This is a genomic window from Clostridium sp. AM29-11AC (assembly GCF_003480545.1).
In the GTDB taxonomy this organism is placed as follows: domain Bacteria; phylum Bacillota; class Clostridia; order Lachnospirales; family Lachnospiraceae; genus Otoolea; species Otoolea saccharolyticum_A.
Window position 1 is genome coordinate 1 of record NZ_QUJI01000016.1, and the last position, 57671, is coordinate 57671.

The 57671-nt window shown below is 49.5% G+C and carries 52 protein-coding genes and 1 other RNA gene (1 of these 53 running past the window's edge); 11 read left to right on the forward strand and 42 right to left on the reverse strand.

Features of this window, described 5'->3' with window-relative positions:
- Positions 1-382 precede the first annotated feature (382 nt).
- The 17 genes from DW757_RS11820 to ruvA form a co-directional block, all read right to left on the reverse strand.
- Complete coding sequence (locus DW757_RS11820; protein ID WP_118751789.1) at positions 383-1792, reverse strand: hypothetical protein; 1410 nt, start codon at positions 1790-1792, stop codon at positions 383-385.
- 8 nt (positions 1793-1800) lie between these two features.
- Positions 1801-2841 carry an EpsG family protein gene (locus tag DW757_RS11825; RefSeq protein ID WP_118751790.1) on the reverse strand — a complete coding sequence of 347 codons (1041 nt, stop codon included), beginning with the start codon at positions 2839-2841 and terminating at the stop codon, positions 1801-1803.
- Positions 2841-3797: a DUF6625 family protein gene (locus DW757_RS11830; RefSeq protein ID WP_118751791.1), complete on the reverse strand. Its 957-nt coding sequence runs from the start codon at positions 3795-3797 to the stop codon at positions 2841-2843. Before DW757_RS11830 ends, DW757_RS11825 begins: the two co-directional genes overlap by 1 nt.
- Before the next feature lies 1 nt (position 3798).
- A complete protein-coding gene (locus tag DW757_RS11835) occupies positions 3799-4788 on the reverse strand; it encodes a glycosyltransferase (protein ID WP_182433296.1) in 990 nt (329 codons plus the stop codon).
- Positions 4789-4800: 12 nt separating this feature from the next.
- Entirely contained in the window at positions 4801-5937 is a 1137-nt protein-coding gene (locus DW757_RS11840) for a glycosyltransferase family 4 protein (RefSeq protein ID WP_118751793.1), read from the reverse strand.
- Between the two features lies 1 nt (position 5938).
- The gene (locus tag DW757_RS11845) at positions 5939-6562 is read right to left on the reverse strand and encodes an acetyltransferase (RefSeq protein ID WP_118751794.1); all 624 of its coding nucleotides are present in this window, start codon (positions 6560-6562) and stop codon (positions 5939-5941) included.
- Positions 6559-7140 carry a sugar transferase gene (locus tag DW757_RS11850; protein ID WP_279221225.1) on the reverse strand — a complete coding sequence of 194 codons (582 nt, stop codon included), beginning with the start codon at positions 7138-7140 and terminating at the stop codon, positions 6559-6561. Before DW757_RS11850 ends, DW757_RS11845 begins: the two co-directional genes overlap by 4 nt.
- Before the next feature lie 104 nt (positions 7141-7244).
- Positions 7245-8432, reverse strand: a complete 1188-nt coding sequence (locus DW757_RS11855) for an aminotransferase class I/II-fold pyridoxal phosphate-dependent enzyme (protein WP_118751841.1) — start codon at positions 8430-8432, stop codon at positions 7245-7247.
- 360 nt (positions 8433-8792) lie between these two features.
- Positions 8793-9398, reverse strand: a complete 606-nt coding sequence (locus DW757_RS11860) for a transcription termination/antitermination NusG family protein (protein ID WP_118751795.1) — start codon at positions 9396-9398, stop codon at positions 8793-8795.
- Between the two features lie 252 nt (positions 9399-9650).
- Positions 9651-10175 carry a transcription termination/antitermination NusG family protein gene (locus DW757_RS11865; protein ID WP_118751796.1) on the reverse strand — a complete coding sequence of 175 codons (525 nt, stop codon included), beginning with the start codon at positions 10173-10175 and terminating at the stop codon, positions 9651-9653.
- 941 nt (positions 10176-11116) lie between these two features.
- A complete protein-coding gene (locus DW757_RS11870; protein ID WP_118751797.1) occupies positions 11117-11890 on the reverse strand; it encodes a TSUP family transporter in 774 nt (257 codons plus the stop codon).
- A 132-nt stretch (positions 11891-12022) separates the two neighbouring features.
- The gene (locus tag DW757_RS11875; protein ID WP_118751798.1) at positions 12023-13714 is read right to left on the reverse strand and encodes a penicillin-binding transpeptidase domain-containing protein; all 1692 of its coding nucleotides are present in this window, start codon (positions 13712-13714) and stop codon (positions 12023-12025) included.
- Positions 13701-15026 carry an FtsW/RodA/SpoVE family cell cycle protein gene (locus DW757_RS11880; RefSeq protein ID WP_118751799.1) on the reverse strand — a complete coding sequence of 442 codons (1326 nt, stop codon included), beginning with the start codon at positions 15024-15026 and terminating at the stop codon, positions 13701-13703. The genes DW757_RS11875 and DW757_RS11880 overlap by 14 nt, the downstream gene beginning before the upstream one ends.
- 10 nt (positions 15027-15036) lie before the next feature.
- On the reverse strand, positions 15037-17382 hold the full coding sequence (locus DW757_RS11885) for a U32 family peptidase (RefSeq protein WP_118751800.1): 2346 nt from the start codon (positions 17380-17382) through the stop codon (positions 15037-15039).
- Positions 17383-17633: 251 nt separating this feature from the next.
- Positions 17634-18062 carry a cell division protein ZapA gene (locus tag DW757_RS11890; protein WP_021966501.1) on the reverse strand — a complete coding sequence of 143 codons (429 nt, stop codon included), beginning with the start codon at positions 18060-18062 and terminating at the stop codon, positions 17634-17636.
- A gap of 157 nt (positions 18063-18219) precedes the next feature.
- Positions 18220-19215 carry a Holliday junction branch migration DNA helicase RuvB gene (gene ruvB / locus DW757_RS11895; protein WP_118751801.1) on the reverse strand — a complete coding sequence of 332 codons (996 nt, stop codon included), beginning with the start codon at positions 19213-19215 and terminating at the stop codon, positions 18220-18222.
- 48 nt (positions 19216-19263) lie between these two features.
- Complete coding sequence (gene ruvA / locus DW757_RS11900; protein ID WP_182433299.1) at positions 19264-19887, reverse strand: Holliday junction branch migration protein RuvA; 624 nt, start codon at positions 19885-19887, stop codon at positions 19264-19266.
- A gap of 342 nt (positions 19888-20229) precedes the next feature.
- Here ruvA and DW757_RS11905 point away from each other — a divergent pair, with 342 nt between their 5' ends.
- The gene (locus DW757_RS11905; RefSeq protein WP_118751842.1) at positions 20230-21483 is read left to right on the forward strand and encodes a ribonuclease H-like domain-containing protein; all 1254 of its coding nucleotides are present in this window, start codon (positions 20230-20232) and stop codon (positions 21481-21483) included.
- A gap of 64 nt (positions 21484-21547) precedes the next feature.
- Here the strand turns inward: DW757_RS11905 and DW757_RS11910 are convergent, their stop codons facing one another.
- Positions 21548-22096, reverse strand: coding sequence for a DUF5662 family protein (locus DW757_RS11910; RefSeq protein WP_008396220.1), 549 nt, complete (start codon positions 22094-22096; stop codon positions 21548-21550).
- A 269-nt stretch (positions 22097-22365) separates the two neighbouring features.
- Between DW757_RS11910 and DW757_RS11915 the strand changes: the two genes are divergently transcribed.
- Positions 22366-22566: a cold shock domain-containing protein gene (locus tag DW757_RS11915; protein WP_008396221.1), complete on the forward strand. Its 201-nt coding sequence runs from the start codon at positions 22366-22368 to the stop codon at positions 22564-22566.
- Positions 22567-22735: 169 nt separating this feature from the next.
- Here DW757_RS11915 and hslO read toward each other — a convergent pair whose 3' ends face one another.
- Together hslO and DW757_RS11925 are read right to left on the reverse strand one after the other, a co-directional pair.
- Positions 22736-23617, reverse strand: a complete 882-nt coding sequence (hslO, locus tag DW757_RS11920; RefSeq protein ID WP_087383855.1) for an Hsp33 family molecular chaperone HslO — start codon at positions 23615-23617, stop codon at positions 22736-22738.
- Positions 23618-23640: 23 nt separating this feature from the next.
- Positions 23641-24414: a class I SAM-dependent methyltransferase gene (locus DW757_RS11925; RefSeq protein ID WP_118751803.1), complete on the reverse strand. Its 774-nt coding sequence runs from the start codon at positions 24412-24414 to the stop codon at positions 23641-23643.
- Between the two features lie 279 nt (positions 24415-24693).
- On the opposite strand from DW757_RS11925, the gene DW757_RS11930 reads away from it, so the two are divergent.
- Positions 24694-25749 carry a hypothetical protein gene (locus DW757_RS11930; RefSeq protein WP_118751804.1) on the forward strand — a complete coding sequence of 352 codons (1056 nt, stop codon included), beginning with the start codon at positions 24694-24696 and terminating at the stop codon, positions 25747-25749.
- A gap of 96 nt (positions 25750-25845) precedes the next feature.
- On the opposite strand, the gene DW757_RS11935 is transcribed toward DW757_RS11930, so the two are convergent.
- Complete coding sequence (locus DW757_RS11935; RefSeq protein ID WP_008396229.1) at positions 25846-26355, reverse strand: SEC-C metal-binding domain-containing protein; 510 nt, start codon at positions 26353-26355, stop codon at positions 25846-25848.
- A gap of 641 nt (positions 26356-26996) precedes the next feature.
- Between DW757_RS11935 and DW757_RS11945 the strand changes: the two genes are divergently transcribed.
- Together DW757_RS11945 and DW757_RS11950 are read left to right on the forward strand one after the other, a co-directional pair.
- Positions 26997-27830 (forward strand): enoyl-CoA hydratase-related protein, encoded by an 834-nt coding sequence (locus DW757_RS11945; RefSeq protein WP_118751806.1) that lies wholly within the window; start codon positions 26997-26999, stop codon positions 27828-27830.
- Positions 27831-28185: 355 nt separating this feature from the next.
- On the forward strand, positions 28186-28545 hold the full coding sequence (locus DW757_RS11950; RefSeq protein ID WP_166460517.1) for a hypothetical protein: 360 nt from the start codon (positions 28186-28188) through the stop codon (positions 28543-28545).
- 99 nt (positions 28546-28644) lie between these two features.
- On the opposite strand, the gene phoU is transcribed toward DW757_RS11950, so the two are convergent.
- From phoU to DW757_RS11975, 5 genes are all read right to left on the reverse strand, one after another.
- A complete protein-coding gene (phoU, locus tag DW757_RS11955; RefSeq protein ID WP_087383793.1) occupies positions 28645-29307 on the reverse strand; it encodes a phosphate signaling complex protein PhoU in 663 nt (220 codons plus the stop codon).
- On the reverse strand, positions 29307-30116 hold the full coding sequence (gene pstB, locus DW757_RS11960; RefSeq protein ID WP_008396237.1) for a phosphate ABC transporter ATP-binding protein PstB: 810 nt from the start codon (positions 30114-30116) through the stop codon (positions 29307-29309). The genes phoU and pstB overlap by 1 nt, the downstream gene beginning before the upstream one ends.
- 60 nt (positions 30117-30176) lie before the next feature.
- Entirely contained in the window at positions 30177-31052 is an 876-nt protein-coding gene (gene pstA, locus DW757_RS11965) for a phosphate ABC transporter permease PstA (RefSeq protein ID WP_008396238.1), read from the reverse strand.
- Positions 31053-31054: 2 nt separating this feature from the next.
- Entirely contained in the window at positions 31055-31993 is a 939-nt protein-coding gene (pstC, locus tag DW757_RS11970; protein WP_118751808.1) for a phosphate ABC transporter permease subunit PstC, read from the reverse strand.
- 136 nt (positions 31994-32129) lie between these two features.
- Positions 32130-33095: a phosphate ABC transporter substrate-binding protein gene (locus DW757_RS11975; RefSeq protein WP_118751809.1), complete on the reverse strand. Its 966-nt coding sequence runs from the start codon at positions 33093-33095 to the stop codon at positions 32130-32132.
- Positions 33096-33388: 293 nt separating this feature from the next.
- Here DW757_RS11975 and DW757_RS11980 point away from each other — a divergent pair, with 293 nt between their 5' ends.
- Positions 33389-34609 (forward strand): 6-phosphofructokinase, encoded by a 1221-nt coding sequence (locus DW757_RS11980; protein ID WP_015573856.1) that lies wholly within the window; start codon positions 33389-33391, stop codon positions 34607-34609.
- 141 nt (positions 34610-34750) lie between these two features.
- On the opposite strand, the gene DW757_RS11985 is transcribed toward DW757_RS11980, so the two are convergent.
- The 4 genes from DW757_RS11985 to DW757_RS12000 form a co-directional block, all read right to left on the reverse strand.
- On the reverse strand, positions 34751-37042 hold the full coding sequence (locus DW757_RS11985) for a SpoIID/LytB domain-containing protein (protein WP_118751810.1): 2292 nt from the start codon (positions 37040-37042) through the stop codon (positions 34751-34753).
- Positions 37039-38295 carry an AI-2E family transporter gene (locus tag DW757_RS11990; RefSeq protein WP_015545246.1) on the reverse strand — a complete coding sequence of 419 codons (1257 nt, stop codon included), beginning with the start codon at positions 38293-38295 and terminating at the stop codon, positions 37039-37041. The genes DW757_RS11985 and DW757_RS11990 overlap by 4 nt, the downstream gene beginning before the upstream one ends.
- A gap of 120 nt (positions 38296-38415) precedes the next feature.
- Positions 38416-38596, reverse strand: a non-coding RNA gene (gene ssrS / locus DW757_RS11995) — 6S RNA.
- An 84-nt stretch (positions 38597-38680) separates the two neighbouring features.
- Positions 38681-39151: a cytidine deaminase gene (locus DW757_RS12000; protein WP_118751811.1), complete on the reverse strand. Its 471-nt coding sequence runs from the start codon at positions 39149-39151 to the stop codon at positions 38681-38683.
- Between the two features lie 186 nt (positions 39152-39337).
- On the opposite strand from DW757_RS12000, the gene DW757_RS12005 reads away from it, so the two are divergent.
- The 3 genes from DW757_RS12005 to DW757_RS12015 are packed head-to-tail and all read left to right on the forward strand — an operon-like array spanning position 39338 to position 40950.
- Complete coding sequence (locus DW757_RS12005) at positions 39338-39883, forward strand: RNA polymerase sigma factor (protein WP_008395190.1); 546 nt, start codon at positions 39338-39340, stop codon at positions 39881-39883.
- Complete coding sequence (locus tag DW757_RS12010) at positions 39873-40394, forward strand: hypothetical protein (RefSeq protein ID WP_118751812.1); 522 nt, start codon at positions 39873-39875, stop codon at positions 40392-40394. Before DW757_RS12005 ends, DW757_RS12010 begins: the two co-directional genes overlap by 11 nt.
- A complete protein-coding gene (locus DW757_RS12015; protein ID WP_118751813.1) occupies positions 40375-40950 on the forward strand; it encodes a hypothetical protein in 576 nt (191 codons plus the stop codon). Before DW757_RS12010 ends, DW757_RS12015 begins: the two co-directional genes overlap by 20 nt.
- Positions 40951-41151: 201 nt before the next feature.
- On the opposite strand, the gene DW757_RS12020 is transcribed toward DW757_RS12015, so the two are convergent.
- From DW757_RS12020 to DW757_RS12030, 3 genes are all read right to left on the reverse strand, one after another.
- Positions 41152-41838 carry an HAD family phosphatase gene (locus DW757_RS12020; protein WP_118751814.1) on the reverse strand — a complete coding sequence of 229 codons (687 nt, stop codon included), beginning with the start codon at positions 41836-41838 and terminating at the stop codon, positions 41152-41154.
- Position 41839: 1 nt separating this feature from the next.
- On the reverse strand, positions 41840-42508 hold the full coding sequence (locus tag DW757_RS12025; RefSeq protein ID WP_021966742.1) for a chloramphenicol acetyltransferase CAT: 669 nt from the start codon (positions 42506-42508) through the stop codon (positions 41840-41842).
- 146 nt (positions 42509-42654) lie between these two features.
- Entirely contained in the window at positions 42655-43383 is a 729-nt protein-coding gene (locus DW757_RS12030) for an HAD family hydrolase (protein ID WP_118751843.1), read from the reverse strand.
- 461 nt (positions 43384-43844) lie between these two features.
- On the opposite strand from DW757_RS12030, the gene DW757_RS17415 reads away from it, so the two are divergent.
- The gene (locus DW757_RS17415; RefSeq protein WP_182433297.1) at positions 43845-44558 is read left to right on the forward strand and encodes a Fic family protein; all 714 of its coding nucleotides are present in this window, start codon (positions 43845-43847) and stop codon (positions 44556-44558) included.
- On the opposite strand, the gene add is transcribed toward DW757_RS17415, so the two are convergent.
- A complete protein-coding gene (add, locus tag DW757_RS12035) occupies positions 44491-45570 on the reverse strand; it encodes an adenosine deaminase (RefSeq protein WP_118751815.1) in 1080 nt (359 codons plus the stop codon). The genes DW757_RS17415 and add overlap by 68 nt on opposite strands.
- A 504-nt stretch (positions 45571-46074) precedes the next feature.
- Here add and DW757_RS12040 point away from each other — a divergent pair.
- Positions 46075-49080: an insulinase family protein gene (locus tag DW757_RS12040; RefSeq protein ID WP_243033642.1), complete on the forward strand. Its 3006-nt coding sequence runs from the start codon at positions 46075-46077 to the stop codon at positions 49078-49080.
- Between the two features lie 218 nt (positions 49081-49298).
- Here DW757_RS12040 and DW757_RS12045 read toward each other — a convergent pair whose 3' ends face one another.
- From DW757_RS12045 to DW757_RS12080, 8 genes are all read right to left on the reverse strand, one after another.
- The gene (locus DW757_RS12045; protein WP_008395175.1) at positions 49299-50135 is read right to left on the reverse strand and encodes a cell wall hydrolase; all 837 of its coding nucleotides are present in this window, start codon (positions 50133-50135) and stop codon (positions 49299-49301) included.
- A gap of 401 nt (positions 50136-50536) precedes the next feature.
- A complete protein-coding gene (ybaK, locus tag DW757_RS12050) occupies positions 50537-51010 on the reverse strand; it encodes a Cys-tRNA(Pro) deacylase (RefSeq protein ID WP_008395174.1) in 474 nt (157 codons plus the stop codon).
- Positions 51011-51100: 90 nt separating this feature from the next.
- Positions 51101-52582 (reverse strand): ATP-binding cassette domain-containing protein, encoded by a 1482-nt coding sequence (locus DW757_RS12055; protein ID WP_118751817.1) that lies wholly within the window; start codon positions 52580-52582, stop codon positions 51101-51103.
- Complete coding sequence (locus tag DW757_RS12060; RefSeq protein WP_118751818.1) at positions 52579-53622, reverse strand: sensor histidine kinase; 1044 nt, start codon at positions 53620-53622, stop codon at positions 52579-52581. Before DW757_RS12060 ends, DW757_RS12055 begins: the two co-directional genes overlap by 4 nt.
- Before the next feature lie 24 nt (positions 53623-53646).
- A complete protein-coding gene (locus DW757_RS12065; protein WP_118751819.1) occupies positions 53647-55227 on the reverse strand; it encodes a response regulator in 1581 nt (526 codons plus the stop codon).
- Complete coding sequence (locus DW757_RS12070; RefSeq protein ID WP_118751820.1) at positions 55205-56197, reverse strand: carbohydrate kinase; 993 nt, start codon at positions 56195-56197, stop codon at positions 55205-55207. Before DW757_RS12070 ends, DW757_RS12065 begins: the two co-directional genes overlap by 23 nt.
- A gap of 68 nt (positions 56198-56265) precedes the next feature.
- Positions 56266-56952, reverse strand: coding sequence for a D-lyxose/D-mannose family sugar isomerase (locus tag DW757_RS12075; protein ID WP_118751821.1), 687 nt, complete (start codon positions 56950-56952; stop codon positions 56266-56268).
- A 112-nt stretch (positions 56953-57064) separates the two neighbouring features.
- Positions 57065-57671: the 3' portion of an ROK family protein gene (locus tag DW757_RS12080; protein ID WP_243033644.1), read on the reverse strand. 365 nt of this gene lie beyond the right edge of the window; the window shows 607 of its 972 coding nt (coding positions 366-972); its start codon lies beyond the right edge, outside the window; its stop codon occupies positions 57065-57067.

Sequence of the window (57671 nt, forward strand, 5' to 3'; positions counted from 1 at the left end):
GACTACCGGCTGCCAAACGGCAAGATTTTAATTTTGCGAAAAACTATTGACACAATCCATAATGCCCGCTGAAAGCAGGGAAAATCCCTTGCTGAAAAAAGGGATTTCCGACGCTTTTTTTTAAGGAAAAGTACTTGACAAAAAACACATCCCCGTCATCTGCGGGATCGCCGGCGTGAAGCTGGAAAAATGGTGGAAGTGGTTCGTGCCGCTGTTTTTGATGCGCGACGCAGATGGTGTTGGTGGGGATTTCGGTGGTGGTGTGGTAGGAAATTACAGGAGTATCGAATCGCCGTTTGCTCCACTGTTTCAACTATAGCCGTTTTTGTAAGTTGGCCTTCCTCATTTTTAATGATATGATAATCTGCTTCTTAGTATCCATTTAGGAATTATCATTTTTTATATGTAAATATATTGAATGTATCCCTTTTCTATTTAATGCTAAATAAAATATCAGAACTACAAAATATATAATACCACCCGCGAATTTATCCATAGCTGTCGCCATGATAATAAAAAGACACGAGAAAAATATTTCTTCTATGCTAAACTTAAAATGAATGCCTATTTTTCTTCGTATAATCTTTTCTGCAAAACAGCACTTTAAAAAGCTTATCATGACTATAAATAGAAGTGTTATTTCTATACTTTTTAAATAATCTATTGAAAATTTATAAAAACAGATTCCCAGCACAACTGATAAAATATTAACTGCCAAAAGCTCATTTTCACGCCTATAAATCTTTAAAAATGCAGAATCTAGTAATACCATCTTGCTTTCAAATAAGCACATAGGAAAAAGAAATCCCATATAAATTAAGCTCTCCGTATACTGTGGTATCCATTTTAATAAAATATAGTAAGTGGGAAAATATAATCCTAAAATTATCACGATAAGTATAGACAAACTTTTCCGCAAAATTTTATAATATTCTTCATGGGAACTAGGTGGAATTCGATACATTACCTGAAAAAATATAATCCCGACCGCGTTCACAAAGGTAATAAAGAGATTAACTATACTGATGCACAAAGAAATTTTTCCAAAAACAATTAGATCCCAACACGCCTCTACTTTAAACCTTACAATACCCAGGCTGAGCATACTCGTCAGACTGGATACCATCAATTTTATTCCAACTGCTATATTGGCCGTTATCTGATTAATCTCCCTTTTTAAATTTCCAAGTCTTCCAATCAGGATTTCTTTCAACAAATAACCTGCTATAAATATAGAAACTGTTTTTGCAAGAATATCAGCTAAAATCATATCTCTAGATTCAAATCTGCCAAAAAGGAATTCAGCAAGAAGAAAAAGCAAGAAGATAACTCTATCAGATATATTAATTACAGCCATCTCTTTAAATTTACTGATAGACTGACAGACGCATATCAAATAATAGCGAAGATTTACTAAAACTATATTTATACAAAACCCCAATACTATATCCTTTGTTCCGTCCTGCGTATTTAAAAAATACCATACTGTGTATGCAATAACGGCCATGACAAAAGTTTGCAGGACTAACTGAGTTCTCACATCTTGTCTGTCTATACTCTCACTGTCGCTTCCCGAATTTCTTAACAAAAAACCATCATTCCAGCCAAAATGAAAATAACCGGAATATGAGCTGTAAAACAGATAAAGCTGCCAATACGCAAACTCCTCTACTCCCATAAATCTGGGAACAAACAATGTTATAACTGCTGACGCAAGCATTACAAAAAAGTTTGATGAAAGACTATAGAAGATACTCTTAATGATATTTTTAATATTTCCCTTATTTTCCATTATCTTTCCTACATTCCAAAAAGTATATTTTTTTCATATATAGCAGAAAAAACTTCTGTATACCCATTGCTGGCAATAATATTAAAAAATACCGCCGTACATATTAAATATAAAATATATATCGGACAATATAGTACGCTTCTTTTATTTGTAATAGCTATGTAATTTAATAAAAATAGGTTCCTATATAAACGCATAAAAGTGTTTCCACCAAGATATAATGGAATCATCATACATACCGCAATATTAATATAACAAACATATGAGAAAAACTTTGGTTTAAGTTTTTCAGATAAAGTTTTTCCTCTGCATATCAGGCAGACTAAAATTACCCCTGCTAATTGCCAGATTGCCATTCCAAGGACCTTTGCCGGAGAAAGATAACTCATACTGGAAAAATAACTTTCCGAACTTCCCATTAACATAGTAAACAATATTGGCATTAACGGCACAATAAAAGCAACCGCCAAGAAACAATATTGAACAAATACTATTACACTTTTAACTTTAAATAAACGGATGACAACTAAAATAAAGTAAAAAATAAATGATATATGAAACAGCGACGCCGCCATTACATATACCATATATTTAAGAATACTATATTTCTTATTGTAATCAAATAAATAAGTCAACCCTTTAAGCAATACTATTGTAGCCAAAAAAGTCCTAATCTGAATTGTGGATTCCAGCATAGGATATAATATAAACAGCGACAATACTGGAGCAGGCCTTTCGGTATATATTAAAATAATCTTAACAAGGGCGATAATTGCTATTGCCATTAGAAGAAAATAAAATTGTTGGAAATCCAATCCCAATTTTTTTCCGATAATATTAATAAGTAAGTAAATCGGCTCTCTTGTATCCCCCTTTAATAATAATTCAACTCCATTGTCAAACATATATTTATAATTATAATAATCAGGATTTTCGTAATTTCCTCCCATAATTATAATCAAAAACATTGTCTGCAGGGCTGTTATTATCTTAGATTTTTTTAATAGAAACCCTAAAATTACCATTAAAAGGCCAATAATATAAAGCATCAGTCTCTCCTCAAACACCTTTTAATTTTAATAGTTAAATTCTTAAATCTAATTTGGAAATAGTGTAAATTAAAATTTTTCTTTTTTATCCTTCTCCAATTTTCCAAAGTAATATTATATCTATAATCTTCAAATGCGTTTGGAATAATCATAAAACACTTTGCATTATCATCAGAAATCTTTACCTGCATCTTCCTCTTTTGCAAATGGATGTATGCAAATTCCTGTTTTACTATCTCTTTTCGTTTTTTCTTATACTGAAATATTCTTCCTTCTTCATATGTAAAAACAGCATTCCTACATTTTTCCACCCTGTAGCCTTTATTTTTTTCATTGTAATATGTCAGTAAAAAATCAGAAGACTTTGTATATATGTCAGCCGAAATATTCTCTTTTAATATTTTCAAACCATTTTGTATAAAAATATTATTAATACTGTTACTATACAGCTCATCAAAAATGCAGCTTGTATCCACTGAATACACTTTTTTATATAGGCACTCTCCATTATAAAGGCTCATAAACTGCCTGTTAATTTTATCAGTATTTTTATATAACGTAAAATGCCCGAATTCAAAAAGTTTATCATAATCATCCAGTCTTTTTTCCAAAACCCCCTCCAAATCTCCAAATATAACATCTACATCACAATGTCCCCAGTAATCATATTCTCTAACCAAATCCTGAAAAATAAATCCGTAAGCAGGTCTATAATCACACAGTTTATATGGCCTCTCTAGGGAAATCGGAAATTCAAATTTTTTTTGGATATAAGCTTTTAACTCACTAAAAGACATCGATATTAAACTAACATTGTCCGGGTAGTTATAAGGCTTATCATTATCAGTTATGAGCAGCCACTTGATTTTTTGGTTTTTCCCGCAAGAATTAAGGAACAACTGAAAATACGAAGGAAATTCTCCAAAATAAGGAATAATCAAACAAATACTTTTCATTTTACCTCTTTCTCCCTATGTATTTCGCTATTACAAAAGCCCCCAGTCTTATCCCTAAAATTTGTATCAATATTCTACACAAAGTTGTTTTCCTATTATATGAATATTGACTCAGCCACCAAAGCTCCTTTAGTTCCCTTTGATGCATTTTAAAGTCTTTCAGGATTGCCCGTATTCCTATCAGAATAAAATACTCATAAGATAAAATTCCCAGCATAGCATTCTTTCTTATATTATTTTTATCTTTCTTAAATATTTCGCTCCATTTCACAATAATAAACAGCAAATCACTATATGTTTTTTCCTTCAAATAATGGGAAATAGAATCCTCTCTAATCCGATAGGCATAGTTTTTTTCATTCCAAAAAAATACTGTCTTACATACATTGAATACTTTAAAACTCCAATCTATGTCTTCACTTCGCAGACCAGGTTCAAAAAAAAGCTTATATTTATAGACAATATCTCGCTTTATCACTTTAGCCCATGGACTAATCGGAAAATAATTACTTTTAGCAACAGAACTGATCGCTTCATCATAAGACAAACTGTTAATTTGTTTGGTATTAATTCCCGATGACTTTTCTGCTAAATACTTGCCTGTAATATCTATCTCTGTATAATGGCTCATAACTACCAGATCAGGTTCTGCATATATATTTATTTTATCTTTCAATTTATTTAGATACTCTCGATCCAACCATAAATCATCACTATCCAAAAAAAGCAAATATTTACCTGAAGCTATCTTCATCCCATTATTTCTAGCCTGTGATGCGCCTTGACTTTGCTGATGTATCGCTTTTATCCTTGAGATAGATTTACTTATTTCATCACATAATACTTCGGAACCATCATCTGAACCATCATCTATCAATATGATTTCATAGTCTTTGTAAGTCTGATTTAAAATACTGTCTACAGCATCCTGCAGATAATTTTTGACATTATAGACTGGTACAATTATACTAAAATATATGTCTTTATGCATATTAATCATGTCCTATAATAATTCGTTATATATTTCCTTCATTTTCTTGGTTACATGATCCGATGAAAAATATCTCATCCTTTTCCTGTTGAACTCCCCCATTTTTTCTCGTACATCTGGGGATATAAGTAATTTTTCTATCAAGGCTGCCAGTTCCATTTCATCATCTACCGCAAAGAGTTTTCCACCTCTGCTATCCTTTTCAATCAAGTCACGATTTCCCCTTATGTCACTGCAAATAACTGGAAGCCCGCTTGCCATTGCTTCCATCATAGAAACTGGGAGGCCTTCCCGCTTAGATGGAAATATAAAAATATCTGCTTTTTTATATATTTCATCTATGTCATCTCGAAATCCCAAAAATCTTACTTTTTCTCCTATATTTAATCGACCTGCTAATTCTTTTAAATACCGCTCCTTTTCTCCTACTCCACACAGCCAATAAACAAAATCACTTTTTCTTAATTTATGCAATGCTTTTAGAACCAACTCATGATTTTTATTTGCATTTAATTCTCCTACTGACACCAAAACTACTGTCTGATTTTCATTTCTGCTGATTTTCTTCTCATTATCAGGATAGAATTTATTCAGATCCACCCCTACCCCAGGAACATATGTTACTTTTCTCGCCTTCATATGCTTTTTAGCAAATCTGTAATCTTCTTTATTTATAGTAATTATTATATCCGTATTATGTGAAAGATACCGTTCTACAGGATAATATAAAATCCAGTTTAATAATGGCGCTCCCTGATAAAAATGAAATCCATGAGCCGTATAGATTACTTTTCCGCTATTCTTTAATTTACCTGCTGCAAAACGAGTGATTGCGCCTGCAACTGGTGTATGACAATGTATTACAGTAAAATTCTCTTTTTTTAACAGACTACTTATTTGCTTTAAAGCCCTCAAAAGTACGATAATTTTTGTAATACTCCTGCTGAAATCTACCTGATGACAAATACACCCCCTGCCTTGAAGTTCCCCAATTAAGATATTTACCTTTTCTTTCGGCCATACTTTTAAATCATTAAAATTACATGCAATATGTACTTCTATCCCCATCTGCTGAAGAATCTGGATATTTTCCATATTAAATTGTCCAATCGTTGATGGAACTGTAGATACTAATAACGCCTTTTTCATCTTACCTTCCTACTCTCAGTGCCGGAACTCCAACATAAGTACCAGGCTTTTCAATATTTTTTACTACCACTGCCCCTGCTCCAATGATACTTTCTGGAACAATTCTAATATTGTTTTTTACAATACTTCCTATCCCCAGCCAACATCTTTTTCCTAGTTCTACATTTCCTCCCAAATGTGCTCCTGGAGAAACATGGACAAACTCCCCGACTCTGCATTCGTGATCAACGGTTGCTCCAGTATTAATAATACAATGCCGCCCTATTTTTCCCCCATAATTTATCACTGCATTTGCAGCTACAACCGTCCCTTCTTCAATTTCCACACTACTCCCCAAAACTGCCCTTGGATGAATAGCGCAAGTATATAATATCTTGTATCTTTCCGCTATTTCCTTCCTAATATTGTTATTCCCTATTCCAATAATAAATTTTGTATCAGAGGAATACTTCCTGCAATCTTCGATTTTCCCAGCCACTCTTATTCCTTCAATTTTCGTTTCTCTTGGAATATTATCATCCAAGAATTCTATCTCTTCCTGAACCCCCTGTTCTTTTTGGGCTGCTTTCAGAATATCTAAAACCACCCTGGCGTGACCGCCTGCTCCAAGAATCACTGTACTCATTTTTCTCCGCCTTCAAACCTCTCCATCGTCTCACACCCTTCCGAGTGTATCCCTTCCCTTTTAAACACCGTCTTGACTGTCTCCGCCAGCACATACAGATCCAGCCCCAGCGAAACCCCTCTCACATACCGCAGATCCCACTCGAACCGCTCCTCCCATCCAATCGCGTTCCTTCCCTTTACCTGGGCAAGCCCCGTAAGGCCGGGCCTTACGTCGTGCCGGTGGCTCTGCCTTTTGCTGTACAAAGGCAGATAGTCCACCAGAAGCGGCCGCGGCCCCACCACACTCATATCCCCTTTCAGAATATTAAACAGCTCCGGCAGCTCATCCAGACTGGTAGAACGCAACTTTCTTCCAAACGCCGTAAGCCTCACTTCATCCGGCAGAAGTTCTCCGTTCTCATCTCTCTTATCCGTCATACTCCTGAACTTATAAAGTTCAAAAATCTTACCGTCCTTTCCCGGGCGTTTCTGCTTAAAAATCACTGGGCTTCCAAGCCTTGTCCTCACCAGAAACGCCGTCAGCAGCATGACCGGAGACAAAATTACAATCCCGGACAGGGCCATAGCGATATCCATTCCTCTTTTTATGTAATCACGGTACAGTCTTCCCTCTTTTCTTCTTTTCCTGCCTGAAATCTCATATCTTTTATTTACAGGAAGACTGCCTTTGCATCTTTTTCTCACCTGAAGCACCCTCTCACAATCTCTATAATTCTCTCCATATCCTCTTTCGTATTCTTTATATCGCTTGGAAGACAAATTCCTCTGTTGAACACATCCTCCCCCACCGACACGCCATGGCAGCTCTCCACCTGGATGAAATCATTTTCTCTGTACACCGGCTGCAGATTCATTGGCTTCCAGATCGGTCTGCTCTCGATATTCTCTTTCTCCAGTGCCTCTGCAATCCTCTCCGGTGTAACTCCCTCTTTCATCTGCTCCTCGCTTACGGTCAGGCAGGACAGCCAGTTATTTGCCTCCCCGTCCGGATTCAGCGGATTCATGGAAACTCCTGGAATATCGCAGAACGCTTCCTCATAAGTCCAGTAAATCTCCTGTTTTTTTCTCTTATATTCATCCAGCGTATGCATCTGCCCTCTGCCGATTCCGGCAATTATATTGCTCATCCGGTAGTTATAGCCTATCTCTTTGTGCTCGTAATGCCTTGCCGGCTCTCTCGCCTGTGTGGCCAGAAATCTTGCTTTTTTTATTTTCGCCTCATCCTCAGACACCAGCATTCCTCCGCCTGAGGTGGTAATGATTTTATTTCCGTTAAAAGAAAAAATACCCAGATCTCCAAAGCTTCCGCAGGCCTTTCCCTTATAGGTACTTCCCAGAGCCTCGGCCGCATCCTCGATAAGCACAGCTCCATGCTCCCTGCAGATTCTCATAATCTCATCCATCTTTGCAGGAGTTCCGTACAGATGGGCCAGAAGCACCGCCTTGGCCTCCGGGTATTTTCTGAAGCCCTCCTCAAGGGCCTCCGGCGACATATTCCAGGTATCCTGCTCCGCGTCAATGAAAACCAGCTTTCCTCTCTCATAGGTAACCGGATTGCAGGTAGCCGCAAAAGTCAGGGAGGAGGACAGAACCACATCGCCTTCTCCAATTCCAGACAGCTTCACTGCCAGATGGAGGGCTGCTGTCCCTGCACTCAGGGCTGCTGCATGGCTGACGCCCACATAGGCAGCCAGCTCCTTTTCAAACTCATCCACATTTTTCCCCAGAGGAGCCACCCAGTTCGTCTCAAATGCCTCGTTGATATAGTCCATTTCATGACCATTCATGGTTGGGCTGGCCAGGAAAATACGTTTTTTCTCTGTCTGCTTCTGATGATTGTCCTGCTTTCCGCTCTGTAATCTGTTCATACGAAATCCTCCCTTTTCTTTAAGATTTACTTTCTTCCCGCTTTCTCTCTCCGGACAAATATCTTTTTCATCCGTCTCGATATTTTTCTCTGTCTCATTTGAAACAGCAGTTTCTCGCCTGTCCCGTTTCAGTCCTCTTCTTTCCTGTTTTTTATAAACAAACCCAAAAGAAAAAGAAGCCCCCCCACAAGGCTTCTTTCCATACCGCTTCCTTTTTCTGTATAATAACCTTCCGCCACTTTCAGGCGGCAGTTTTATTCCCTTCATTCCTGTGCCAGTTTCCTGCCTCTTCTCTGCCCGGACTTCCTGCTTCTGCCTTTCGCCTCTCTGTCCTGGCTTCTGACTTCCGGTTCCCGGCTTTCAGCTTTCCTCCCCGGCCTGTTGTCTCAGCCCGTCCTTCTCCATCGCAAGCCCGAACAATACGGTTTTTTCTCCCAGCATCTTTACTCTTACCACTGCATATCTTTTGTGCAGGTTTACTCTCACAATTTCCTCTTTAAATGACTGGAGGGCTCCATTCAGTATTTCAAGTTTTCCTTCCTCATCTACCCGCACAGTGCTTGGGCGTACTGACAGACAATACCTTTTTCTTTTATCTGTCCCCGCTCCGCATTTCGCTGCCCTGTTTTCTCCAGTGCAGTTTCCTTCTTTCTCTCCGATCATGCAGAAAAACCGCTCTTCCTCTGCGCCCAGAGGGATAAACTCACATCTGTCTCCCCCCAGCAGCTTAGTAAGACCTGGTACCTTCTTCAGCCTCTGGAACAGTTCTTCCGGCTCTTCTGTTTCCGCAAAAATGTAACCTGGAAACATATTTTTCTTCACTATGTTCCACTGTCCGCCTGCACGTCTGGGCCACTCTGCCCAGATCAAAAAACAGTGCCGGCACAATTCTTCTGGTATCATATTCCGCATAAACAGAAGTATCTCCTCTTCTTTTCCTGTTTCTGTCTGAATCACGTACCACATGGCTTCCTCCTGATTTTCAGGACAAAAAGGTATAGCTTCGCCCTACCAGCACAGCAGGCCGAAATTTTCTAAACCGCCGCCCTGATTCTTCTCTGCAGTGTTCTGTCTCCCCCCTGAATTTTAATTGGTCAGCAGCACACTGCACCTCTATCACATCCATCCGCCGTCGTATGCCTCATTAGCTGTACTTCGCCTTCAGGAATTTGTCCTGTCTTTTTTTCCTATGTCTTTCCCAGATTACCGGCCCGGCTTCTATGATGCCTTCACAGCCTCATCAATCTCCAGCCCGGCCCAGACTACGGCCTTTCTCTTCCCGAGAGTGAGTTCCAGTTTTGCAAAGCGCCGGTGCCAGTCAAATGAAGCGACCTGACGTTCCATCCCCGCCAACGGGCCTCTCGTGATCTTGGAATATCCGCTTTCTCTGTCCTTGTAGCCATAGGATAAGGCAAGGAAATGGTTTTTTCCGCAGAGCTTTCTCAGGTATGTCTCCTCCTCAGGATATACAGAAATCAGATACCCGGGTTCCTCCATTACACGGACAATGCCACGGTATTCCTCCAGCTCTGCGGAGAGCTTTTCGGGACTGCTGCTCTGTAAAAATACATATCCCGGAAACAACTCCTTGGTCTGCCGTTCCCAGCTTCCATTTACCCGCCAGAGCCGTTCACTCTGAAAAAAGAAGGCCTCCTCCAGCGCTTCCCCGGACAGATGATTTTTCAGGGAAGCTGTAATCTCCCCTTCCCTTCCCGGACGGCACTGCAGCACATACCAGCTCATCGCGCAACCGCCTTTCCCTGTAATTTGTCGCTTAACTGGATATTAAGCGACACTTTTTATTCTCCATTAGTTTCCATCAGGAAACGCTTTCTCCAATCAAACAAGATACCTCCGAAAAAGTGTACTATATATCGGAAAAAATTCCGGCCCAAGGTGACTGAACACCGATACGTATATATAGTACGATATCTGCTCTGTTCCCAGGCGCCATCTATCTGCTGCATATCAACGAAAACCCTTCATTTTATTTTGGAAATATAAAAGAATTTTTAAGAAAATCTTAGAAAGAATTGACAGGTGTTCCTTTTTGTAAATATTGACCACTCATAGAAAGGGTGCTATAATCTACAGGAACATAAATACTTACTGAAAAATGCAAAAAAGTGTCGCTTAATATCCAGTTAAGCGACACTTTTTTTCCTCATTCAAACTCCTATTTCAGCCAGGAGCAGCATCCACCCGACAGAATAAATCTGTCTGGGCTGTCTGAGCCAGCCAAACAGTTCTGCTCCTGAGCATACATACCTGCTCCCATACCGCAGAGAACTGTTCCTCAGGCCGGCCAGTCCTTGGCAGAATGGCTGGCTGAATAACTGCTTCCCCTCTCCCCGCGGCTTGTTTCCTCTGCTACAGTTTCATTATAAAATTTTTAATTACCTCGAAAATTCCGCAGGACAGCAGATTAATCAGGATCTCTTCCATCTGTTTTCTCATCATACTGTATCTTCCTCCATTTTTATATTTCGAGCGCTCGCATACAGTATGACAGAATTTCCCCTTTTCTTCTCCTCAAATTTTCTGCGGATAAGCATTTTTGATCTTTTTATAAAAACTTTGCTTCTCGTTTCTCTCTTCTGTCCAGCTTTTCCCGCCAGTCTGATATCTCCCTGCCATTTTCAGCCGCAGACTGCTGCTGCAGGCCGTTTAGCGCCGGAGCTTTCCTACACTCCGCCGTGCACCATATCTGCTGCCATCTTGACAATCAGCAGCGCCGCGATCAGAAGCATCATAGGGCGGATAAACTGAGCCCCCTTTTTGATAGCCATTCCCGCTCCCACGTATCCTCCCAGGATTCCGAACACAGACACGGGAACCGCCACCGTCCAGACTACCTTTCCGGCTAGGATGTAGGAGGCCGAAGCTGCCACGGTGGAGGCCAGAAGCGCAGCCTTTGCATTTCCTGAGGCTGTCTTTAAATCGTATTTCAGCAGCTTTGTGAACAGCAGAATCACCACTGTTCCGGATCCCGGCCCGAGAACACCGTCGTAAAAGCCCATGATCACTCCCGTGAGCAGGCAGGCGCGAATCCTTTTCCAGCCTTTTATCTCCTCTGTGCGGTTGACCTGGGGGTATTCTCTGCTCATAAAAATGAGGAGAGCCACTGCAGGCATGGATGCCAGGATCATAATTTTCAGCGGCCGATCCGGCAGGTGCAGGACAAGTTGGGCCCCGCAGGCGGAGCAGAAAAAAGTCACAACTCCCACCCCGATGGCAGTCTTTCCGTCGATCAGCCCGTTTTTCAGAAAGCGGACGAAGGAAGTAAAATTTCCCACCAGGCAGCCCACCTTGTTGCAGGCATAGGCGTTATGTACGGGAAGGCCGGTGAACAGATAGGCGGGAAGGGCCACCAGCCCTCCTCCGCCGGAAACGGCATCCACAAAACTGGTCAGAAAAAATATGGGACATAAAAACAGTATCATCTGAAGCTCTGTCATTGTCTTCTCCTTTGTCTTTTTCTCTTCTTATCTGCGGCCTCCCGCTCTCCCCGCTTTATCTCCGGATCTGTCGTATACGCTCCCGCTTTCATAACTCTGGGCCGGGCGTCTTCCGTTTCTTCCCGCCGTGTCCTACTGGGGATTTTTCTCAAAATATTTGTCCATCACCGCCCTCGCCACAGGCCCGGCCTGAGAACCGCCGGAGCCGCTCTCCTCTAAAATCACGCAGACCGCTATTTTCGGATCCTCCACCGGTGCAAATCCTACGAACCATGCATGGGTTTCCTTCCCTGTCTCAAATTCAGCGGAGCCTGTTTTTCCCGCCGCCGTGTAGGGAGCTCCCCGGAGGGCGGAGCCTGTGCCGTCCGTTACCACTGCCGTCATCAGTTCGGTGAGAACTGCCGCATCCTCTCCGCTCATCAGTTCCCCGTATGCAGACGGCATAAATTTTTTCACCGTCTGTCCGCCCGCATTTTCCACATGGTCAATCAGGTAGGGCTTCATCAGCGTGCCGCCATTGGCGATGGCCGCTGTGATCATCAGGTTGTGCATCGGCGTCATCTGCGTCTTTCCCTGTCCGATGGAGGTCTGAAGGCGCTCCCACTCATCCGCCCCCTCTGTCATCACAAAGGAGCTCTTATTGTAGGGAATGGACAGCGGCAGCTCCCGGTTGAACAGAAACTGCTCCGCCAGGCTTCTGAACTGCGCCAGGTTAAGACCCAGCCCCATGCTGGAAAAGGCTCCGTTGCAGGAGTTGGCAAACACGCCTGTGAAGTCCTGGCTTCCGTGGGCTTCTCCGTGGTAGCACCGGATCTGGTAGTCCCCATCCTCGAACGTGCCGTCACAGTCGAAATGGAAGTCGTTCCTGCCGTTCGGATTTTCATGCAGATACTCCAGCGCCGTCAGGATCTTAAAGGTGGAGCCTGGCGGATAGAGTCCCTGAGTGGCCCGGTTTACAAGCTGGGCCTTTGTGTTCTCCGGCGAGGTCAGCTCTGCCCACTGTTCATCTACCGTATTGGCGTTGAAATTGGGCTGAGAGACCATGGCCAGAATTTTTCCCGTATCCGGCTCCATGGCGATCACTGCCCCGCGCCGGTTTCCCATAGCGTCAGAAGCTGTCTGCTGTAAATCCACATCCAGAGTGGTCACCACATTGTCGCCGATGTTCTTCCTTCCCTGCAGCTCGTTGACGGTTCTCTCCAGCAGATTGACATGGGAGGACAGCAGGTAAAAGTTCGCAAGAGACTCGATTCCCGTCTTTCCATTTTTTCCGGAATATCCGACTGAATGGACAAACAGATAATTATATGGATAATATCTCTTTTCTGAACCGTCCCCGGCCACCTGCGTCTCTGCCAGGACTCTCCCGTCATTGCTCAGGATTTTTCCCCGGACAATGCGGTCTGAAAAGCGGTCGAGCCTCGCATTGTAGGAGCTGTTAATGACATTTTCGCTGTCAAACTGAAGAAACCAGCCAAAATACACGCACATTCCGATAAAGAGGGCCGCAAAGGCGTAGGTAATTTTTAATATGTTTTTATCCGTCTTCTCTCTGGCAGCTGCTTTTCTCTCCCTCTCTTCTCTGGCTGACCGTTTTTTCTTTCCCCTGGCCGCTTCTCCCCTTCCGGCAGAAAAAAAGCTCTTCCCTGTTCTGGCAAGGCGTTTTTTCATTCCCTGAAGTCCCTCCTCACCGGAATTTTTTCTGGAGCGGGAAGCAGAGGACGGTTTTCCTCCTGATTTTTCCTGTTTTTCACTGTTTTCAGTACTGCTTTTTGCCATGGCTGTTCTCCCTCCCTTCTCCTTTGGCGGCTCATTCAGCCTCATATTCCTCTTCCTCCTCGTTGCACTTTAAAATATAAAGCCCCTGCACCACATTAAACACGATAAAGGTGCTGAGAATGGAGCTTCCGCCGTAGCTCACAAAGGGGAGCGTCACTCCCGTGGAGGGAATAAATTTTGTCACTCCTCCGATTGTCAGAAATACCTGGACAATGTAGGCAGTCCCCAGGCCAAAGGCAATCAGCTTATAGAACATCGCCTGCATTCTGACTGCAATCAGCATAAACTGCATAAAGCAGCCCAGGCAGATGAGAATCAGGCAGAGGGCATAGATACCGCCCAGCTCCTCGGAAATGGCAGAAAAGATAAAATCCTTTTCCACCACCGGAATTTTGGAAGGCATTCCCTGGTAAAGCCCCATCCCAAACCAGCCGCCGGTTCCAATGGCAAAGAGGGACTGGCTGATCTGATAGCCCTTCCCTGCTATATCGCTCCAGGGATCCAGCCACGCCTCCACCCTGGTGCGGACATGGGAGAACATCTGGTAGGCAAACACAGCGGCAGCCGAACCGCAGCCGGCCCCAAGCCCCAGATACAGCCAGTTATTCGTCGCCACAAACAGCATCAGAAGATAGGTGACGAAAAAGATCAGGGCGCTTCCCAGATCCTTGGAGAGCACCAGCACCAGAACATGGGCTGCCGCCGCCGCTGTGGTGATCACCACGGTTTTGAAATCAGTTGACCGGTAAAACATAGTCGCCACGAAAAACACAAAGCTGATCTTGACAAACTCTGACGGCTGGAAGGAAAAGCCCCCGATGGTGATGGATAGCTGAGCTCCGAAAGCCGTATTTCCCATAACGCAGACCACCAAAAGCAAAAGCAGGCCGATGCTTCCATACACCCATGGAATTTTTGAAAGCTGCCATGCCCGGTCCATAATAAACGGGATAATCATTGTCACGGCTGCCGCCGCCACCACGATGGCGAACTGCCTCACCGCCCGATCCATGGAGAGTCTTGTCATAATGATAAAGCTGGTGGACAGAAGCATACAGGCATTGTTCAGAAGAAGCCTGGACAGGTTATGATAAAACAGCCGGTACAGCCCCATATACAGGAAGAAAAACAGAAGCTGCGCCCCGAAAAACATCAGCGCCTTCTCGTCCTCCGTCCTGAGATAAATAATCGTATACGCAAGAGTATGGATTAAAACCAGTATGACATTCTGAAGGCGGCACAGATGCCGTTTCTGGTCCTCGTCTCCAACCCCGAAAAACCGGAAGTTGTAATAGGTATAAATCGCTATGAGAAGTATCATCAGATACTTCGATACATTTGTAATGAGATTAGCCATAAAAATTCACCTACTCTGCACCGCGTCTGAAATGGCCTCTTGTAAATTCACCGGAAAGCTGCGCAGCAGCAGCGTCTCCTTCCTCTTTGCAGAACACATCGGCAAATGCCCTCACTGCCTGCCTTATCCGTTCAGGTCTCTCCGTCGTAAAGGAGAGGCGCAGGACAGACGGGCCAAGGCGTTCCACTGCCTCTCTGTCAGCTAAAAGAGACAGAGGGCTCGAATTGTAGATGGTATTGTAGCAGAACCGGCAGTGATTCTTTACAGGAAATTCTTTCCCCATGCGGTCCTTCATATACAGAAGCTCCGGCTTTCCCGTACAGCCCTCCAGCGTTTTTTTCATGCACTGGGCAGTGACCATCATGGGAATGTTTCCATAGACCATCAGCTCCCCGCCTTTAATCCCCTTTTTCGCAAGCTCCCTGCTGTTTAGCTCAAGAGGCGCTGTAAATCGCTTTTCCATCTCCGGCAGCATCCTCTCCATCATCTCCTCCGAGAGATGGTTAAAGCTGTAGAGACCGTGGTCAAACAGAACGAGCTTCGGCGAGAACACTCCCTCCTTCTTCCACTCCTTCACAAGCTGCACCTCCTCCCAGGCCCTCACAACTGCCCCGTCAAAGCCTGCAGCGGCAAGGTCCCCAAGATGGCTGTTAAAATAATTCTTTGCCTGGGTTCTGTAAATGTGCGGCAGCATCAGAAAGCACTTCTTTCCAGCTTCATGGCAGCGGGCAGCCGCATTCGCCCAGCTCTCAGCAGGAAATCCTGCGGCATCGATGGAAACCGTGTCCACCTCCGGGAACAGAAGCACAGCCGACAGGCCCTCCTGTTCCTCCAGGGTCACATGAAGAGAAGCGCCCTGCCCTCTGTTTTCGCTTTTATCCTCAGCCTTATTCTGATTCCTGCCCCTGCTCTCGCCGTTTTCCTGGCAGTCACAGGCTCCTGACCGGGCCTCTGAATTCTGCGTCTCTGATTCCTGTACCTCTGATTCCTGGGCTTTCCTTCGAAACTGCCCAAGTATCTCCTCCTCAAGGGCTGCAAAGGCATTTCTCCTGAGCTCATTTAATTCCTGCACCGGGATAAAGCAGCTTCCTTTTGTCTCAATTTCCAGACTTCCAAAGAAGAACGGCGTATTTCCCGTCTTTTTTATCTGTTTTTCAATGCGCTCCTGTGTCATGGGCTGATTTTTGGCCGTCTGAACCATACCTCCGGCTGCCAGAGCCTTCACTCCCCTGCAGGAAACCTCCATGGCCAGCGGCTCTCCCTCAAATGCTCTCACTCTTCCTGTGACAGGCTCCTGAAGAACTGCCTCCACATACGTCCTGTCCAGGTAATCATACAGCTCCCTGTTCTCACTTCGGAAGGCCGGCTTTTCCTTCAGCACCACCATGTCTCTTCCATTGTGCTGCCTGTAATACCCTTCTGTCTGCCCTCCTCTGTCAAACAGGTCCAGAAGAAGCTTCCGATCCTCCGGATCTACCCGATAGCCCTTCCTGCCTGTCTTCATATAGAGATCCACATACTTTCTGTAGATGGAAACCACCCCTGCCGTATAGCGGGGACTTTTCATCCTCCCCTCAATTTTCAGGGAGAATACGCCTGCCTCTAAAATATCCGGCAGAATGTCAAGGGTGCACAGATCCTTAAGACTCAGGACATACCTCTCGCTTTTCCTGTTCAGAACCTGATGTCCTCTTCTCACATCAAAGGGCAGGCGGCAGGTCTGGGCGCACCTTCCCCTGTTGCCGCTTCGCCCTCCTATCATGCTGCTGAACAGGCACTGTCCCGAATAGCAGTAGCAGAGAGCCCCGTGGACAAAGCTCTCTATCTCTGCTCCCGTCTCCCTGTAAATCTCCTCTATCTCTTCCAGAGAAAGCTCTCTGGCAGTCACAATCCTGGACGCTCCCAGGTCCCCGATCAGCCTGGCTCCCGGTGCCCCCGTCACAGTCATCTGAGTGCTGGCGTGAACCGGAAGATCCGGAAACTGCTCTCTTATGAATGCAAACACTCCCATGTCCTGCACAATCACCGCATCCAGTCCCTGTCTGTAATAGGGCAGCAGGTAATCGTACAGCTCTGAGAGCTCCTGCTCCTTCACAAGAGTGTTGACGGTCATATAGATGCTGCGGCCGTGAAGGTGGACATAGTCAATGGCCTCCTTCATCCTCTCCTCATCGAGATTGTCGGCAAAGGCTCTCGCCCCAAACTTGCTCCCTCCGATATATACAGCGTCAGCTCCGGCCGCCACAGCAGCCTTCATACTCTCAAAGGAGCCTGCCGGAGCCAGGATCTCCGCCCCTCTCCTGACAGCCTCCCTCCACCTGGTCTCCCGATCTAGTGTTTTTTCCTGACTGTTCATCCTCAATCCCTTTCAACTGGTTTTCGCCTTACTGGGCTTTCGTTTTATGGTTATTTTTCTGGTTATTTTTCTGGTTTTATTTGGTTATTTTTTTCTGATTATTGTATTCCCATTATTGTTTTTCTGATTTTCATTTCACAGGTTTATGTTTTTTGTTTGACGTTTCAGAAATTTTCCCGTCTATTTTCCCGCTTAATAAGACAGGGCTGATGCGAAATGCATCAGCCTTTCCTGTCTGTTTCTCTTCTTTTTCAGTCCTGCTTTTCCTCTTTTGTCCCTTCCTCTGCCGGCTGCATGGCTTCCAGTTCCTGGAGCCTCAGCTCAAGGGCATGGACTCTCTCACGCTGCTCCGCCGCCTCCCTCATCACGGTTTCCAGCTTCATCTGGGTGCTCACGAGCTCATGCTTCAGGCTGTAGCTCTCCTTCTCCAGCTCCTGATTTTCCTCCGCCAGCCGTGCCGCATACTGCTTTTCCTTAAAATAGTCATCAGCCAGATTCAGGTATGTCATCACTGACTTGTAGTCCTCGCTCTGCCTGGTAAAGCCCGGCTGCTTCTGGAGCCTGGTCATCTTTTCGTTGATATAGCTGGCAACCTGCTGCAGATAACTCTCCTCCTCGGCGCCGCCCAGTGTATAAATTTTTCCGTTGATCAAAACATCCGTATAATTCTTGGAATCCATACTTTTCTCCGCTTTCGTCCTTTTTTCATTTCTCCTCATCCCGCAGGGCCCCTCTTCAGGTATCCCGCGGCTCTCCTTCATTATACCTGAATTTTTGACAAAAACAATGACTTTCTGCGGATTGCCGGGCAGATTTATAACCGTTCAGCCTTCCCAATCAGCTCTGGGAGAGGCCCAGATGATGGTAGGCAGCCTCTGTGGCCACCCGGCCTCTGGGCGTGCGGTTGATCAGCCCGTTCATGAGGAGGTATGGCTCGTACACATCCTCCAGGGTGCCGGCGTCCTCCCCGAGGCAGGCTGCCAGCGTCTCAAGACCCACCGGGCCGCCGGAAAACTTCTGAATCATGGCATTCAGAATAGCCCTGTCGTTATTGTCCAGCCCCAGCTTGTCCACGTCGAGAATATCCAGGGCAAAGTCGGCCACCGCCTTTGTAATCACGCCGTCGTACTTGACCTGGGCAAAGTCCCTGACTCTCTTAAGCAGGCGATTGGCAAGCCTGGGGGTTCCTCTGGAACGCCTGGCAATCTCAAAGGCCCCCTCTTCCTCAATCTTCACCTGCATCACATCAGCAGAGCGCATGACAATGGTCTTAAGCTCTGCAGGCGTATAGAAATCCATCTTCTGGATAATTCCGAACCTGTCCCGCAGAGGCGCTGTCAGAAGGCCTGCCCTGGTGGTAGCTCCCACCAGCGTAAACTTCGGAAGCTCCAGACGGATAGACCGGGCGCTGGAATCCTTCCCCAGCATAATATCGATGGCATAGTCCTCCATAGCCGGATAGAGAACCTCCTCCACCTGGCGGTTCAGCCGGTGAATCTCGTCCACAAACAGCACATCCCCCTCAGAAAGCCCGTTTAGAATGGCTGCAATCTCCCCGGGCTTTTCGATGGCCGGGCCGGATGTCACCTTCATATTGACCCCCATCTCATTGGCAATAATGCCGCAGAGCGTCGTCTTTCCAAGCCCCGGAGGGCCGTAGAACAGCACATGGTCAAGAGGCTCCTTTCTCGACTTTGCCGCATCGATGAAGATCTTCAGGGTGCTTTTGATCCGCTCCTGTCCGATATACTCCGAAAGGAACTGGGGGCGCAGGCTCGTCTCTATTTTCTTATCCTCTTCCGTAACGTCTGTTGTAATAATCCTTCTGTTCATATCTGCTTCCTTCTGCTCTCTCCTCACGTCCAGGTTTTTCTCTCAGGGCTACATAAACGCCAGATATTTGAGGGATGCCTTGAGCACTGCCTCTGCATCCATCTCCTCTGTGACCTCCACCTGCTTCACGGCCTTTGAGGCCTCCAGATTGGAATAGCCCAGGGCCACCAGAGCATCCACCGCCTCCCTGGCAGCCTCCGCTGTGAGAGAGACTGCCTCCGGCGCCTTTGCCCCTCCATCCGAAGCTGTGACAGAAGGAAACATCTCCTCCGCGCTCACCTTGTCCTTTAAATCCAGAATAATCCTCTGGGCTGTTTTCGCCCCGATCCCGGGGGCCCGGGAGATAGCCTTCACATCTCCTGTCAGAATGGCCAGGCGCAGGTCGTCCGGCCTGAGAGCACCCAAAAGCCCCAGGGCTGCCTTGGGGCCAATGCCGTTCACCCCAATCAGCTGCCGGAACATCTCCCTGTCCTGCCTGTTCAGAAATCCATACAGACTCATGGCGTCTTCCCTGACCTGAAAGTAGGTGTAAACCACCGCTTCCTGCCCCACAGCCGGCAAAAGCTCCAGAGCGGAAAGCGGCATAAAAATCCTGTAGCCGATGCCTCCGGCCTCCACCACAGCCGCCCCGTCCATCTTCTCTGCCAGTATTCCTCTTATATATGAAATCACGTCACAATCCCTTTCATCGCTGTTCTCTGCATCACTGCGCTTTTCCGGCAGCTTTTCAGGCAGCCGGGAGGGGGCCGCCGGCCGTTCCATCCGCCTGAGCACCCCATTTTCTTTTAGTATCATATCACACGCTTCCTGGCAATGCAAGATTTACCCGAACAAATATTCTGGTGCTTGTAAAGCCTCTCTCTTCCATATATAATAGAGGACATGACAGAACACAGAAATTTTCCCGGCACCGGCCATCGGTCCGGGCCGGGCCCCACCGCCGCGCATAGGCGGCCTGCAGGCAGGAACAAGCAGGAAACCATGGCTGCAGACATACAGAAGGAGAAATTACCCATGATTACTATAGAAAAACGTCTGGAATTTCCAGACACCTACCCCCTGTCCCGCATAGGTGTGCTCTCTGAGCTTCTGTTTTTTGACATTGAAACCACCGGCTTTTCCGGGGATTCCTCAAATCTTTATCTGATCGGCTGTGTCTTTTACCGGGATCATTCCTGGAATCTGATCCAGTGGTTTGCCGACCGGGCCGATGCCGAGGAGGAGATGCTGGAGGCCTTTTTCCTTTTCCTGAAAAATTTTAAGATTCTGATCCATTTTAACGGAGACGGCTTTGACATTCCCTACCTTCTGAAGCGCTGCGCTGCCTGTGGGCTGAATTTTGACTTTTCCGGCGTAAAGAGCGTGGATCTCTACAAAAAGATAAAGCCATTTAAGAAAATTCTGGGTTTAGAAAACCTGAAGCAGAAAACTATCGAGGGGTTTCTGGATATTGAACGGCAGGATCGGTTTTCCGGCGGTCAGCTGATTGAAGTCTATCACGACTACCTGGCCACAGGGGATGAAGCTCTCCTCCGCCTTCTGTTTCTCCACAACGAGGATGATCTGAAGGGGATGCCGTCCATTCTTCCGATTCTTGCCTACTCCGACTTTTTAGACTTCCCCTTCCGGCCGGACGGCTGGAAGCTTCAAAAGGCGGCTGACGCCTTTGGACAGGAGGAGCAGACACTCTTTCTCTGCTACAGAAGTGAGGTCTCCCTGCCGGTCTCCATGGAGGCAGATAACGGCCCCTTTTCCCTGGATGCCTCAGGAAATATCCTGACTCTTGGCATATCCCTGGCTGAGGGGGAGCTCAAACGATTTTATTCAAATTATAAGGATTACTACTATTTGATCTATGAAGATACTGCCATCCACAAAAGCGTCGGCGAATATGTAGACCGGGCGGCCCGCAGAAAAGCCACCGCAAAGACCTGCTATACAAAGGTTGAGGGTCTCTTTCTGCCCCAGCCCTCCTGCATTTTTGAGCCCTGCCTGAAGAGAGAGTATTCCGAGCGGCTTACCTATATCCCATTCACTGCCGGGCTGGCCGAAATGCTCGCCGGCAGCAAAACAGACAGGACATTTCTCTTTCGGGAACCTGCGTGCAAAGAGCACGCCGGTTTTTGCCCCGCCGCCAGCCCGGAAAAGAAAGAGCCGGAAAAGAAAAACTCGGAAGAGAAAAATCGGGAAAAGAAAAGCCCGGAAAATAGAAACCCACAGGACAGCGCAGAAACGTATTTTAAACAGCTCATGGGCCTGTTTTTCTGAAACAGGCCCATGAGCTGCACATACTTTAATATTCCTTATTGGTATTCCTTATTAGTATCTCTTATTAATATTCCTTTCCCTGCCTGAGCAGCCAGCGCATATAGGCGAAGGTTTTTCTCTCCCCCTTTTTCCTGAGCATGAGAAGAAGCTTCTCCAAAAGAGCTCTCGTCTCCGGGTGAATGACAATATAGTCCTTCCCCTTTGCGTAATACTCCCAGGGAGATGCGTTTGTGTAATCCTTTCCTTTATAGACCTTCGATGCGGCGATCCGGTCCATCACCATCTCGATCACATACTTTAAGGGCATCTTATTGCCCACAAGGCCCTTGGATTTATCCGGCGCAAAATCGATCCAGTACTCAAAATGGTGTTTATTCCTGCCCTTATGGTGAAGCCAGGCAGCCGAGTACCCGATATCATCCTTTTCTGCCGCGTTGGGGCTCCTGGTTCCCTGATAATACTTTACCCCTGTCTTAAATTCTTCCCAGGAATACTTGGATAAATCGTGGAGCAGTCCCTGTCTGTAAAGCCCCACCCGGAAGCAGTTTCCCATCACCATCAGCTTGTGCTTCGTGATGGTGCAAAAATGGCCGGCTGCGTTGTGAAGACTCATATCCCATCCTCCCTTTCATCTCCTGAAAAAACAGGCCTGCACCCTGTCCTCTCCTTTATGAAAGAGGGTCCGGACAGGCCATTTTTCCAGGCCGAAAAACTACAGATAATTCTAGCACATTTGCGGCATTCATGCAAATATCAATTCTTTTTGCTTATTTTTGTCATAATATCAAAATGATTTGACACTCTATGAAAACTGTGATATTCTGTGGTTAGGCTGTAGATAGTCAGGCCACGATATTTTTTTTATTTTCTTGGAGGTTTGTTATGCACAAAGGTACAGTAAAGTGGTTCAACAACCAGAAGGGCTACGGATTTATCTGTGACGAGGAGGGAAACGATGTGTTCGTTCACTACTCCGGCCTTAACATGGAGGGTTTCAAATCCCTTGACGAGGGCGCTCAGGTAGAGTTCGAGGTTGTCAACGGAGCAAAGGGACCACAGGCTACGAACGTAACCAAGCTCTAATGTAATCATTATACCTCTTTCCAGTGTACCTGTTTCCAATATATATATCTACACCTATATTTTGTGAATAAGCTATATTGAATTAAGTAAATGATTAAATGAGAGAAAAAGGACTGTCGGCGAAGGGCTGACAGTCCTTTTCTCGTTTTCCCCTCAGTCTGATTTTCTCTTATCTGACCGCCTGGCTTAAAAGCTCCTTAAGCTCCTCCACGGAAAACTCATAATTCTTATTGCAGAAATGGCAGTTTACCTCAATGCTCTTTCCCTCGTCGATCATCTCCTGAAGCTCCTTCTTCCCAATGCTGACAAGGGCCTTCTCCACTCTCTTTTTATCGCAGTTGCAGTAAAACTGAACCGGCATCTGATTAAGAATCTCGAGACCGAATTCTCCGAGAACATGCTCAAGGATCTGCTCCGGCGTCATCCCTTCGTCGAGAAGAGCGGTAATTGGCTTTATCTCCTTCAGCTTCTCCTCCAGCCTGTCGATCATCTCATCGGAGGCTCCCGGAAGAAGCTGGATAATAAATCCTCCTGCCTGGCGCACCGTATTTTCCCTGTTCATCAGAACACCCAGGGCGACGGACGACGGAGTCTGCTCCGAGGTCGCATAATAGTAGGTGAGATCCTCGGCGATCTCCCCGCTTACGAGAATCGTCTGCCCCACATACGGCTCCTTTAAGCCGATGTCCTTGATTACGCTCAGCACACCGATTCCCAGCGCTCCGCCTACATCCAGCTTTCCCTGAGCGTTCGGAGGCAGCATTACCTCCGGGTGAAAGGCATATCCCTTCACATTTCCGAAAGCGTCCGCCGTCACAGTCAGGCCGCCGATAGGGCCGTCACCCTCTGCCCTCAGCGTCAGGACATCGTCCTTTCCCTTCATCATGCTTCCCATCATGGCCCCTGCCGTGAGCAGACGTCCCAGGGCAGCCGTGGCCACCGGGCTTGTATTGTGCGCCTTTCTGGCTTCCTCCACTGTCTCCCTCGTCGTAGCCGCAAAAGCGCGGATCTGACCGTCCGCTGCTGTGGCTCTTACCATATAATCTGCCATATATGTCATTCCTTTCTGCTGATTCAATTCTGATTTTCCCCTGACGACTTTCCTCTCTCCCTGGCAATCACGTAGATTCTCTCGCTGTCCTCTCTGGGCGCGTTCCTTGTAAATGCGTCATAGGCTGCCACAAACTCCATCCCGGCCTGACGGATAGCGTCCCTCACCTCGTTGAGGGTATAGGCTCTCTGATAGTGGGTTTCCTGGTATTTCCGGTAGAGATCCTCCTTCTCCCGGATGAAAAGGCTAAGGCTGTATTCATTGATCCTTTCCTCCTCATCGTAGCTGTTGTCCCAGATGAAGCTGCTCTCCTCCCTGTCCTCTGCAATGGTGGATTCCCCGAGAATCTCCCTGTATTTATATTCTGTGTTGAGGTCAAAAATAAAGAGCCCCTCCGGATCCAGATAATTATTCACCAGGCGCAGCGTCTGAACCAGATCCCCGGGCTCGAACAGATAGTTCATGGAATCACAGATGCTGACGATGGCTCTGACTGTCCCATAGAGCTCAAATTCTCTCATATCCTGGAGCAGGTAGAGAATGTCGTGTCCCGACTCCGCCCTCTTTTCCATGGCAATCTGAAGCATATCCGGAGAAATGTCAATGCCCGTCATGTCATACCCCTCTCTGGCCAGAATCTCTGTCAGGCTTCCTGTCCCGCACCCCAGATCCAGCACTAGGCCGTCGTCAATCCCGTGCTCCTTAAGCAGGGATATGAGATAGGCTGCCCACTCCTCGTAGGGAATATTATCCATAAACATATCGTAAACTGCCGCAAAGCTGGTATAAGCCTCCACAATCCGCCTCCTGTCGTCTTATTTCTGTCACTGCCGTCCAGACTGTCCCCGCCGTGCCGGAGGTTACGCATTACGCATCCCGCCGCCACCGCTTCTTACGGCAAAGGGAACGAGGCTGAACTGTTACATATCATATCAATATTTGCCTGGAAAAGCAACCGATTATTGATTATTGGGGATTTTTTGCTTATACTTATAGTAGTCATTTTATCCGGCACAGGCAGTCGGAAGGAAACGGGTGCCGGCTGCCGGCGGAAAAAAGATTGGAAGAATACACCTATGAAAAACAGTTTTATAATTTCAGATATACGAAGCGATCTTCTGCGGCGGCTGTTTATGCCGGTTCTTGTGGTGGCTGCCGCTCTCCTGGCTCTGCAGCTTTCTCCCAGGGAAAACGTATTCCATCAAAGACCTTTAAACTATAAAAGCCATTACGAAAACTTCTACAACCGCTTTCTTCCCTGTGTCCGGGTAACGGCATCCAACCTTCAGTACACAGGCCTTAACCGGACAGTGGGAGGCGCTGTCAAGGGCTATTACTACTACACTCTGGTGGACGGCTTCTGCCAGTTCTACCTTCTGGGCGCTGAGGCTGGGGCTCCGCCTGCCCCTTCTATTGAATCTCTGGACATCCATGGGCGGCTGATTGAGCTGGATGCTGACCAGTACGAAGAGATTACGGATGCCATGGCCTCAGCCCTCGGCTGGAAAAGCAGCTCCCTAAGAAAAATCACAGCCCCCTATGCAGTTTCCTCCCTCTCCTGCCCTTTTTTCATCAGTCTGGCCGGCAGGCTGGCTGTAAACCTCTGCCTGTTTGCAGGGCTGGCAGAGCTGTTCTGTTCCCTGGTTTTTTTTATTTTCCCTCTGGCCTCACCGGCCTTCCGGTATCTCGGGAATATATGGGAGGTCAGACAGAAGATTTCTGAGGCTGAAGCTGAGCTTCACAGCCAGGTTCCCGTGAAGGCCGGAAAGCTCTATCTCACCAGCAGCTATCTGCTGTACCTGGACGGAGCCAGGACAAGGCTTCTCCCTCTGGAAGAACTTTTCTGGGCAGGGATAGAAAACAGAAAAGACTGCCGCGGCTTTTCCCGTTTTGTCCGGCGATTATCAGCCCTTCTTCCCAAAAGGAGACGAAACGAAGACAGCAGCGCATTTCTCTCCCTCGCTGCCTCTGACGGAAAATTCATCCGCCTGCCCTGCCCTTCCCGGGAAAGCGCCGAATCCATTCTGTCCTCTCTGAGAGTGCAGAACGGCCGCATTCATTTCGGAGATAAGCCTGAGAAAAGGCAGATTGCGGCAGAACTTAAAAAGAGGGAGCGGGTTTTAAAAGAATAGAAAGTTCCCATACAGCGGGAGATCGGAAAAAGAGAGCTTCCGGAGGAGAAATCCCCGGCCAGCTCTCTTTTTTGCCTTCTGCCTTATTCTATGCTTTTATTTGTTTTTTCCGCAGCACTTTTTATATTTCTTTCCGCTGCCGCATGGACATGGATCGTTTGGATAAATTTTCTGCTCATTGCGCACAGTGCCGGATGCCTTCTGGTTTCTGTAAAGCTCCTTTCTCTTCTCAGGAGTCAGGATTGCATCCCACTGAGGCAGGTTGTACAGCCAGTCTGCTTTTGCCTCAACCATGTTCCAGTACAGCTTCTCCGGATCAATCTCGATCTTTACAACTGTATTCTCATCCATGGTCTCGATCTGGTTCTCATAACCCTTTAAGCTCTCGTTGATTCCGTCCAGGAAACCTGTCATAATCAGAATCTCTGTGTTGTACTTCTCAGCCAGCTCCTTAACGGTTCCCTCTACCACCTCTGTCGGGTTGGAGAGAATCTGCTCATAGATTCCCTTCTCGATTGCGAAATAGCCGGACCACAGTTCTTCTCTCTTTTTATCATCGAGTCCGTCGCCGTACGCGAGGTTTCTCCAGTTTTCCAGTAATGTCATACGTAATAACCTTCCTTTTTTATTAATTTAAGTTACCGCATCTGCTTGTCCAGAATAGTATATAACAGTTTTCAGGTTTTTGCAAAGATTTTTTCAGGTTGAATGTATATTCCTCCCCGGTCTGGCCATAATAGGAATATCAACAAAAGAGAAATTTTTGAATACTTATCCTCCCCTTTTTAGTCCCCTGCCTGTTGGCTTCGTGCAGCAGGCGGGGGATTTTTTATATAACAGGGAACTTCGTTCCCTGTTATATAAAAACGCTCCGCTGGGATCGCACTGGGTTGGAAAAGAAAAGTCGCTGCTGCAGCAGCTTTACAGCCGAAGGCGCCGTGAATTCAGAGAGAATCTGCGAAGACAGGAGAGCTCCGTGTTAATTTTCCGTTAAAAGACCTTTTAGCCTCCTCAAAATATCAAGTTCAGATTGACAGGCGCTTTTCTTCTTCGTATAATGACCTTAGTTTATATGAATTCTTTTATAGATGCTCAATATTCTATAAATTTATTGTTATACCGTATATTAATTATTGAAAAAACGGCACTCTCAGCAGACTGAGACAGCTTATACGCGCAATACGAAATATAGGGTGAAACAGAATACAAGAATAAAAGCAGAACCAGAAAGAAAGGATACATAACTTATGGCAGATCTGATTTATGAAGTAAAGGGACATCTGGCACGCATTACCATGAACAGGCCAGAGCATTTAAACTGTTTCAGCGAGGAGATGATTCACCTCTGGACAAGAGCCCTGGAAGATGTGAGGGACAGGGAGGATATTTACGCTGTCCTGCTTTCAGGAAACGGAAAGGCCTTCTGTGCCGGCGGAGATGTAAAGGCTATGGCAGCAGGCGACGGATTCTTTGAAAGCCACGACGATATTTCCTCCACCGCCCTGGCCCGCAAAAATTCCCTCTGGAAGGGCATTCAGCGAATTCCTCTGATCCTGGAGGAGATTGACAAGCCGGTGGTGGCAAAGATCCACGGAGCAGCCGTAGGAGCAGGTCTTGACATGGCTCTCATGTGCGATGTGAGAATCGCTTCAGAGAGTGCTACCATGTCTGAGAGCTACTTTAACGCCGGTATCGTCCCAGGCGACGGCGGCGCTTACTTCCTCCCCCGCATCATCGGACGTGACAAGGCTCTCGATATGTTCTGGACTACCAAGGTCTTAAAGGGAGCCGAGGCAGAGCGGATTGGTCTGGTGACCCATGTAGTTCCCGACGACGAGCTGGATGACTATGTGGAAGCCTACATGCAGAAGCTCCTGGAAGCGCCGCAGACAGCCATGCGCCTGACCAAGCGGGCTATCTATCAGAGCGAGCAGATCACGCTGCGCTCCTCCCTGGATATGGTTTCCTCCTTCATGGGAATCGTGACAGAGCTGGACGATTACCGTACCCGCACATCTGCTCTGGTGGAGAAGCTGAACCGCAAGCGCAAAAAGCATGCGGAGGAAAAAGAGAAGAACTGATTTTGGCCTGCAGGCGGCTTTTCTGCTCTCCCTGCATAATTGAAAAGAGGGTATCCCTCAGATCTTTTTATGACCTTTGGATACCCTCCATTACTGTATTTTTTACTGGGCATTCGCCCATTCTATATCATAAGCACCGTTTTTTCACAGCACTTTTTGTCCTTCATATATTGATGGGGAATAAAATTTTCAGCAAAGCTATCTGTGCATACTGGCGGCTGTTAAAATTCAAATATTTTCGTTCTGACTGAGCGTCATACAGCTTAAATTCGTGTTCCGACACTTGCATTGCAAACCCTAAGTCCTGCATTGCCGTATACAGAAAGACACTGAAAAGCACAGGCAAACATATGCATTGAGAATTGCTGCATCCGATTTTTACACAGCATACTTTATTTCAAATCTCCTGTCTGAGATGCTGGAACAGTACCCTGATTTGCATTATACGCTTTGGATTGGACAGGAAGAAGAACTGCTTCATTATTTTGAGACAAAAAAGACTGATGTAATGATCGTATCTTCTGATACTGAATATTCCGGACATCCATTCAGGTACATCTCCTTTGAAGTTTCTTCGCTTAATCTAAGCTCAGGCGGCGTAATATTAACACCGCTCACTGCATACACGCAGAAGCGGAAGATATTCTGGCAAAACGGCAGCTCACATCCTCTTATTGCGGAGTTTGTAAGGCGGTTCTGTCAAGTTCATGTATAGCCTTTCTCTCCGGTATAAACACAGAAGGCGGGCGGACTGGCGCAGAATCAGCAGCCCGATCGCCTTCTGTTTAATTTGCACGTGACAAGTCATGCTCTCTTACCGCTCTGTAAGCTCTCCGCTCTTATGCACTCCCGTGATGGAATACTCCACCCACTCAGCCACATTGACGGCATGATCGCCGATTCTTTCAAGATATTTGGCAGCCATCAGGAAATCCAGAGCCTCCTCGGCGCCGATTCCCTTCTTCTCGATCAGCTCCATAAGCTCGCCCTTTACACAGTCAAACAGGCGATCCACCTCATCGTCATCAGCCTGCACCTTCCTGGCCAGAGCCAGATCTTCCTTCACAAAGGCATCGACACTGTCCATCACCATCTTCACGGCTGCCATGGACATCTGATTAATGTGCACCTTGCTCTGCAGTCCGCTTCCCGCAATATGGGGCACCAGCTCTGCAATATCCTCTGCCTGATCCCCGATCCGCTCCAGATCGGAAATCATTCGGAGAGCTGCTGATACATTTCGGAGATCGTGGGCGATGGGCTGCTGTCTTAAAAGCAGCGTCATGCAGCTTCCCTCAATCTCCCTCTCCAGATTGTTAATCTCACTTTCCAGCTCATGTACCTGGGACTGCAGATCCGGCGCCCCCTCTCCGCCAAGGGCCCTCGCTGACAGGGAGATCGCCTCCTCGCAGAGGCCCCCCATCTTGATCAGCTGCTTTTCCAGATTGTTAAGCTGCCTGTCGAAATTCTTCCTCATCAACCGAACCTCCCTGTAATATAATCCTCTGTCCGCTTATCCTTTGGCATGGCAAACATTTCTCCCGTATCCCCGAACTCCACGCACTCGCCCAGAAGGAAGAAAGCTGTCTGATCGGAGATTCTGGCGGCCTGCTGCATATTGTGGGTGACAATGATAATGGTATACTTTTCCTTCAGCTCCATGGCCAGATCCTCGATTTTGGAGGTGGAGATCGGATCCAGAGCCGATGTGGGCTCATCCATCAGGATCACATCCGGCTCCACCGCCAGCGTCCTGGCGATGCAAAGTCTCTGCTGCTGTCCTCCGGAAAGTCCCATGGCGCTCTTGTGCAGACGGTCCTTTAACTCATCCCAGATTGCCGCCTGGCGAAGACTCCTCTCCACAATCTCATCCAGCTGATCTTTTTTTCTGATCCCGAAAATCCTGGGGCCGTAGGCTACATTGTCATAGACGCTCTTTGGAAAAGGGTTGGGCTGCTGAAATACCATTCCGACTCTGTGTCTCAGGGTGATGGCATCCATCTCACGGAAAATATCCGTGCCGTCCAGGCGTACGGTTCCGTCAATTTTAACATTCTCCACCAGGTCATTCATGCGGTTGAGGGTCTTTAAAAAGGTAGACTTTCCGCAGCCGGACGGACCGATAAAGGCGGTAATCTTCTTTTCCTCGATTTTCATATCGATGTTCTTCAGGGCGTGAAATTCTCCGTAGTGGAGGTTCAGTCCTGATATATCAAACTTCGTCACGGCTGCCGGAGCATTCTCTCCGTTCACTGAGCCGGCGTTGTGAATGTTTGCTTCTGCCATAGCTGATTTTCCTTTCGCTGATTTCCTTTTGATTTCTCTCTTCTCAGACGTTTTCCTGTCTTACTCTCCTGCATTTTTCTTCTTGATATGGTGGCTCCACACATTTGCGCCGATACTGAACGCCAGTACCAGGAGCATTAAAACGGCGGAGGCACAGTTTGCCAGCGCTCTGTCCTGTCCGTTCACCTGCAGGTTCCAGATCTGAATCGACAGAGTTTCTGCAGGACGGAACGGATTAAAAGGACAGGTCGGGGCAGACAGATTCCAGTTTCCCCATTTCAGAGCAGTTCCTGAACCTGTCGTGTAGAGAAGGGCTGCCGCCTCTCCAAATCCTCTTCCAGCTGCCAGGATAACTCCTGTCATGATGCGGGGCACACAGGCCGGAAGAAGCACATGGAAAATACTCTGCCATTTCGTGGCCCCCAGCCCCAGGCTGGCCTGGTAGTAACCGGCCGGAAGACCCTTGATGGCATCCTCTGTCGTCGTTGTGATCAGAGGCAGAGTCAGGATCGATACGGAAAGCGCGCCTGCAATCAGGCTCTTCCCCATGCCGAAAAACACCAGAAATACCAGGTATCCGAACAGTCCGACTACGATGGACGGGAGAGATGACAGTGTTTCAATACACATTCTCAAAAAGCGCGTTACCCTGCCCGGCTTTGCGTACATGCCCAGGTAAATTCCCGCTCCCACGCCTAAGGGTACGGATACCACAAGTGAGATGAACACCAGATAAACCGTATTAAAAAGCTGGTTTCCAATACTTCCCTTTCTCTCAAAGCGGAACATCTCCGGCGTTGCGCCGAGAAGTCCTCCGATGATTACCTTTCCGGCAAACGCAATGAGAAGCGTGAAGAAGAAAATGGCGATGGCATAAAAGACTGCCGTCATAAATGTGTCAACTGCTTTGGCACGTCTGATTCTCTTTTCTGCCACTTTTATTTTCCTCCTTTCAGAACTGCTTTCCTGTCGTCCTTATCCGGCTTCACTGCAGATACCCGGTGAATCAGAAAAATGAAGAACAGGGAGATAAGGAACAGAAGAAGCGCCATGGACCAGAGGGCCGATTTCATCTCTCCGCCCTCCATGGCATTTCCCATCTGAGCCGCAATCTCTGTCGTAAGTGTTTTCGTTGTAGAAAAAATGCTGGTAGGCAGAGCAGTCGTCTGGCCGATTACCATGGCAACTGCCAGAGCCTCTCCGAACGCTCTTGCAAGTCCCAGAATAATTCCGGAGATAATTCCCGGCGCAGCTGCCGGAATGACAATTCTATAGATGGTCTGCCATCTGGTAGAACCGAGGCCGTATGCCGCCATACGGCACTCCTTCGGAACTGCCCTCAGGGCGTCCGCTGCCACTGTCGTGATAGTGGGAAAAATCATCACAGCCAGCACAATGCCGGCGGCCAGAATCGAATGGCCGACCTGGCGGTCAAACACCGTCTTAATCGCCGGAACCAGCACAGTAAGACCTACCCAGCCGTATACTACAGATGGGATTCCGGCAAAGATCTCCACGACCGGACGGTAAAATTTTTCTCCGAATTTTGGAGAAATGTCTGTGATAAAAATAGCTGAGCCCAGGGAAAACGGAGCTGCAATGAGAAGCGCCAGACCGCAGGTACACAGAGAACCTACTACAAAAATCAGCGCCCCGACTGTCCCTCCGCCGTCGGAGTTATCTGCCGGCGCCCACTGGGCTGAACCCAGGAATTCCCAGAGCGTGTGTCCATAGGTCAGAAAGGTGGCTGAACCTTTGTACACCAGGAACGCTCCAATCCCGATCGTCAGGACAATCACAAACAAGCCGCACGCCGTCATGAGATCCCGCCAGAAATATTCCTTGGCAAACATGCTTTTTCCTTTTGTCGTATCCATAAATCCTCCTGGCCTGAAATGAGAGGGGAGGCCCATTCAGGCGGCCAGCCCCTCTTCATTTCATTGTCTTTGATTTATCGCAGCCATACCTCCTGCCGCCGGGGCAAAAGGTTTAGCTGCTGAAACGTATCCTTGATTAGTGCTCAGTTACTGTCATCTTGGAAGATACACCGTAGCCTAATGATTCCATCTGCTCGCCGTACTCGTCAGACATGATGTAGTCGATGAATGCCTTGGTCACCTCGTCCGGCTCACCCTTTGTGTACATATGCTCATAAGTCCATACCGGATAGTCGCCGCTGTATGTATTCTCTAAAGTAGGCTCAACACCGTCGATTGCAACTGTGGAAACTCCTGCATCACCTGTCAGGTAGGATAAAGCTACATATCCGATTGCTCCCTTTGTATCCTTTACATTCTGGAGAAGTACGCCGGAATCATCTGTCTCCATAGCTGCGTTGGAAGCCTCCTCGTTTCCATCCAGAGCGTATTTCTGGAAAGTTGCTCTTGTTCCGGAGGATGTAGGCCGTGTCACAAGAACTACGTCCTCATCTGGTCCGCCAACCTCGCTCCAGTTCTTAATCTCACCTGTGAAGATTCCGATTAACTGCTCTTTTGTCAGGTCTGTAACGCCGGCCTCATATACGTCATTATTTACGATAGGAGCCATGGTCACAACGCACACCTGATGGTCTACCAGCTCTGCCGCCTGCTCCGGCTCCAGCTTATCCTCTGCCGGAACGTCAGAGTTTCCGATGTTTACTGTCCCCTCGGAAACCTGCTTTAAGCCCTCTCCTGAACCGCCGGCATCAATTGTGATAGCTACGTTCGGATACTTCTCAGCAAACATGTCGGCTGCGTCGTCTACAAGAGGCTTTAATGCGGAAGAACCTGCCGCCGTAATCATTCCTGTCAGATCCTCGTTTACCTCAGCCGCCTCTGTCTCTGCCTCAGCTGCCGTGCTTCCTGCTGCTGTAGTATCTGCTGCCGTGGTATCTGCTGCTTCCACTGCTGCTGTTGTGCCTGCCGTGTTGGAGCTTCCGCATGCTGTCATACTGGCTGCCACAGCGCCTGCTGCCATAAGTGTAAGAATTTTTTTCATAATTTAATCTCCTTGTTTTCTAAATGATTTTCAGGCTTTGCCTGATTTGTTCAGTAACTGCTTTGTTCCCTCAGGAACAGCTATAGTATAGCTCGCGCAATGTAAAATCTAAAATACTGCTTTCGTCAAATTTATGTGATATTTTTGCAGGATCATTTTACATAAATTTTTCATTTCTCCGTCTTCTTCCCGGATAAATGGCCAAAAAGGCGTTAAAACAGGTTGAAATCCAAAGCCTCCTATTATAAAATAGGTGCGGTATTACCACAATCACAAAGGAGAGAAACCTCACAATGAAGAAAAACGTACTTGTAGGACAGTCCGGCGGCCCCACCGCCGTAATCAATGCAAGCCTTTACGGAGTTATTACAGAAAGTATCAGACACGGGGAGCAGATTGGAACCGTTTACGGTATGGAGAATGGAATTGAAGGCTTTTTGGCCGATCATGTCCTGGACCTTTCGGAAACGCTCAGCAAGGAGGAGCTGGAAATTCTGAAGCTGACTCCTGCCGCCTATCTTGGCTCCTGCCGCTTCAAGCTGCCGGAGGATCTGAGCTCTGAGGTCTATCCGACTCTGTTCAGAAAATTTGAGGCCTTAAATATAGGATACTTTTTTTACATCGGCGGAAATGATTCCATGGACACAGTAAGCAAGCTGTCCCGCTATGCTGCCGGAATCAACAGCCCCATCCGGGTAATCGGCATACCGAAAACCATTGACAATGATCTGGTCATGACGGATCACACGCCGGGCTTCGGAAGCGCCGCCAAGTATGTAGCCTCCATGGTCCGGGAGATCGTACTCGACGCTACCGTTTACCAGCAGAAGTCAGTCACCATCGTGGAGCTGATGGGACGCCACGCAGGATGGCTCACTGCTGCCAGCGTACTGGCCAGAAAGCATGAAAACGATAACCCTCTTCTCATCTATCTGCCGGAATCCGCCTTCTCCTTAGAACAGTTTTCCAGGGATCTGGAGCAGGCCTTCAGGAAGAATACAAACGTGGTTGTCTGCGTCTCAGAGGGACTTTCCGACGCCTCCGGCCGCTTTATCTGCGAGTACACCGCCGAGGCCCAGGTAGACACCTTCGGCCACAAGATGCTGACCGGCTGCGGAAAGATTCTTGAAAACTTCGTGCGCCAGCAGTTTAAGGTAAAGGTTCGCTCTGTAGAGCTGAATGTATGCCAGCGCTGCAGCGGCATGATCGTTTCCGCCGCTGACATCGCAGAGGCTGCCATGGCCGGAGCGGCAGGCGTAGCTGAGGCCCTGAAAGGGACTACGGGAAAAATGATTGCCTTTGTAAGAGAACCGGGGGACGATTACCGTCTTTCCTGCTCCACCGTGGATGTGAACCAGGTGTGCAATCAGGAAAAGACCTTCCCGAAAGAATGGATTACCGACGGGGGCACAAACATCGGAAAAGAATTTTTCGACTACGCTCTTCCGATTATCAAGGGCGAGCCTGAGAGAAAAATGAAGGATGGACTGCCCGTCTATCTGTACCGCAAATAACCGTAAAAGAGAGAAAAAGGGAAGGATTTACAGTTCCGGCGAAGTCACTGTAAATCCTTCCCTTTTTCTTTGGGTGAGCAGGTGCTGTGGGGGGAGGGGCTTATGAGGGTTTTCACTATCCCTCCTCCTCTGACTCTGCTGTCAGGACAGTTCTCTTATCTCCACGCCGTCGTAGAAGAAGGTCAGAATGTCCTCGTAATCCATCCCCTCTCTGGCCATCTGCTGGGCGCCGTTCTGGCTCATTCCGACGCCGTGGCCGTAGCCGCCGCCCCAGATGGTGAAGGTGCGCAGTCCGCTCTCCTCGTCTCTGGCGGTCTCGTCAATGGCGATATAGGCGCTTGGAAGATTGCTCCATCCCGTCAGGGTTTTTCCGTCATTTTTCTTGTATACAAGCTCCGTGCTTCCGAGAGTGCTTCGAATCTGGTTTTCCCCGCTTATGACAGTCTCTCCCTCGCTTCCGTATACCTTCAGCTTCTTCGCAATTCCGCCGGTTCCCCGCTCTGTCACAGCCAGAGCCTGGATCTCTCCGATTCCCGTAATCTTTTCTTCCAGGCTGCGGTTTGTAATCTTCGTCTCCCAGCGGTACATGGGGAAGGTGGAGTCATAGGTCTCTGCGTCCTTGTCGCGGATAAATTTCTCAAAGGACTCATTATCTCTCAGTTCCTTCATCACAGTTCTGCCATCGGTCAGGGACACTCCCTTCAGATAGGGAACTGCGCTCTGATCTGCTCCCCAGATAGTTCCGTCGGTTGTATGGCCGCAGGAGGTGGAAAAATAATAGGTTTCCGCAGGATTATCCCCGTAGAATACCATCTGGCCGTAGGTCTCCATCACAGCGGTGTCTGTGCGCTCGCTGGAGGCCGTGTTGTTGTAAACCTGATAGTTGGTGCTGTCATCCACATGAGCGCCATACTGGCTGTAGGCATTGGCCTTGATCTGCCGGTAGGCGTAGGTTCTGGCGCAGACGGCCTGAGCCTTCAGGGCCTCCATCTCATAGGAGGCCGGCATCTCACTTGGAACCACTCTGGTCAGGTAGTCCTCCACGTCCAGATCATTTAAAAGCAGAAGCCCTTCCTTCTCCTGGCTGATTTCCAGCGTTCCCTGGTAGGACGGCGTTCCCTGCCCCCTCTCGATGGTAGTCACATCGATAGACTTTGTGGGATCCTCCGGTTCGATGATAAACCGCCTGTCGGATCTTCTGAGCCTCTCATCTCCGTCAAAGACTGTAAACTTCTCCCCTGCCTCCACGGTGAACTCATAGTCTCCCAGCACAACCTTCATGGGGACAGAACACTTCAGGGTAACTGTGTCGTGGAAAATAGACTGAAAGCCTGTGTCCATCAGAAGTACCCTGATATTTCTCGCGTCAAAGCTTTTCACCAGAAGGGCGGCGCAGATACGCTTATCCTCCACCACAAATTTCTGAATGTCATATCCTACCAGAATATCCTTTTTTCTGGCCTCTTTTACTGTGCCGTAGGTCTTGTAAACCTTAAAGTCATCAGTAATTGCCACATTTCCATAGCCCTCGATTTCGATGGCATTGTCCCGGACGGCAAGCACCTTTCCCTCTATGGTGTCCTTTTTTAAAGACAGCTTCCTTATCTTTCCGTCCTTTAAGGACACATCGGCCAGCACGCCTCCTGCCTCTTCCTCTACGGCGTCCTCCAGAGGAAATTCTCTTACTGTCCCTCCTATATAAACCTCCATCCTGTTTTTCTCCCCGTCAGGGATCAGCCAGGCATTTTTGTAGACAACCTCGTCCGAAACATCCCGCTCCATGCGTATGATATCCGTCCCCCGGATGCACACTTCAATCTCGTGGTCTATGTAGGCATCCAGGGAAAGCCCCTCGAACTGAAGCTCCCCCTCACTTGTGTAGGCCGTCCAGCTCTCAGCCCCCTCCACATTGGCCGGAGTTCCATAGAGGGCAATCGTTTTTGTCTGAACTGTCCCTTCCAGGTCTGCCTTCTTCAGAAAGGTTTCATAAAACAGCCACCACTCCTCCTTGGGAATGGGATCGCTGTATTTCTTTCTGGACACGCCTAGAGCCCTGGAAAGACCGGACTCCACCTGCTCTGCCGCATAGGCGACTTCCCCGTAGGTAATCGCGCCTGCGGCGAAGTCCTCCATATCTGCCTGTCTTTCCTCCCCGTCTTCATCCCCGGGAAGCTCCATATACCCGTTTCCTATCAGATAGTCCAGATATTTTACATACCACTGCCCTTTCAGGGAGGAGGGGAAGTTTGATTCATTTTCATCCTCCCAGGCTTCACAGGTTTCCCTGTCTGTCATCCCCAGAGCCAGCGCCTTTCCCGCCAGAGCTCTGGAAACATAGTTTCCATTGTGATCCAGTGTCACAATCAGAATAATCAGCAGGAGCACAGCCGCAGCCACCGCCCCTGTCCAGTAAACCATCTTTTTAGAACTCATTCATTCTCCCTACTTACATATGTCTTTTTCTCTTCATCGATATAGTCTAGCCTCCGGTAATCCTCTGTGTTCACAGACAGCCGCTTTCTTCTCAGAGAATAGTTCACTGCCTTTTTCACCAGATCATAGATGACTGCAAAGCCCGGCACAGCGATAATCATTCCCACGAAGCCGAACAGGCCCCCGAAAATGAGAATGGAAAACAGCACCCAGAAGCTGGCAAGCCCTGTAGAGTTTCCCAGGATCTTCGGGCCGATAATATTTCCGTCGATCTGCTGAAGAATAAGAATCCAGAGAAGCAGAACCGCACACTGGACAGGGCTGACAAGCAGCACCAGGATACCGCTGGGAATTGCCCCAATGAACGGGCCAAAAAACGGGATCACGTTGGTTACGCCGACAATCACGCTGACAAGCAGCGCATAGGGCGTATGCAGAATGCTGGTTCCGATAAAGCAGAGGATTCCAATGATCAGGGAATCCAGAATTTTTCCAATGATGAAGCCGCCGAACATCCTGTGGACCAGGCGCATTTCGCTGATCACATGGTTGGCCAGACGGATGCTCAGACAGCCGTAGACGATTTTTTTCGCCTGGGTGATCAGGCGATCCTTGATGTTCAGCATGTAGACCATCACGATCAGGCCTATCAGCCAGTTCTTGACAAAATTGAACAGCAGAAACAGGCTGCTGGAGACGCCAGTCAGAAATTCCACCAGGCGGTTCATGTCAAACCTTGTGAACGCCTGCTCCAGCCATCCGTCAAACAGGCTCACCGCTGTCTGGATATTGCCGATTACAATCTGTTCAATCTCCGAATTGTCTGCCAGAAGCTTCTGAATCCAGGAATACAGGTTCTGAAGATAGGTGGGAAACGCCGCCTGAAACCCCATAATGCTGTCCACCACCTGTGGAATAATGAGCTGAAGAAGGCCCGCTATCACCACAAAGATCACAGCCAGGCTGGCGGCCGTTCCGACGGCCCTGGCTATCACTTCCGCGTGTTTTCTGCTTTTCAGTCTTCCCGACAGAACCCTGAGCCCCGCACCCGTCACACGGTTGTAGACAGGGGCCAGCAGGTAAGCTAGGATGGAACCGTAGATAATCGGCGCCGCGATTCCCCGGAGCCTTCCGAGAAATGCGCTCACTGTTTTCCACTCCTGAATGCAGTACCAGAAAACAATACAGACGGCAATCACGCAGACGGCTGTCAGTCCCAGGCAGATGTATCGCTTTACGTCATTATCTTTCATATATCACAGTTTCCTCCAAACCATTTATCTGCAGTTTCTCAGTACAGTATAGCCGACCTGGCGTTGTTTTGCAAGAAAAGGAAAAAAAGAAAGCAGCGATTACTCGCTGCTTTTTTCATTAGTAACCCCGAAATGCCGGCTCTTACCAGATTGACTCCTAGCCGCGCCAGGTGGGCAACCTCACTTAAACATCTGTCTTCCACTCGAAGGGAGGCCTGACATCCGCTTAAAAATATTGGAATCCCGTTATGTCAAATGTAGGTTCAAAAAAAGTAAGAGTTATCGAACATCCCAGGAATTACTTTCTTTTGTTGTAAGGTCATTATACAACACTTGAAGCTCTTTTTCAAGTTCCAATTCATGGAGGACAGGGAAGACGCTTCCATCAGTCTTTGCTGCCTGTCAGATTCTCCGGGCCGAAGCTCTCCGGCAGAAGCTCCTCAAGAGTGTATTCTTTGTAATCCTCCGGTGTTCTGGCAAGCAGAATCAAAAATTCATCCGGACGGCAGAATTCTCTCATCACCTGGCGGCAGATCCCGCAGGGTGCGCAGTAGCTTTCTGTCTTTCCATCCCTGCCGCCCACGATGGCAATAGCCGTAAACTCCCTCTTTCCGCTGCTCACCGCCGCCGAAAATGCACTCCGCTCCGCACAGATTCCCGCGGGATAGGAAGCATTTTCTACATTGCAGCCTGTAAATACAGAGCCGTCCCCGCAGAGGAGCGCAGCTGCCACGTGAAAGCCGGAGTAGGGCGCATACGCCCTTTCCAGTGCGCCCAGCGCCGCCTCAATCAGGCCCTGCTTCCAGTTCTCTTTCTCTGTCTCTTTTCTCTCCTCATCCATCCCGTGTCTTTCCATTCCACGCTCCTCCTTTCTGCCGCTCTCATCCTGCCTCCGATTATACTCCTTTTGTCTTTTGCCTGCAAGATGCCTGTACTTCGGCCTTGCCGCCCCGTCCGATCTGTGGTAGAAAAAGAACAGCAGCTGTTTCAGAAATCATTTCATTTTTTTGAAGTGATCGGCACTCTGCTCTCGTTTTAAGAAATGAGAGGGCAACAGAAGGGAGGCGGTTTTATCAATGCAGAAAGGCAGCTGGAAGCCTATATTGACCAGTATCAGAACCTGATTTTCTCGATCTGCTATAAGTATACGGAAAATTATTTTGATGCAGAGGATCTGACACAGGAAACCTTTCTCTCTGCTTATAAGGCAATCTCCCTTTTTGACGGTCAGAGCGCAAAGGCCTGGCTGTGCAAAATCGCCACCAACAAGTGCATTGACTGGGCCAAGCGGGCCGGACGCCGCTCTGTCCCAACAGAGGAGGAATTCTTTACAGAACTTCCGTCTTCTGGCTCCCTGGAAGAAAATTATCTGGAAAAAGAAGTGCGGGAACGGCTCTACCGCTGCTGCTGCGCTCTTAAATCTCCTTACCGGGAGGTGGCCCTTGACTACTACTACTATGAAATGGAAATCAGTGAGCTTGTGCAGAAAACGGGAAAAAACATCAAAACCCTTCAGACTCAGATCTACCGGGCCAAAGGGATGCTTAGAAAGCTGTATGGAAAGGAGGGGCTTCCCCATGACAGATAAACCTGTAAAAATCCGCGGCCACCTGAAACCTGGCCGTCCCATTTCAAGTCTTGACAGCGCGGAGCTTGAACATCTTTTTTCCTGCCCATTCTGCCAGACACAGCTGGCAGAGTACGTGGAAAAGAAAGAGTTAGTCATGGCTCCCGCCCACCTGAAGGCAGAAATTCTGTCCCGGTGCAGACAGACTTCCCAAAAATCAGCCGTCCGGTCCGCCGTTCCGGAAGTCAGCCGTCCGGTCCCCAGACCCCTCACAAAACGGATGGAACTCTTTTTCTACAGTCTGCGGGTGGGCGCAGCTGTCGCCTGCTCTCTGATACTCCTGGCCTTTATGCCGGCGCTTTCCGGGCGGGCAGACAGAATGGCAGAGGCCGCTGACAAATTCCCTGCGCCCTATATTCGGCACGACATCCGGAGCACCGAGCCGCTAAAAGAACGGGTCAGTGATTTCACCGAGCAGCTTAACCGATTAATGAATCTGGAGGTATTTCGATATGACAAGAAAGAAAAATAAACTGCTGACATTTCTCTGGTCCCTGATTCCGGGAGCCGGGGAAATGTATCTGGGATTCTTTAAAATGGGCACCAGCCTGATGGCTCTCTTTCTCCTGCTTCTCTCCTTTTCAGGATTTCTGAATTTTTATGTGATGAGTCTTCTCTCGCCGGTAGTGTGGTTTTACAGCTTTTTTCACACCAACAACCTGAATTCTCTACCTGACGAGGAGTTTTATGCCCTGGAGGATAGCTATCTGCTCCATGTAAGCAGCATAAGGGCTGGCACCTCCTTTTTCAGAAGTCACAGGAGATTTACGGCTGGCTGCCTGATCTTATTTGGAGCTGCCGTACTGTGGAACAACCTGTATCCCCTGATTTGCCACAACCTTCTCCCTTTCCTCCTGCTGCCGCCGTCGGTCATTGATTTCATCTATGCCCTGGCCCGCATTATCCCTCAGACCGTTGTAGCCGCAGCACTGATTGCTGCCGGAGTTCTCCTGATACGGGGCAAGTCAAAGGAACTGAACCAGGACAGGGGCGCGGACGAATCCGCGCTTTCCGGAAAGGAGCAGTAATTCCGCCATCTGCTGCAAAAAGTCTGCGTTTTTTGTCTGAATGCTTCACTCCTGAATCCTCCGTCCTGGTTTCCGGGCCCCGGCGAAGACTTCACAAACGAAAATTTATAAATGAAATGCCAAACGCAGAATACAGCGAGGAATTTAGCCGTTCCTTTGCCGCATTCTGCGTTTGTTTCTGTTATTTATATTTTGCTATCTCTATACTTCTGCCCGGTCAGTCTGTTCCTGCTCTTTTAGAAAGTCCTCCACGTGTTCAAGAGATTCCATCACTCCCACGGCTCCCTGCAGGATTTCCTCCCCGGGCCGCTTCATATCGGGGATGCAGATTACGGGAATTCCAGCGGCGCAGGCAGCCTGCACTCCTGCCTCGCTGTCCTCCAGCACCAGACAGTTCTCCGGTTTTTCCTGCGCCTTTTCGCAGGCCTTCAGGAAAATATCCGGCCAGGGCTTGCCCCGCTCCACCTCGTACCCGAACACCATGTGATCAAAAAACTGCTCAATTCCATTTTTCATAAGAATCGTCAGCGCTCTGTCTTTGGTGCTGGAGGTTGCCAGAAGAATCTTATACTGCTTTTGCCTCAGATAGGTGAGCAGCTTGTCCGCTCCCGGCTTCAGGGCAACTCCTCTCTCCACATATTCCCGCTCCATAGCGAAAATTTTTTCCAGCCCCTCCTCCACCCGGAAGGGAAGCCCGAACGTCTCCACAGCCTTTCTCATATTTTCCGGCGCCGTCTTTCCGCTGTAGCCAGAGGCGTAATCCTCCAGCGTAAGGTTATGGCCGTAGGGCCTCAGAAGCTCCTGGTACAGACGGTAGGAAATGATTTCACTGTCAATCAGAAGTCCATCCAGGTCAAAAATCACTGCTCTTATCTGTGCATGATTCATTTTACTGTTCTCCTTTTACATTCTGCGGCAGCCTGATCGTTCCCGCAATTTCCTTTATGTCATTCAGCAGCCTGCAGCTGTGGTAGCCGTCTGCAGCCGCATGATTCACCGCAATTCCCAGAGGCAGAAGAATCCTTCCATTCTCCTCAAAATATCTTCCAAACAGCACCACAGGAAAGAGCATGGGGGAATCGGAGTACGTGTCGCTTGCGTATCCGGTAAAGCTCAGCCACGGCACGCAGGACACGGCGCAGAAATTGTCGGGCCTTCCAGGTTTTGCCTTCACACCCTTTACATCCCTGTACTCCTCCATATCCCGGACAGCTGCCCGGTAAAAGGTGGTGAAATCCGGGCTGTACTCTGTCCAGATGTCAGAAAACGTCTTGTCATCCGGGTGGAAGATCGTGTAGGAAGGATGACATTCATCCCAGTATCCCAGTCTCCCCTCGCTGTCTGTCTGCATCCGCATTTCCCTGTTCTGATTTACTGCCCGCATGATAATGTAAATAAAAACAGGATAAAATTTGAGCTTCTGTTCCTTCACTTGGGCGAGAAGCTCTGTGATGTCCACATTCACATTCAGGTTATACCTTACTTTAAGCAGATCCCTGTAATAGTGATAGTGCTCCCTTCTCTCCCATTTTTCCATATCAATCAGATGAAATGCCATATCCGCTTCCCCTTTCTTCTTTCTATTTTTCTGTTCTGCCATTATCCCATCTCGACTGACGTCCCGATGGGACCGCTCGTCAAATGCATGCTCAAGCAGGCATGGTATGCGCTTTTCTCGCTATTATACCGTATCCTTCGGATATGCTATTCTCTCCGAGGGATGTCTGCTTTGCAGTCATTATTCCCTGTTTCCAGCGCGGCTAACAGGTATTCTGAAAGCTGTCTCACGTTCTCAGCCACAAAAACAGCTCCGGCCTCCTCAAGCTCTCCGTCTTCTGCAAAGCCATACCCGGCTCCCACACAGTCAATCCCTGCCTGCGCTGCACCTGCCACGTCATGCATCCGATCCCCAATCATCAGGCATCTGCTCCTGCATTCAGGGGGGAGACCCATTTTTTCAAAGCAGTACCGGATTACATCACCCTTTTTCACACGGGTTTCTTCCATGTCAGCCCCGGCGACGCAGTGAAAATACTGCCTGAGCCCAAAATGAGCAAGAATCTGCTCTGCAAATACCTCCGGCTTGGAGGTGGCAACCGCCAGCACGGCTCCCCTGCTGCTGAGTGCTTCCAAAAGCTCGGGGATTCCCGGATAGACTTCATTTTCAAATATTCCGCGGACAGCAAAGTACTCCCTGTAGCGGAGAATAGCCTCCCCTGCCCTCTCCGGCGAAAAATGGTAATATTCCTGAAAACTGTCTCTTAAAGGGGGACCGATAAACGGATACAGTTCCTCCAGATGTTCTACCTCTATCCCGTATGACCGCAGCGCGTACTGAACTGACTTCGTAATCCCCTGAGCCGGATCCGTCAGCGTTCCGTCCAAATCAAACAGAAAAATATTTTTTCCCTCTGCCCTGTTTCTGTGTTCCATCTTTTCCTCCCAGTGATTCTCTGCTGCTTCGCCGCTTCGAGACATAACCGTCGAAGGTCTGCAAAAAGCGGCTGTTTTTAAGTACCCAAGTCTCCCTTCCTCAACCCTGCCTGACATGGTATAATGTTCGCGAAGCGAGCATTATACCTGCGCATACCGGTTTCAGCATTTACTGCTGAAACCGGGCGCTATGTTCCGACGGAGGCTGCAAATCCGCAGGATATGGTATAATAGCGAGGAAAGCGCATGCCATGCTTGTATGAGCATGCATTTGACGAGCGGCCCATCGAGACGCTAGTCGAGATGGTATAATGACTGCAGAGCAGGCATTATACCTGCGCCGAGCCGCTGGCGCCCGAAGGGAGCCAAAACACTGCGGCGGCGAGTGTGCATCCCTCGGAGAGATGCATATCCGCAGGATATGCCATAATAACAGACAGTATGATTCAGGAGGTCCACATATGAAATTAAACGAATTGCTTCAGCTGGCAGACAGCGGCAGGTCAGGCATCAGCCCTCAGGAGAAGTCAAAGAAGTCACAGCAGACTCTTCCCGGGGAGTGGAAATCTTTCTTTCTGAAGGCGGCCCGGGAAGCTCTTCCGGGCGCAGACGCAGACGCCGCCTGGCAGTTTTTCGTCTCTGGAGCCGGGCAGGAGCTGAGCCTGACTCTGGCAGACATAGACAGGCTTTACTGCATCGCAGGGTATCATGAGCACACCCGTCCTTCTCTCCCGGCTTCCGGACAGGAAGGAACGGAAGGGCCGGAGGAAGAACTTTTTCGCACATCTTCCATGAAGATTCTTGACGGCGCGTTTGACGCGGCAGCCCCGGAGGATCTGCCCCAGCTCATGCACCATCTGCCGGATCAGATTCTCTCTTCCCGCTTCACCCTCCATCCCATCGAGCTGGCCGCCATGAGCCTGAAGCGGCTGATTGACATTTCTCCCTATGAGGAAAAAAATGAGGAGGCCGCAGTGCTTCTGATGGATCGGATTCTCACCGGCGCAGGCTTCGTGCCCATCCTCATCACCCCGGAAAACAGAGAAGCCTTTATGGACGCTCTATGCCTTTCCCGCCGAATCTGCGACATGGAGCCTCTTTCCCGCCTTACGGCTGAGGAAATCCTGCGGCAGCAAAGGAATCTATCCTCCGCTCCACTTCCTCCCGGACAGTAGCAGGCGCAAAGGCTGCCCTCGCAGCGTTTTTCATCATCTCTCTTACCTCTTCCCCGGAGACGCCGAAGCGGTCGTGGAGAAGGAGAAGCTCTTTTGTGAGCGTTGTGCCGGAAACGGTGCGGTTATCGGTATTGACAGTCACATTAAGGCCCAGATCTAAGAATCGGCGTACCGGATAATTCTCCTCCCTCTCCACGGCCTTTGTCTGAAAATTGCTGGTAGGACACATCTCAATGGCGATTCCCCTCTCCCTGCACAGACGCTCTGCCTCTTCATGGCCGGCCATGGCGATCCCGTGGCCGATTCTTTTCGCTCCCATGGCTGCCGCCGTGCAGACATTTTCCCAGCTTCCGCATTCGCCTGCATGTATGGTAAACGGAATTCCCATATCTGCGGCAAGCCGGAACATTTCTCTGTGAAGTTCAGGCGGAAATGCCTTCTCATCTCCTGCCAGATCAATGCCGCAGACGCCGTTTCCCATAAATTTTTCCGCCAGACGCGGAATTTCCAGATTTTTCTCTGGTTCGAAATGGCGCATTCCGCAGAGCAGAATCCCCGTCTTTATTCCGAATTCCTTCTCTGCGCTGAGAAGTCCGTCCCTGACGCCTCTCACCACATCCTCTGCCGTAAAGCCGTCATGAGCCGAAAACGCCGGGGCAAACCTAACTTCCATATACAGGGTATTCTCAAGGGCCGCCTCCCTGGCCAGTTCATAAGCGCCTGTGAAGAGAGCGTCATACGTCTGAAGGCATGAAAGGGGCAGTGAAAAGCATTCCAGATACTCCTTCAGGCTCCGGCACCCGGACGGCACCGTCAGCATGGCTCTCAGAGCTGCATCATCGCCGGGAATGGAAATTTCTGCCCTGCCTGCCAGCTTTTTCACTGTCTGCCAGGGCAGGGATCCATCCAGGTGGCAGTGGAGCTCTACTTTTGGAAGCTTCGCTGCCCACTCCTGAAAGCTGCTGTATTTCTCCCGCATCTTTCCGTTTTCCTCTATCTTCTCCCTGTTCATATCCGTTTCCTCCTCTGTAAATATATTTGGCACCCAAAGACTTCCGGCCGTGCCTTCCCTGCAAGCCCTTTAGCCTTCTGCAGCAGGTTTCCTTTTCTCATAAACCCGTCCGTTTTTCATCCTGTCAGGATATTTTGTCTATCATATCATTTATTTCCCGACAGCACAAGCAGTATTCGGGAGGGCCAAAGAAAGTCCTCCTTTCACACAGAGATTCCTTCCCCTTAAACCACGTTATTCCTAAGGCCTCAGCCGGGGAGCGGATGGCCTCACACGCCAGACTGTTTTTCTGAACAGCTTCTGTATAACCGTTCAAAATGACGGTTCAAAAAATCGCAGCTATATGCGGCAAAGTATTTGCCCTGGCCCTTTTTCTATACTATAATTGAAAATCAGGGCAGAGGGTTTTTGTCCCTCTCCATGCCCTTTTTTGAATTTACGGAAGCATAAAGGCTTTTCCAACTATGAAGATGCCGCCATATCGGCGGCGGAATGGAGATTTCTATGACTAAATTACCAGAGCCCGGGCAGCTCTGCTGCGGCTTCACGGCTGTCTCCCAGGGCAGGATTGAGAGCCTCTCTGCCAGCACAGCGGAATTTTTCCACCCTTTAAGCGGCGCCCAGGTTTTATGCATACAAAACGATGACAGGGAGCTGGGCTTTTCTCTTATTTACAGGACGCCCCAGCTGGACGAAACAGATGCCTGCCACATGGCGGAGCATCTCGTCCTCTCTTCCTGTAAAAAATACAGAAGCCGTGATGTGTTTTTTGATATGGACAGCATGAGCTATTCCACCTTTATGAACGGGATAACAGACACCTCCTACACCTGCTACCCCATCTGTTCCAGAAGTGAGGAGCAGCTTTTAAAGCTCATGGATGTGGTTCTCTGCTGTATGGAGGAGCCGGACGCCCTGACAGAGCCTCACTTTTTCGAGCGGGAGGCCCTCCGCTATGAGCTGGAAACGCCGGACAGTCCCCTCCTTCTGGCCGGAACCGTCTTTGGCGAAGACTGGGCCCACCTTACCGATCTGGATGAGAACGCAGACAGCCATACAGCAAGAACCCTGTACCCTGGCCGTCTCGCGGCCAATCTTCCCGGACGCGCCCATCTCCACTATGAAGATGTCTCCAGAGAACAGGTAATGAGAGTTCTGACGGAGTTTTACACCTATTCCAACTGCCTCATCGTCCTCTACGGCGATATGGATTACGGCCGCGTTCTATCCTTTCTTGACAGGGAGCACTTGTCTCTCCACCCTGCCCCATTAAACGGAGGCAGCCTCATCTCGCTTCTTCGCGAACCGCCTGTCCCAGGCTTTCGCTGTTCGATAGAGGAGAGTCCGGCCTACAGCGGCAGCCGCGGCTCCCAGGCTTCCGTCATTGACTACGCGCTGGATCTGTCTGACTGTGATGAGGAGGAACTGATCTGCTTTGATCTCTTTTCCGATCTCCTGGATCACAGCGCCTCCCCTCTTCACCAGACCGCAAAGAGAGAGGGGCTGAACCACGTGATCCAGGCCTTCCTCGACACGCTGCTCATCCACCCTGTCTTCAAATTCCGCCTCTACAACGGTGATGAGGGTGACCGGGACAGACTGCTGCGTGCTGTCCGGATGACGCTTGAGGAAATCTGCGAAAAAGGAATTGCCCCTGAGCTTTACCGGGCCTGTGTCAAGGAACACAGCTTAACGAACCGGTTAGTGCGCGAGGGGGTGCATCTGGGCTGCCATGCCGCCGAGGAAATCGGGCGCTACTGGAGCCTGACAGGAAAGACAGACTATTTCGCTCTCTATGAGAGGGCCTGTGCCCGCTTTGCAGAGGAGGCTAATAAGGACAGGCAGTCCCAGACTCTGATCCGCAATCTGGCCCAAAGGCTCTTAAAGCCCTTTGCAGGCGCTCTCACTGTGACGGTCCCTGTTCCAGGTCTTGCAGAGCAGCTGGAATCTCAGCGCTCCTCGTTTCTGGAGCGCAAAAAGGCGTCCATGACAGAAGAGGAAATCTCCTCCCTTGTGGCTGCCACCCGCTCCTTTCACGACTGGAACAGCAGAGAGTATGGCTGCCGCAGTTTTCTCATAAGTCCCAAGGATCTTCCCGCCCCTTTGGAACATGAGCCTTTCTGTGAGAGGACAAAAAAGGGCATCACAGGGTTTTTCTCCCCTGCGCCGGTTTCCGGCGTATTCTGCTTCCAGATCTATTTCGATCTGGGCTTTCTGTCCAGGGAGGACTGGCCCTTTCTGGCTCTGTACCAGCTGCTTCTGACCGAGGTGGACACTCCGTCCCTCTCCTCGATCCGCCAGAAGATCCTGGAGCAGGAGCTCCTCCACGACTGTACCTTTGACGAAGCCTTTCCCGGGCCTGAGGCAGGAAGCAGAAGCCGCCCTCAGCTGGCTGTATTCTGGTACGGCCTTACCGCTGACTTCACACAGAGCCTTCATTTTCTCCTTGAACTGATGGGGCAGGCCTCCTACCAGAACACGGAGCAGATTATCAGTGCCCTTGAAAAATATCTGCCGGATTACGATCTCTCCCAGGGAGAGAATGCCTCCTCTATCTCCTACGCTCTGGCTGAGAGCGCCATCCGCACGGATGCCCGCTTCAGGGCTGCCACAAACGGCCAGGAAATCTACTATTTTCTCAAGGACACCCTGCAGAGGCTTAAAAGTGAGCCAGAGTACGGCAGGGAGCTGGCCAGACGGCTCTCCCAGACGGCAAAGGCCATTCTCACAAAAAACAGGATGCTTTTCATGGCCGCCGCCCCGGCAGATACGCTTCCCCAGCTTAAAAAAGCTGCCTTTGCCTGCCTTGGCTCCCTGCCGGATTGTCCGAGGCAGGCAGACGGCGTCTCCGGTGTCTCTTCTTTCCGCCATCCCTTTTCTGAGAGCAGCGGACAGGAATCGTCTCCGAACGACCTCCTTCCTGCCCCTGTTATGCGCTCGGCTGTGTCTTTGGACACTCCCTCACAGGAGATCCGGCTGATGGGCGATTTTGCCGGAAGGGACGATTTCAAGGGCAGATATCTGCCCTTCCTCATCGCCCTCTCGGACCGCATCTTAAAGCCGTCTCTCCGCTACCGGGGAGGCGCCTACGACTGCGGCGCTGACTTCTCCCTGCCTAACGGGTACTTTTCTCTCTGGTGCACTGCCGATCCGGGCCTTGAGGAGACAGTCCGCATCTTCAGGCAGGCGGGAACGGCCCTCAGGTCCCTCACCCTTACCGAGGAAGAGCTGGACGGCTATGTTTTAAGCGCCTTTTCTCAGGCTCAGCCTCTATCAGGGCCGTTAAATACCCGCATGAGGCTGATGCGCAGGAAGGCCGCAGGGATCTGCACAGAGACTGTCGATGCCCTGATAAGGGATATTCCAAACGCCTCCCTCGAGTGCCAGGCTGAGGCGGCGGATCTGATCCAGGAGCTGATCGAAAAAGGTTCCCTGGCTGTCGCCGGGAGCCGTCAGGCAGTGGAAAGAGCCGCCCGCCTCTTTGAGCGGACGGAACACCTGCACTCCTGAGTCAGGGTCCAGACGGACTCTTTATCTGAAAAAACCTTAATCCGGCAGGCCGTTTCATTAACAGATAAAACCAGATTGACAAAACCCCCGTGAAGGCCGCTTCTGCGCCCTTCACGGGGGTCTACTATTCCTGTTCTCATTGGAGAACTCTGATGATCTTTTCTGCAGCTTTCCTGCACGTTTCCGTAACTTTGGGCAGCTGCTGCCCTGGCTTTATCCTACCTGAAAAATTCGTGGCTTCCATGCTGTGTCACGTAGGTCAGATGGCCGTCAAACCAGTTTACATTGGATGACGCGGAGCGGTTTCTGTTCATAAAGTACAGTGCTCCGCCGGAATAGTCCTCACCGGCCAGAGCCCGGTCCACACAGTCCCTGGTCTGCTCCGTAACCCTGCATGTATTGATTGTGCCGTTTGATACAGGTGAAAACTGGGATCTCTGATAAACCACATCCGTGATATTGTCGGGGAATTTACTGCTCTTTACCCTGTTGATAATCACGTTTGCCACAAGGATTTTTCCCTTGTCATCGCAGATACCCGCCTCTGCCTGTACGATGCGGAGAAGTACCTCGTAATCTGCATCTGTGTAAGAGATCACGGCGTTCTCACGCTTTCTCTGCTTTTCCTTCTCTTCTGCTTCCTTCTGTGCCTGCTGCGCCTGCATCAGAACTTCTTTCTCAATCACTTCCACTTCCAGGGCGCTCTGGGCAATCTCATCCTGTATATTTCTTTCCAGCAGACTTCCTAAAAGATGCTGGCCCTGTTCATTTGAAGCGGCAAGCTGGAACTCCATACGGGTTCCCGTTCCATTTCCATCTTCTTCTGACGGCAGCTCATCAGTCATTTCATAAGCTTCCTCACTGTCCCCGTACAGGGATACGGCTGCACTCTTGCCTGCTCCCGAAAAATCCCCGGAGTTGAACATCACCACTGTCACCACCGCAGCACCTGTTGTAAACACGGCCGCAGTCCGGTACATTTTCTTTGTCATATTGACAGCCAGTGATTTCACAAATTGGTAGACCGTCTGAAGAAATGAGTAAATGTCTGGCATACACACTCCTCTTTCTTTCTGTTTTTGGCAGACAGAGCTATGCGCCCCTCTCCTGCCCGTTTCCAGTGACGGGCCTAATTATATGGGAGCGGTGTAATAAATGTCAATAAGTTTTTTACATTTTTGTGACATATGACATTGTGATTTAATGATTTTTTAATATTTTCGTCAATATAGCAGAAAAATAACCATTATTTTTGTATGTTTTTTATAGGGTTTTTCGATGGAGTCTGTCCCGAGTTATTACATTTTTATTAATTTCTTCCATGTAAAAATCTTGTCGTTTCCGGGAGTCTATTTTTTATGTAAACCTATCTGCTGTCTGAAAAACACCTGGGCACCTCTCTCATAAGCTCCCAGGCGATGTTTTTCTCTCCTCAGTTCTGCCTCTGCTCCCTGCCCTACTCCCTTACCAGCGGAGCAAATGCAGCCTCTGTATAAGCTGCAAGCTGTTCCGGATCTATGAGAATCTGCACGCCTCTCATACCTGCACTCACTGCAATTTTATCAAAAAGAACTGCTGTTTCTTCTATATAAGTGGGAAACTTCTTTTTCATTCCGATAGGCGAACAGCCGCCGCGGATATACCCGGTCAGGGGAAGCAGCTCCTTCATGTGAATCATCTCCACCTTCTTATCCCCAGCCGCCTTGGCAACCTTCTTTAAATCCAGTTCCTCGTCCACGGGTATGCAGCAGACCAGATACCCCGTCTTTTCCCCTCTCAGCACCAGGGTCTTAAACATAGAATCGTGATCCACCCCCATCATGTCAGCCGCATGGCTTCCGGAGAGATCATTTTCATCTACCTCGTACTCTCCTGCCTCATACTCGATTCCCGCTGCGTCCAGAAGCCGCATTACATTTGTCCTGGTCATACTCTGTCATTCCTCCTGTGCTTTTGCCGTTCTCTTTTCCAGACCTGTTTTCCTATTTTTTTCTTCATCCCTCTGCAGATTCTCACTTCCCTACTTCTGGTACAGATACAGCCACGGCGTATTGACCGGAAGACGGCCAAATTCCTCCCTGTCATACTGCCTGACCTCTTTTCCCTTTCGGACACGGAGGAGGCGGTCGGCCAGAGCCATAGAATCGGCCAGATTGACTGCCAGAATCACCACGGCTATGCCTTTCTCCAAAAGCTCCTCCAAAAGCCTGTATATGTGGATGCGCTGTGATACCCCTGCGCCTTTAAAGGGCTGGACGCAGAATACCACATCCGGGTTCTGCAGAAGAATTCTCGTGTAAATTAAATCATATTTCTGGCCTTCCGTCAATTCATCCACAGAAATGTCGAAGACTTCCCTGCCCAGGCGGTCTGCCAACTCCATCCGCAGGCTCTTTTTTACTCCTCCTCCCAGCCAGACTCCAGGCAGCCTGTGATCCAGGTTAAAGCACAAGTTGTCCAGATAATTCATGTTGGAAAACAGCATGGTTCTGGCCGGAAGCTCCTGTATCACGGCAAGCCGCCTGTCCCTGCCGTACTGAAGTGGGCTTCCTCCTATCTCCACAGTTCCTTTCTCCGGCCGCTTTTCCCCTGACAGCACAGACAGAAGCCCCGGAATCACCTGATTGTCCAGATCCTGAAGGACCAGGCACTCTCCGGGGGATACGAAAAAATCAAGGGGCCCCATCTCCCTGTATTTCAGCCCCTTTAGCCGGAGGGCGGCCCGCCTCTCTGTCTGGCTGTCCGGCTTTCTTGCCATCTGCTCCTTCACCATCCGCTCAAACTCCTCCGTACATTTCAGGAGGAAAAGTTCCGGAACCGTGTCAAAGCTGTGGAAAATTTTTGTGATCTGCCCATTCATCATGAGGGCTGTCCGGCTGCAGATCTGCCTCACTTCCTCAAAATGGGGCGCCACATAGAGAAAGGAGATCCCCTTTCCTGCATAATATCTGAGAATCCCCCTGAGCTTCTCCAGCTCTGCGTCGCTGATAAAGGTGCTGACATCGAAGAGGATAATCAGCCGATGTCCGGCCACCACCCCCTTTAAAAGCTCCACCACAAACCGCTCAAACACCGACAGACTCTCCACATAGGCGTCGGCCGAGATCTCCATCTGAATATCTGCGAGAAAAGGCTCCAGCTGCTCTCTGAGGATGCGGGGCTTAATCAGGCGTTTTTTAAAGCCGGGGCGCAGGACAAATATGTTGTCAGCCACAGTGAGCTTCTCTGCCAGACTGCTCCTGTTCTGGATCAGGGTGATGCGGTTCGGCTTCTGGGCGCAGCCTCTCCACTGGTTCACCAGACGCCCGTTATAATAGATATATCCGTAATGGATAGGGGTATTCTGCCGCAGAAGCTTCAAAAAAGGGGAAAGGCCGTGGTTGTCCACCGGCACAAGCCCCACGATCTCCCCCTCCCACACAGTCAGACTGAAATTTTCAAGCTGGGTATCCCCGTCCTCCTTTAATGTTACACGCTCCATCCTCAAAATCTCTTTTTTCATTTCAGCGCCTCTCTGTTCTGGATTTCCCTGTCACTGGTGATGGCAGGCAGGGAGATCTCCACATCCGTCCCCACACCCGGCATGGAAAATACATGGAGCCCGTACTCCTCCCCAAAGAGCAGGTGAATCCTGTTATTGACATTGACCAGGGCGATTCCTCCCTTTGACTCTTCTCCGGAAGCAACCTCCTTCCCGCTCTTTTCCAGCCGCTCATTCATGCGGGCCAGAGCCTTTTCGTCCATTCCCACTCCGTCATCGGAGATGGTAATTAAAAGCCTGGTTCCGCTGCGTTCCAGACGTATGGTGAGCCTTCCGCTCCCCAGCTTCAGCTCAGTCCCATGGATAATGCTGTTTTCAAGAATGGGCTGCATGGTCAGCTTGGGCAGGCGGCAGCGGTAAATCTCATCCCTGTCATCCGGATCGCAGATCACGGAAAGGCTCAGTCTGGGCCCAAACCGGTACTGCTGAATCCGGAAATACGTTTCACAGTTCTGAAGCTCTTCCTCCACGGAAACGAGATTCTCCACCTTACTGATCGTATAGCGGAAGAAGGCAGCCAGAGCCTCCGTCATGTCAGCCACACTGGCCAGCCCTGAGATCAGGGCCTCGCTGCGGATGCTCTCCAGAGTATTGTAGAGGAAGTGGGGATTGATCTGGTTCTGCAGGGCCAGATACTGGGCCTGTCTCTTGTTCAGCTTTAAGAGCTTTCCCGAGTCCAGCATCTCTCCCAGCCTCTCCACCAGCATCGCCTCCGCAGGCGTCATGCCAGCCCCCTGAAGCTCCGAGAGTTCTGTTATGTATCCGTCCAGAAACAGGCGCATGGTCTTTTCCATGCGCCTGTACGGCCTGATCACCCATATGTAATTGATCCACCCGAGGCCGGCCAGCACCAGAAAGCCGGCTGTCCACAGCCAGGCTGTCCTCCCCTCAGACAGCCCGCTGAAAAATGATGCCCCCAGGATAACTGCAGACAGGATAAACAGGGCCGCAGTGACGGCCTGCATCCGGCAGAACAGATATACATTTCCCTTTTTATCCATACAGGCCTCCTGACATTTTCTTTTCTAACCGTACATCTTCCGGTATTCGGCCGGATTCAGCCCTGTCGCCCGGTGAAAGGTGTGGGTGAAATGCTTTCTGTCACTGTAGCCCACTCTCTCACAGATCTCAGCCACAGGAAGGTTCGTCTCCCGCAAAAGAGTTTTGGCCTCCTCCATCCTTACTCTGGTCAGATACTTGGCAAAGCCCTCCCCTGTTTCCTTTTTGAAAAGGGAGCTGAAATAGCTGGCGCTGAAGCCCGCCGCCTCACAGACCTCCTCCAGTGTAATGGGCTCCTGGAAGTGCTGCATCACATACTGCTTGGCCATCCGGATCGGGCGGCTGACCTCATTTCGTCTCTCGCCTTCAGCCACCATGAGAAGCTCCTCCTGCCTGCGGGACAGAAGCTCAAACAGCTCCCTGCCGTCTGCGCACTGATATAAATCCTGGTCAAATTCCCGCTGAGCCTTCTGAGCGTCCCCGTGAACCATCCTGGCAATAAACAGCCGGCCCGCAGAGAGTACCAGCCCGAAAATCTCCCTTCCGCAGACTCCCTCCTGATTAAGAGCCCTCTCCTGCATGGCTTCGACCGCCTCTGCTGCCTCCCTGACATTCAGCGTCTCTATGGCATGCTCCATATCCCTGGCGTAGCGGTCCAGGATCTCCTGAACCGGAAGCCCGGAAGCTCTCGGAACGTGTTCAAACAGCCGGCCCGGCCCTTCTATCAGCCGTTCTGCCAGAGCGTCCTGGGCCCCTCTCAGGGAGGCAGGCAGATGCCCGGCCTCCCCTGTCCAGTCTCCTAAAGCCGCCGAAAAACGCACAGGTCCAAACATCCCGTTTCCTGCCTCAAGCTGTCCCAGGCAGAAGCGGAATGCCTTTCTCACCTGTTCTCTTCTGTCGGAGTCGCAGCTTAAAAGGCCATACCCTGTATAGCCTCTGAAACAGAAAATCACATCGCTGCAAAGCCCCTTAAGCCCTGCATTCAGGATCTCCTGAACCTTTTCCCTGACAACCTCCGCAGAATTTCCAAAGGCTCCCGCCCGGCAGTCCAGCTTCACCAGAAACGCCTGCCCTTCAGAAAAGTCGAAATAGTAGGTTTCCTTTAAAATCTGATTCGTAAGGACAGGAGGCTGGGCGGACATCAGATCGTCAATGAGGCTGTTTCTCAGCCTCTTCAGGTCATTCTGGCTCTTTTTGTACCTGGCCTCCCCAACCTCCCGCCCGGCAGTCCTCTCCTCACACCGCTCCTTCATCTTTCGGAGGGTTTCCATCAGCTCGTCCTTCTTGATAGGCTTTAGCAGATAATTTCCGACGCCATATCGGATCGCTGTCTGGGCATACTCAAAATGAGCATATCCGCTGATGATCACAATCTCCAGCTCCGGGCGAAGCTCCTTCGCCCGCCTGATAAGCTCCAGGCCGTCGCAGCCCGGCATCCTGATGTCGGTGATCAGGATATCCGGCCTCTCCCTCTCTATAAGCTCCAGGGCCTCAAGTCCGTTCTCCGCAAGCCCTGCCACCTCCATGTCAAGAGCTTCCCAGTCGCCGAGAGCCTGAACCAGCCGGCAGATCAGCCTTTCATCATCAGCAATGATCACTTTCAGCATTGTCACACTCCCCCTTCGGCGGGATAGCTCTCTCCACCTCATCCTCGGAAGGAATGCTCGGGATTCCTCCCGGTCTTTCTGTGGAGAGGCTGGCAGCCGTACATGCGAAGGCGCCGATCCGGTAAAGCTCCTCCTCACTCAGCTCCTCCGGTCTCTTTCCTGTCCTTAAAAGCCGGCTCACCGCGCTTCCCCCGAATATGTCTCCTGCCCCTGTGGTGTCTATCGGCCTTACCTTCGGGCATGAGGCGCCGGCAGAGGCATGTCCGTTTGACAGATAGCAGCCCTTCGGCCCCAGTGTAACCATGGCAAGCTTTACCCCGTACTCAGAAATCAGCCTTCCCGCCGCCTCCTCAGGGCTTATCTCTCCCCACAGAAACTGCGTTTCCTCATCGCTGATCTTCACCACATCCGCCCTGGAAAGTCCCCAGAGGATCTCCTGCCGCGCCGCCTCCTTCGTTTTCCACAGAGGAAGGCGAAGGTTCGGATCAAAGGTGATCATCTTTCCCCTCTCTTTTGCATAGCCGACTGCCTTTCTGGTGGCCGTCCTGACCGGATCATCCGTCAGGCTCAGAGTTCCGAAGTGAAACACGCGGCTCTCGTCGATCAGGCCAAGATCCACCTCCTCAAAGCGAAGGCAGGTGTCGGCTCCCGGCTTTCTCGCAAAGCTGAAGGAGCGCTCCCCGCCCTCGGAGAAGGTGACGAAGGCGAGCGTTGTAAACACGTCCCTGTCCAGGATAATTCCCCTTGTCTGGATTCCCGCTTTCTTAAGAGTTCCGATCAGAAGACGGCCGAAGGCATCGTCGCCCACCTTTCCCACAAAGGCAGTTCTGGCGCCGTAGCGGTTCAGGGCAGCCAGGAAATTGCCCGGCGCCCCGCCCGGGTTGGCCTTCATAGAAGGGTATCCCTCCTCATCGGCTCCTGCAGAGGCAAAATCAATTAAAAGCTCCCCAAGCGCTGTCACATCATACATAGCTGTTTCTCCTCTCCTATTTATCATCCTTCCGGGCAGACCGCAAAGCGCCTGCGATAAAGCAGAAGCTACCTGGCCTTCGGATATTCATTGCAGAGCAGACGGTACGGCGGCTCGTCCTCCTCGATGGCCGGGAAACGGCCTACCTTTTCGTAGAATCGGTTGTCCGTATTGTCGTCATTGCACTGGCTCACCTCTCCTAACAGCACAGGTCCGCTTCCCTTCTCCACCTCGAAATCATGGTAGAGATAAGGATAGATCGTAATGCTCTCCCCAGGAGTCAGGCGCACCTGGGTTCCCGCCGGAACCACCATCTCCCGGCCGTCTACGTGGACGTGAACCTCGCTCTCCCGATCCAGCTCCTCATCCTCTGTGGAATTGTATACACGGATCAGCACATTTCCGCCTCCCCGGTTGATGATATCCTCCATCTTGGACCAGTGAAAATGCATGGGGGAATACTGTCCTTCTTTAATGTAGAGGAGCTTCTCTGCATACGTCTTTGTATACTTGTCTCTCATTCCCAGGTTTCCGTTTCTGATCGTGATCAGCGAGAAGCCTACCTCATCAAATTTTCCCAGGCCATAATCGGTAATATCCCAGCCCAGCATATTGTCACGGATCTCGTCGTACTCATGCCCCTTCTCCTTCCACTCCTCCGGGGTAAAGCTACAGAACGGCGGGATGGCAAACCGGTACTCCCTGATCATAGCCTCCATCTCCCTTAATGCCGCATTGATTTCACTTCTCTTCATAATAACCTGCCTCCTTTACTTTTCCTGCCTTTGCGCTTTTCTTTCCTGTTTTCTTTCTTAGTATTCTTTCTTAGTTTTCTTTCTCAGTCTTCTCTCTTATCTTCTTTACTTTTTATGCTTCTTCCTGATACCTGTTTTTCTTCTTTTCTCTGAGTCCGTTGAGGGCGGCTGACAGAGCTCCGTAGTCTCCCAGCTCCTCCCCAAGCCCTGCGGGCACAACCCGGCAGGAGGCAAGACTCAGAGGCAGAGCCTCTCTTTTCAGAACCTCCTCCATGGGCGTTCTCAGCCGCTTCTCCTGGCGGAGGAATATACTTCCTATCACAATCAGCTCCGGATTCAGAATGTCCACCAGCACGGAAAGCCCAAGTCCCAGCATCCTGCCCGTCCTTCTAAATATTTCCAAAGCCAGCTCATCCCCCTGATCCGCAGCCTCTGCGATTCCTGCTGCAGTGGAAAAAAGCTCTCTCTTCTCCTCCAGTCCTCTTTCTTCTGCCAGGGCCCGTCCCATTCTGCCGATTCCGCCTCCGCTGCAGAATCCCTCAAAGGAGCCGGCCTTTCCAAAGCCCACCGGGCCGGTTTGGGAAAGCCTGATATGCCCTGCTTCTCCTGCCATATCGCAGGCGCCACGGTAGAGATGTCCGTCCAGAATCAGTCCGGCCCCAAGCCCTGTTCCGAAGGTCAGAAACACCATATTCCTCGTTCCTTTTCCCGCTCCCCAC

Bases quoted from the DNA above. Each gene is read 5' to 3' on its own strand.
- DW757_RS11820 (WP_118751789.1), bottom strand. From the start codon at position 1,792: ATGGAAAATAAGGGAAATATTAAAAATATCATTAAGAGTATCTTCTAT.
- DW757_RS11825 (WP_118751790.1), bottom strand. From the start codon at position 2,841: ATGCTTTATATTATTGGCCTTTTAATGGTAATTTTAGGGTTTCTATTA.
- DW757_RS11830 (WP_118751791.1), bottom strand. From the start codon at position 3,797: ATGAAAAGTATTTGTTTGATTATTCCTTATTTTGGAGAATTTCCTTCG.
- DW757_RS11835 (WP_182433296.1), bottom strand. From the start codon at position 4,788: ATGCATAAAGACATATATTTTAGTATAATTGTACCAGTCTATAATGTC.
- DW757_RS11840 (WP_118751793.1), bottom strand. From the start codon at position 5,937: ATGAAAAAGGCGTTATTAGTATCTACAGTTCCATCAACGATTGGACAA.
- DW757_RS11845 (WP_118751794.1), bottom strand. From the start codon at position 6,562: ATGAGTACAGTGATTCTTGGAGCAGGCGGTCACGCCAGGGTGGTTTTA.
- DW757_RS11850 (WP_279221225.1), bottom strand. From the start codon at position 7,140: ATGGATATCGCTATGGCCCTGTCCGGGATTGTAATTTTGTCTCCGGTC.
- DW757_RS11855 (WP_118751841.1), bottom strand. From the start codon at position 8,432: ATGAACAGATTACAGAGCGGAAAGCAGGACAATCATCAGAAGCAGACA.
- DW757_RS11860 (WP_118751795.1), bottom strand. From the start codon at position 9,398: ATGTGGTACGTGATTCAGACAGAAACAGGAAAAGAAGAGGAGATACTT.
- DW757_RS11865 (WP_118751796.1), bottom strand. From the start codon at position 10,175: ATGAGCTGGTATGTGCTGCAGTGCCGTCCGGGAAGGGAAGGGGAGATT.
- DW757_RS11870 (WP_118751797.1), bottom strand. From the start codon at position 11,890: ATGACAGAGCTTCAGATGATACTGTTTTTATGTCCCATATTTTTTCTG.
- DW757_RS11875 (WP_118751798.1), bottom strand. From the start codon at position 13,714: ATGAGGCTGAATGAGCCGCCAAAGGAGAAGGGAGGGAGAACAGCCATG.
- DW757_RS11880 (WP_118751799.1), bottom strand. From the start codon at position 15,026: ATGGCTAATCTCATTACAAATGTATCGAAGTATCTGATGATACTTCTC.
- DW757_RS11885 (WP_118751800.1), bottom strand. From the start codon at position 17,382: ATGAACAGTCAGGAAAAAACACTAGATCGGGAGACCAGGTGGAGGGAG.
- DW757_RS11890 (WP_021966501.1), bottom strand. From the start codon at position 18,062: ATGGATTCCAAGAATTATACGGATGTTTTGATCAACGGAAAAATTTAT.
- ruvB (WP_118751801.1), bottom strand. From the start codon at position 19,215: ATGAACAGAAGGATTATTACAACAGACGTTACGGAAGAGGATAAGAAA.
- DW757_RS11905 (WP_118751842.1), top strand. From the start codon at position 20,230: ATGATTACTATAGAAAAACGTCTGGAATTTCCAGACACCTACCCCCTG.
- DW757_RS11910 (WP_008396220.1), bottom strand. From the start codon at position 22,096: ATGAGTCTTCACAACGCAGCCGGCCATTTTTGCACCATCACGAAGCAC.
- DW757_RS11915 (WP_008396221.1), top strand. From the start codon at position 22,366: ATGCACAAAGGTACAGTAAAGTGGTTCAACAACCAGAAGGGCTACGGA.
- hslO (WP_087383855.1), bottom strand. From the start codon at position 23,617: ATGGCAGATTATATGGTAAGAGCCACAGCAGCGGACGGTCAGATCCGC.
- DW757_RS11930 (WP_118751804.1), top strand. From the start codon at position 24,694: ATGAAAAACAGTTTTATAATTTCAGATATACGAAGCGATCTTCTGCGG.
- DW757_RS11935 (WP_008396229.1), bottom strand. From the start codon at position 26,355: ATGACATTACTGGAAAACTGGAGAAACCTCGCGTACGGCGACGGACTC.
- DW757_RS11945 (WP_118751806.1), top strand. From the start codon at position 26,997: ATGGCAGATCTGATTTATGAAGTAAAGGGACATCTGGCACGCATTACC.
- phoU (WP_087383793.1), bottom strand. From the start codon at position 29,307: ATGAGGAAGAATTTCGACAGGCAGCTTAACAATCTGGAAAAGCAGCTG.
- pstB (WP_008396237.1), bottom strand. From the start codon at position 30,116: ATGGCAGAAGCAAACATTCACAACGCCGGCTCAGTGAACGGAGAGAAT.
- pstC (WP_118751808.1), bottom strand. From the start codon at position 31,993: ATGGATACGACAAAAGGAAAAAGCATGTTTGCCAAGGAATATTTCTGG.
- DW757_RS11975 (WP_118751809.1), bottom strand. From the start codon at position 33,095: ATGAAAAAAATTCTTACACTTATGGCAGCAGGCGCTGTGGCAGCCAGT.
- DW757_RS11980 (WP_015573856.1), top strand. From the start codon at position 33,389: ATGAAGAAAAACGTACTTGTAGGACAGTCCGGCGGCCCCACCGCCGTA.
- DW757_RS11985 (WP_118751810.1), bottom strand. From the start codon at position 37,042: ATGAGTTCTAAAAAGATGGTTTACTGGACAGGGGCGGTGGCTGCGGCT.
- DW757_RS11990 (WP_015545246.1), bottom strand. From the start codon at position 38,295: ATGAAAGATAATGACGTAAAGCGATACATCTGCCTGGGACTGACAGCC.
- DW757_RS12000 (WP_118751811.1), bottom strand. From the start codon at position 39,151: ATGGAAAGACACGGGATGGATGAGGAGAGAAAAGAGACAGAGAAAGAG.
- DW757_RS12005 (WP_008395190.1), top strand. From the start codon at position 39,338: ATGAGAGGGCAACAGAAGGGAGGCGGTTTTATCAATGCAGAAAGGCAG.
- DW757_RS12010 (WP_118751812.1), top strand. From the start codon at position 39,873: ATGACAGATAAACCTGTAAAAATCCGCGGCCACCTGAAACCTGGCCGT.
- DW757_RS12015 (WP_118751813.1), top strand. From the start codon at position 40,375: ATGACAAGAAAGAAAAATAAACTGCTGACATTTCTCTGGTCCCTGATT.
- DW757_RS12020 (WP_118751814.1), bottom strand. From the start codon at position 41,838: ATGAATCATGCACAGATAAGAGCAGTGATTTTTGACCTGGATGGACTT.
- DW757_RS12025 (WP_021966742.1), bottom strand. From the start codon at position 42,508: ATGGCATTTCATCTGATTGATATGGAAAAATGGGAGAGAAGGGAGCAC.
- DW757_RS12030 (WP_118751843.1), bottom strand. From the start codon at position 43,383: ATGGAACACAGAAACAGGGCAGAGGGAAAAAATATTTTTCTGTTTGAT.
- DW757_RS17415 (WP_182433297.1), top strand. From the start codon at position 43,845: ATGAAATTAAACGAATTGCTTCAGCTGGCAGACAGCGGCAGGTCAGGC.
- add (WP_118751815.1), bottom strand. From the start codon at position 45,570: ATGAACAGGGAGAAGATAGAGGAAAACGGAAAGATGCGGGAGAAATAC.
- DW757_RS12040 (WP_243033642.1), top strand. From the start codon at position 46,075: ATGACTAAATTACCAGAGCCCGGGCAGCTCTGCTGCGGCTTCACGGCT.
- DW757_RS12045 (WP_008395175.1), bottom strand. From the start codon at position 50,135: ATGCCAGACATTTACTCATTTCTTCAGACGGTCTACCAATTTGTGAAA.
- ybaK (WP_008395174.1), bottom strand. From the start codon at position 51,010: ATGACCAGGACAAATGTAATGCGGCTTCTGGACGCAGCGGGAATCGAG.
- DW757_RS12055 (WP_118751817.1), bottom strand. From the start codon at position 52,582: ATGAAAAAAGAGATTTTGAGGATGGAGCGTGTAACATTAAAGGAGGAC.
- DW757_RS12060 (WP_118751818.1), bottom strand. From the start codon at position 53,622: ATGGATAAAAAGGGAAATGTATATCTGTTCTGCCGGATGCAGGCCGTC.
- DW757_RS12065 (WP_118751819.1), bottom strand. From the start codon at position 55,227: ATGCTGAAAGTGATCATTGCTGATGATGAAAGGCTGATCTGCCGGCTG.
- DW757_RS12070 (WP_118751820.1), bottom strand. From the start codon at position 56,197: ATGTATGATGTGACAGCGCTTGGGGAGCTTTTAATTGATTTTGCCTCT.
- DW757_RS12075 (WP_118751821.1), bottom strand. From the start codon at position 56,952: ATGAAGAGAAGTGAAATCAATGCGGCATTAAGGGAGATGGAGGCTATG.